This window comes from Paracoccaceae bacterium Fryx2 (genome assembly GCA_032334235.1).
Classification (GTDB): domain Bacteria; phylum Pseudomonadota; class Alphaproteobacteria; order Rhodobacterales; family Rhodobacteraceae; genus JAVSGI01.
Map to the genome: position 1 here is coordinate 1,467,853 of JAVSGI010000005.1, position 55,084 is coordinate 1,522,936.

The 55,084-nt window shown below is 68.6% G+C and carries 55 protein-coding genes and 1 tRNA gene (1 of these 56 cut by a window edge); 32 read left to right on the forward strand and 24 right to left on the reverse strand.

Features of this window, described 5'->3' with window-relative positions:
- From RNZ50_16300 to RNZ50_16310, 3 genes are all read left to right on the forward strand, one after another.
- Positions 1 to 255: the final stretch of a histidine phosphatase family protein gene (locus RNZ50_16300; protein ID MDT8856553.1), read on the forward strand. It extends 324 nt beyond the left edge of the window; 255 of the gene's 579 nt are visible here — the last part of the coding sequence; its start codon lies off the left edge, out of view; it ends in the stop codon at positions 253 to 255.
- Positions 256 to 331: 76 nt separating this feature from the next.
- A complete protein-coding gene (locus RNZ50_16305; GenBank protein MDT8856554.1) occupies positions 332 to 1,213 on the forward strand; it encodes a glutathione S-transferase N-terminal domain-containing protein in 882 nt (293 codons plus the stop codon).
- Between the two features lie 57 nt (positions 1,214 to 1,270).
- On the forward strand, positions 1,271 to 2,785 hold the full coding sequence (locus tag RNZ50_16310) for a YifB family Mg chelatase-like AAA ATPase (GenBank protein ID MDT8856555.1): 1,515 nt from the start codon (positions 1,271 to 1,273) through the stop codon (positions 2,783 to 2,785).
- Between the two features lie 8 nt (positions 2,786 to 2,793).
- On the opposite strand, the gene gshB is transcribed toward RNZ50_16310, so the two are convergent.
- The 3 genes from gshB to rsmI are packed head-to-tail and all read right to left on the reverse strand — an operon-like array spanning position 2,794 to position 5,024.
- Positions 2,794 to 3,738 carry a glutathione synthase gene (gene gshB / locus RNZ50_16315; GenBank protein ID MDT8856556.1) on the reverse strand — a complete coding sequence of 315 codons (945 nt, stop codon included), beginning with the start codon at positions 3,736 to 3,738 and terminating at the stop codon, positions 2,794 to 2,796.
- Positions 3,739 to 3,798: 60 nt separating this feature from the next.
- Positions 3,799 to 4,152, reverse strand: a complete 354-nt coding sequence (locus tag RNZ50_16320) for a YraN family protein (protein MDT8856557.1) — start codon at positions 4,150 to 4,152, stop codon at positions 3,799 to 3,801.
- On the reverse strand, positions 4,149 to 5,024 hold the full coding sequence (rsmI, locus tag RNZ50_16325) for a 16S rRNA (cytidine(1402)-2'-O)-methyltransferase (GenBank protein MDT8856558.1): 876 nt from the start codon (positions 5,022 to 5,024) through the stop codon (positions 4,149 to 4,151). The genes RNZ50_16320 and rsmI overlap by 4 nt, the downstream gene beginning before the upstream one ends.
- 86 nt (positions 5,025 to 5,110) lie before the next feature.
- Between rsmI and RNZ50_16330 the strand changes: the two genes are divergently transcribed.
- From RNZ50_16330 to murJ, 3 genes are read left to right on the forward strand one after another with little or no spacing between them, the layout of a single operon-like run.
- A complete protein-coding gene (locus RNZ50_16330) occupies positions 5,111 to 6,292 on the forward strand; it encodes a penicillin-binding protein activator (protein MDT8856559.1) in 1,182 nt (393 codons plus the stop codon).
- A 37-nt stretch (positions 6,293 to 6,329) separates the two neighbouring features.
- Positions 6,330 to 9,068, forward strand: a complete 2,739-nt coding sequence (locus tag RNZ50_16335) for a [protein-PII] uridylyltransferase (GenBank protein ID MDT8856560.1) — start codon at positions 6,330 to 6,332, stop codon at positions 9,066 to 9,068.
- Positions 9,065 to 10,609: a murein biosynthesis integral membrane protein MurJ gene (gene murJ, locus RNZ50_16340; protein ID MDT8856561.1), complete on the forward strand. Its 1,545-nt coding sequence runs from the start codon at positions 9,065 to 9,067 to the stop codon at positions 10,607 to 10,609. Before RNZ50_16335 ends, murJ begins: the two co-directional genes overlap by 4 nt.
- Before the next feature lie 2 nt (positions 10,610 to 10,611).
- Here murJ and RNZ50_16345 read toward each other — a convergent pair whose 3' ends face one another.
- The gene (locus tag RNZ50_16345) at positions 10,612 to 11,298 is read right to left on the reverse strand and encodes a rhomboid family intramembrane serine protease (protein MDT8856562.1); all 687 of its coding nucleotides are present in this window, start codon (positions 11,296 to 11,298) and stop codon (positions 10,612 to 10,614) included.
- Positions 11,299 to 11,385: 87 nt separating this feature from the next.
- Between RNZ50_16345 and trpS the strand changes: the two genes are divergently transcribed.
- On the forward strand, positions 11,386 to 12,432 hold the full coding sequence (gene trpS / locus RNZ50_16350) for a tryptophan--tRNA ligase (GenBank protein MDT8856563.1): 1,047 nt from the start codon (positions 11,386 to 11,388) through the stop codon (positions 12,430 to 12,432).
- On the forward strand, positions 12,432 to 13,496 hold the full coding sequence (locus tag RNZ50_16355; GenBank protein ID MDT8856564.1) for a hypothetical protein: 1,065 nt from the start codon (positions 12,432 to 12,434) through the stop codon (positions 13,494 to 13,496). The genes trpS and RNZ50_16355 overlap by 1 nt, the downstream gene beginning before the upstream one ends.
- On the opposite strand, the gene RNZ50_16360 is transcribed toward RNZ50_16355, so the two are convergent.
- The gene (locus tag RNZ50_16360; GenBank protein MDT8856565.1) at positions 13,497 to 14,054 is read right to left on the reverse strand and encodes a L,D-transpeptidase family protein; all 558 of its coding nucleotides are present in this window, start codon (positions 14,052 to 14,054) and stop codon (positions 13,497 to 13,499) included.
- Positions 14,055 to 14,453: 399 nt separating this feature from the next.
- On the opposite strand from RNZ50_16360, the gene RNZ50_16365 reads away from it, so the two are divergent.
- From RNZ50_16365 to RNZ50_16435, 15 genes are all read left to right on the forward strand, one after another.
- Positions 14,454 to 15,386 carry an IS5 family transposase gene (locus RNZ50_16365; protein MDT8856566.1) on the forward strand — a complete coding sequence of 311 codons (933 nt, stop codon included), beginning with the start codon at positions 14,454 to 14,456 and terminating at the stop codon, positions 15,384 to 15,386.
- A gap of 279 nt (positions 15,387 to 15,665) precedes the next feature.
- Positions 15,666 to 16,148 (forward strand): VOC family protein, encoded by a 483-nt coding sequence (locus RNZ50_16370; protein MDT8856567.1) that lies wholly within the window; start codon positions 15,666 to 15,668, stop codon positions 16,146 to 16,148.
- A gap of 184 nt (positions 16,149 to 16,332) precedes the next feature.
- Positions 16,333 to 17,193 carry a branched-chain amino acid aminotransferase gene (locus tag RNZ50_16375; protein ID MDT8856568.1) on the forward strand — a complete coding sequence of 287 codons (861 nt, stop codon included), beginning with the start codon at positions 16,333 to 16,335 and terminating at the stop codon, positions 17,191 to 17,193.
- A gap of 72 nt (positions 17,194 to 17,265) precedes the next feature.
- Positions 17,266 to 17,721 carry a universal stress protein gene (locus RNZ50_16380; GenBank protein MDT8856569.1) on the forward strand — a complete coding sequence of 152 codons (456 nt, stop codon included), beginning with the start codon at positions 17,266 to 17,268 and terminating at the stop codon, positions 17,719 to 17,721.
- A gap of 238 nt (positions 17,722 to 17,959) precedes the next feature.
- Positions 17,960 to 18,094, forward strand: a complete 135-nt coding sequence (locus RNZ50_16385) for a hypothetical protein (protein MDT8856570.1) — start codon at positions 17,960 to 17,962, stop codon at positions 18,092 to 18,094.
- Between the two features lie 277 nt (positions 18,095 to 18,371).
- Positions 18,372 to 18,932 carry a NifU family protein gene (locus RNZ50_16390; protein MDT8856571.1) on the forward strand — a complete coding sequence of 187 codons (561 nt, stop codon included), beginning with the start codon at positions 18,372 to 18,374 and terminating at the stop codon, positions 18,930 to 18,932.
- Positions 18,922 to 19,536 (forward strand): tRNA (adenosine(37)-N6)-threonylcarbamoyltransferase complex dimerization subunit type 1 TsaB, encoded by a 615-nt coding sequence (gene tsaB / locus RNZ50_16395; protein MDT8856572.1) that lies wholly within the window; start codon positions 18,922 to 18,924, stop codon positions 19,534 to 19,536. The genes RNZ50_16390 and tsaB overlap by 11 nt, the downstream gene beginning before the upstream one ends.
- Positions 19,533 to 19,967 (forward strand): GNAT family N-acetyltransferase, encoded by a 435-nt coding sequence (locus RNZ50_16400; GenBank protein ID MDT8856573.1) that lies wholly within the window; start codon positions 19,533 to 19,535, stop codon positions 19,965 to 19,967. Before tsaB ends, RNZ50_16400 begins: the two co-directional genes overlap by 4 nt.
- A gap of 145 nt (positions 19,968 to 20,112) precedes the next feature.
- Entirely contained in the window at positions 20,113 to 21,108 is a 996-nt protein-coding gene (locus RNZ50_16405) for a BMP family ABC transporter substrate-binding protein (protein ID MDT8856574.1), read from the forward strand.
- On the forward strand, positions 21,108 to 22,697 hold the full coding sequence (locus RNZ50_16410) for an ABC transporter ATP-binding protein (GenBank protein MDT8856575.1): 1,590 nt from the start codon (positions 21,108 to 21,110) through the stop codon (positions 22,695 to 22,697). The genes RNZ50_16405 and RNZ50_16410 overlap by 1 nt, the downstream gene beginning before the upstream one ends.
- A complete protein-coding gene (locus RNZ50_16415) occupies positions 22,697 to 23,791 on the forward strand; it encodes an ABC transporter permease (protein ID MDT8856576.1) in 1,095 nt (364 codons plus the stop codon). The genes RNZ50_16410 and RNZ50_16415 overlap by 1 nt, the downstream gene beginning before the upstream one ends.
- On the forward strand, positions 23,791 to 24,756 hold the full coding sequence (locus tag RNZ50_16420; protein MDT8856577.1) for an ABC transporter permease: 966 nt from the start codon (positions 23,791 to 23,793) through the stop codon (positions 24,754 to 24,756). The genes RNZ50_16415 and RNZ50_16420 overlap by 1 nt, the downstream gene beginning before the upstream one ends.
- Positions 24,740 to 25,540, forward strand: a complete 801-nt coding sequence (locus RNZ50_16425) for a purine-nucleoside phosphorylase (GenBank protein MDT8856578.1) — start codon at positions 24,740 to 24,742, stop codon at positions 25,538 to 25,540. Before RNZ50_16420 ends, RNZ50_16425 begins: the two co-directional genes overlap by 17 nt.
- A gap of 94 nt (positions 25,541 to 25,634) precedes the next feature.
- On the forward strand, positions 25,635 to 26,555 hold the full coding sequence (locus tag RNZ50_16430; protein MDT8856579.1) for a sulfite exporter TauE/SafE family protein: 921 nt from the start codon (positions 25,635 to 25,637) through the stop codon (positions 26,553 to 26,555).
- Positions 26,552 to 27,322, forward strand: coding sequence for a TIGR02186 family protein (locus RNZ50_16435; GenBank protein ID MDT8856580.1), 771 nt, complete (start codon positions 26,552 to 26,554; stop codon positions 27,320 to 27,322). Before RNZ50_16430 ends, RNZ50_16435 begins: the two co-directional genes overlap by 4 nt.
- A gap of 4 nt (positions 27,323 to 27,326) precedes the next feature.
- On the opposite strand, the gene RNZ50_16440 is transcribed toward RNZ50_16435, so the two are convergent.
- The 3 genes from RNZ50_16440 to RNZ50_16450 are packed head-to-tail and all read right to left on the reverse strand — an operon-like array spanning position 27,327 to position 29,578.
- Positions 27,327 to 28,631 carry an MATE family efflux transporter gene (locus tag RNZ50_16440; GenBank protein MDT8856581.1) on the reverse strand — a complete coding sequence of 435 codons (1,305 nt, stop codon included), beginning with the start codon at positions 28,629 to 28,631 and terminating at the stop codon, positions 27,327 to 27,329.
- Between the two features lie 3 nt (positions 28,632 to 28,634).
- The gene (locus tag RNZ50_16445) at positions 28,635 to 29,147 is read right to left on the reverse strand and encodes a PaaI family thioesterase (GenBank protein ID MDT8856582.1); all 513 of its coding nucleotides are present in this window, start codon (positions 29,145 to 29,147) and stop codon (positions 28,635 to 28,637) included.
- On the reverse strand, positions 29,144 to 29,578 hold the full coding sequence (locus RNZ50_16450) for a PaaI family thioesterase (protein MDT8856583.1): 435 nt from the start codon (positions 29,576 to 29,578) through the stop codon (positions 29,144 to 29,146). The genes RNZ50_16445 and RNZ50_16450 overlap by 4 nt, the downstream gene beginning before the upstream one ends.
- Positions 29,579 to 29,714: 136 nt before the next feature.
- On the opposite strand from RNZ50_16450, the gene RNZ50_16455 reads away from it, so the two are divergent.
- A complete protein-coding gene (locus RNZ50_16455) occupies positions 29,715 to 30,116 on the forward strand; it encodes a MerR family DNA-binding transcriptional regulator (GenBank protein ID MDT8856584.1) in 402 nt (133 codons plus the stop codon).
- Here the strand turns inward: RNZ50_16455 and RNZ50_16460 are convergent.
- Positions 30,095 to 30,178 (reverse strand) — tRNA-Leu (locus RNZ50_16460). The two genes, RNZ50_16455 and RNZ50_16460, sit on opposite strands and share 22 nt — an antisense overlap.
- Positions 30,179 to 30,442: 264 nt before the next feature.
- On the opposite strand from RNZ50_16460, the gene RNZ50_16465 reads away from it, so the two are divergent.
- The 6 genes from RNZ50_16465 (at position 30,443) to RNZ50_16490 (ending at position 37,616) form a co-directional block, all read left to right on the forward strand.
- Positions 30,443 to 30,844, forward strand: coding sequence for a MerR family DNA-binding transcriptional regulator (locus RNZ50_16465; protein MDT8856585.1), 402 nt, complete (start codon positions 30,443 to 30,445; stop codon positions 30,842 to 30,844).
- Between the two features lie 28 nt (positions 30,845 to 30,872).
- Positions 30,873 to 32,651, forward strand: a complete 1,779-nt coding sequence (locus RNZ50_16470) for an acyl-CoA dehydrogenase C-terminal domain-containing protein (protein MDT8856586.1) — start codon at positions 30,873 to 30,875, stop codon at positions 32,649 to 32,651.
- Between the two features lie 71 nt (positions 32,652 to 32,722).
- The gene (locus tag RNZ50_16475; GenBank protein MDT8856587.1) at positions 32,723 to 32,935 is read left to right on the forward strand and encodes a hypothetical protein; all 213 of its coding nucleotides are present in this window, start codon (positions 32,723 to 32,725) and stop codon (positions 32,933 to 32,935) included.
- 278 nt (positions 32,936 to 33,213) lie between these two features.
- Positions 33,214 to 33,849, forward strand: a complete 636-nt coding sequence (locus tag RNZ50_16480) for a glutathione S-transferase family protein (protein MDT8856588.1) — start codon at positions 33,214 to 33,216, stop codon at positions 33,847 to 33,849.
- A gap of 10 nt (positions 33,850 to 33,859) precedes the next feature.
- Positions 33,860 to 35,071: an acetyl-CoA C-acetyltransferase gene (locus RNZ50_16485; protein ID MDT8856589.1), complete on the forward strand. Its 1,212-nt coding sequence runs from the start codon at positions 33,860 to 33,862 to the stop codon at positions 35,069 to 35,071.
- Between the two features lie 343 nt (positions 35,072 to 35,414).
- Entirely contained in the window at positions 35,415 to 37,616 is a 2,202-nt protein-coding gene (locus tag RNZ50_16490) for a 3-hydroxyacyl-CoA dehydrogenase NAD-binding domain-containing protein (protein ID MDT8856590.1), read from the forward strand.
- A gap of 4 nt (positions 37,617 to 37,620) precedes the next feature.
- Here the strand turns inward: RNZ50_16490 and RNZ50_16495 are convergent, their stop codons facing one another.
- From RNZ50_16495 to RNZ50_16510, 4 genes are all read right to left on the reverse strand, one after another.
- Complete coding sequence (locus RNZ50_16495; protein MDT8856591.1) at positions 37,621 to 38,232, reverse strand: Hint domain-containing protein; 612 nt, start codon at positions 38,230 to 38,232, stop codon at positions 37,621 to 37,623.
- Positions 38,233 to 38,328: 96 nt separating this feature from the next.
- Complete coding sequence (locus RNZ50_16500; GenBank protein ID MDT8856592.1) at positions 38,329 to 39,000, reverse strand: sulfotransferase family 2 domain-containing protein; 672 nt, start codon at positions 38,998 to 39,000, stop codon at positions 38,329 to 38,331.
- 186 nt (positions 39,001 to 39,186) lie between these two features.
- Positions 39,187 to 40,101 (reverse strand): ribokinase, encoded by a 915-nt coding sequence (locus tag RNZ50_16505; protein ID MDT8856593.1) that lies wholly within the window; start codon positions 40,099 to 40,101, stop codon positions 39,187 to 39,189.
- Positions 40,102 to 40,554, reverse strand: a complete 453-nt coding sequence (locus RNZ50_16510) for an RbsD/FucU family protein (GenBank protein MDT8856594.1) — start codon at positions 40,552 to 40,554, stop codon at positions 40,102 to 40,104.
- Between the two features lie 215 nt (positions 40,555 to 40,769).
- Here RNZ50_16510 and RNZ50_16515 point away from each other — a divergent pair, with 215 nt between their 5' ends.
- Positions 40,770 to 41,096, forward strand: a complete 327-nt coding sequence (locus tag RNZ50_16515; GenBank protein ID MDT8856595.1) for a hypothetical protein — start codon at positions 40,770 to 40,772, stop codon at positions 41,094 to 41,096.
- On the opposite strand, the gene RNZ50_16520 is transcribed toward RNZ50_16515, so the two are convergent.
- Together RNZ50_16520 and RNZ50_16525 are read right to left on the reverse strand one after the other, a co-directional pair.
- Positions 41,087 to 41,290, reverse strand: coding sequence for a hypothetical protein (locus RNZ50_16520; GenBank protein ID MDT8856596.1), 204 nt, complete (start codon positions 41,288 to 41,290; stop codon positions 41,087 to 41,089). The genes RNZ50_16515 and RNZ50_16520 overlap by 10 nt on opposite strands.
- Positions 41,291 to 41,435: 145 nt before the next feature.
- A complete protein-coding gene (locus RNZ50_16525; protein ID MDT8856597.1) occupies positions 41,436 to 41,993 on the reverse strand; it encodes a DNA-3-methyladenine glycosylase in 558 nt (185 codons plus the stop codon).
- Between the two features lie 290 nt (positions 41,994 to 42,283).
- Here RNZ50_16525 and RNZ50_16530 point away from each other — a divergent pair, with 290 nt between their 5' ends.
- Positions 42,284 to 42,934 (forward strand): class II aldolase/adducin family protein, encoded by a 651-nt coding sequence (locus RNZ50_16530; GenBank protein ID MDT8856598.1) that lies wholly within the window; start codon positions 42,284 to 42,286, stop codon positions 42,932 to 42,934.
- 25 nt (positions 42,935 to 42,959) lie between these two features.
- Here the strand turns inward: RNZ50_16530 and galU are convergent, their stop codons facing one another.
- From galU to RNZ50_16575, 9 genes are all read right to left on the reverse strand, one after another.
- The gene (galU, locus tag RNZ50_16535) at positions 42,960 to 43,862 is read right to left on the reverse strand and encodes a UTP--glucose-1-phosphate uridylyltransferase GalU (GenBank protein MDT8856599.1); all 903 of its coding nucleotides are present in this window, start codon (positions 43,860 to 43,862) and stop codon (positions 42,960 to 42,962) included.
- Between the two features lie 31 nt (positions 43,863 to 43,893).
- A complete protein-coding gene (locus RNZ50_16540; protein MDT8856600.1) occupies positions 43,894 to 45,375 on the reverse strand; it encodes a hypothetical protein in 1,482 nt (493 codons plus the stop codon).
- Positions 45,360 to 46,487 carry a glycosyl hydrolase family 8 gene (locus RNZ50_16545; protein MDT8856601.1) on the reverse strand — a complete coding sequence of 376 codons (1,128 nt, stop codon included), beginning with the start codon at positions 46,485 to 46,487 and terminating at the stop codon, positions 45,360 to 45,362. Before RNZ50_16545 ends, RNZ50_16540 begins: the two co-directional genes overlap by 16 nt.
- Positions 46,484 to 48,460, reverse strand: a complete 1,977-nt coding sequence (locus RNZ50_16550) for a cellulose biosynthesis cyclic di-GMP-binding regulatory protein BcsB (protein ID MDT8856602.1) — start codon at positions 48,458 to 48,460, stop codon at positions 46,484 to 46,486. The genes RNZ50_16545 and RNZ50_16550 overlap by 4 nt, the downstream gene beginning before the upstream one ends.
- A gap of 174 nt (positions 48,461 to 48,634) precedes the next feature.
- Positions 48,635 to 50,989, reverse strand: a complete 2,355-nt coding sequence (gene bcsA, locus RNZ50_16555) for a UDP-forming cellulose synthase catalytic subunit (GenBank protein ID MDT8856603.1) — start codon at positions 50,987 to 50,989, stop codon at positions 48,635 to 48,637.
- 37 nt (positions 50,990 to 51,026) lie between these two features.
- Positions 51,027 to 51,644 (reverse strand): hypothetical protein, encoded by a 618-nt coding sequence (locus RNZ50_16560; protein ID MDT8856604.1) that lies wholly within the window; start codon positions 51,642 to 51,644, stop codon positions 51,027 to 51,029.
- Positions 51,645 to 52,058: 414 nt separating this feature from the next.
- Entirely contained in the window at positions 52,059 to 52,853 is a 795-nt protein-coding gene (locus tag RNZ50_16565; GenBank protein MDT8856605.1) for a hypothetical protein, read from the reverse strand.
- Positions 52,854 to 53,021: 168 nt separating this feature from the next.
- A complete protein-coding gene (locus RNZ50_16570; protein ID MDT8856606.1) occupies positions 53,022 to 53,519 on the reverse strand; it encodes a hypothetical protein in 498 nt (165 codons plus the stop codon).
- Between the two features lie 212 nt (positions 53,520 to 53,731).
- Positions 53,732 to 54,775 (reverse strand): IS5 family transposase, encoded by a 1,044-nt coding sequence (locus tag RNZ50_16575; protein MDT8856607.1) that lies wholly within the window; start codon positions 54,773 to 54,775, stop codon positions 53,732 to 53,734.
- Positions 54,776 to 55,084 lie beyond the last annotated feature (309 nt).

The window sequence follows — 55,084 nt, forward strand, 5'->3', positions numbered from 1 at the left end:
GCCCCGCCGAACGGCGAAAGCTGGAACGCCGCCGCCGCGCGGGTCGGCGGGCATGTGGCGCAGGTGTTGCAGGCCCATGCCGGGCGCGACATCGTGCTGGTGGCGCATGTCGGCGTGATCCTGACGCAGGTGCAGGCGGCGCTGGGCATCAGCCCCTATCAGGCGCTGGCCTACAAGATCGACAACCTGTCGGTGACATGCATCGACCATGACGGCACCGGCTGGCAGGTTCGGGCGATCAATCACACGCCGTGATGCCCGCCGTCACAAATCCGCGCTTCCGGCGCGCGCCGCCCTCGCCTAGCCTCGGGCGACATGAACGGAGCATCCCATGACCTACGATCTTGCCATCGGTGACCGTGCCTATTCCAGCTGGTCGCTGCGGGGCTGGCTGATGTTCGACGCCTTCGGCATTCCGGTCCGCACCCAAACCGCCCGGCTTTACACCGACGAACTGCCGCAGCTTCTGGCCGACTTTCCGCCCGCCCGCACCGTGCCCGTGATGCGCGCGCCCGATGGCGCGGTGGTGCCCGAAACCATCGCGATCGCCGAGGAACTGGCCTCGCGCCACCCCGAAGCCGGGATCTGGCCCGCCGACGCCCGCGCCCGCGCCGCAGCAAGGGTGCTGGCGGCCGAGATGCACGCAGGCTTCACCGCGCTGCGCAGCCATTGCCCGATGAACCTGCGCGTCAGCTATCAGGGGTGCGAGCCGACCGACGCGGTGCTGGCCGATCTGGCGCGGCTGGAAACGCTGTGGGCCTGGGCGCGGGCGCAGACCGGGTCGCAAGGCCCGTGGCTCTGCGGGGAATACAGCGCCGCCGACGCCTTTTTCGCACCGGCGGCCGGCCGCATCGCCACCTACAACCTGCCCGTCGGCCCCGGGGCGGCCACCTATGTCGCGGCCCACCTTGCCCACCCGTCTTTCCGCCGCTGGCGCGCGATGGGCATGGTCGATGGCGCCGATCAGGATTTCTACCGCCGAGATATTGCCCGCCGCCCGTGGCCCGGCCCCGCCCCGCTGCCCGCCCGCGCCGTGGCACATGGCCCCTCGGTCAACCCGGCCTGCCCCTATTCCGGCGATCCGGTCACCAACTTCATGGAGATGGGCGGCAGGGTCTGGGGCTTCTGCAACCCGTTCTGCCGCGACAAGACCTTGGCCGACCCCGGGGCCTGGCCGAAGTTCACGGCCCTTCAGGCCATTTACACTTCCTAAACCATTCCGCCCTACCCGTTAATCAAGGTAAACGGAAAGACGGAACATGGCGCAGCAATGGTAGCCCGGGCCTTCACTGTGGCCTTCGAAGGCGTCGAGGCCCGCATCGTCGAGGTGCAATGCGCCATTGCGGCGGGCCTGCCCGCCTTTGCCATCGTCGGCCTGCCCGACAAGGCGGTGTCGGAGGCGCGCGAGCGGGTGCGCGCGGCGCTGGCATCAATGTCGATCGCGCTGCCCTCCAAGCGCATCACGGTGAACCTGTCGCCCGCCGATCTGCCCAAGGAAGGCTCGCATTTCGACCTGCCGATCGCGCTGGCGCTGCTGGCGGCGCTGGAGATCATCCCGAAGGACGAGGTCGAACATACCGTGGCGCTGGGTGAGCTGTCGCTCGACGGCCGCCTGATCCCGGTGATCGGCGCCCTGCCCGCCGCGATGGCGGCTGCCGAGGATGAACGCGCGCTCTTGTGCCCCAAGGCCTGCGGTGCCGAAGCGGCCTGGGTCGGCGCGACGCAGGTGCTGGCAGCCAATTCGCTGGACGAGGTGGTGCGCCACTACACCGGCCAGTCGCCCCTGACCCCGGCCGAGGCGGGCGAGGTCCACGCCCTGCCGCAGGGCCGCGACCTGCGCGACGTGAAAGGGCAGGAACGCGCCAAGCGCGCGCTGGAAATCGCGGCCGCCGGTCGGCACCACATGCTGATGGTAGGCTCTCCCGGGTCGGGCAAGTCGATGCTGGCGGCGCGCCTGCCCGGCATCCTGCCGCCCCTGTCGGCGGTCGAGGCGCTGGAAACCTCGATGATCCACTCGCTGGCGGGGCTTCTGACCGAAGGCGGCATCAGCCGCGCCCGCCCCTTCCGCGAACCGCACCACACGGCCTCGCGGGCGGCCATCGTCGGCGGCGGCCGGGGGGCCAGGCCGGGCGAGATCAGCCTCGCGCACAACGGCGTGCTGTTCATGGACGAGTTTCCCGAATTCCCGCGCGACGTGCTGGAAACCCTGCGCCAGCCGATCGAGACCGGCGAAATCGTGGTGGCCCGCGCCAATGCCCATGTGCGCTACCCCTGCCGCTTCCTGCTGGTCGCGGCGGCCAACCCGTGCAAATGCGGCTACCTGACCGACCCGGCGCGGGCCTGCGCCCGGGTGCCCGCCTGCGGCGAGGACTACCTCGGCCGGATCTCGGGGCCGCTGCTGGACCGGTTTGACTTGCGCATCGAGGTGCCGCCCGTGGCCTATACCGACCTTGACCTGCCGTCGACGGGCGACACCTCGGCCACCATCGCCACCCGGGTGGGGGCGGCGCGGGCGCGCCAGACCCTGCGCTTCGCCGCACACCCCGAAGTGCGGGTGAACGCCGAAGCCGAAGGCGCGCTGCTTGAGGAGATCGCCACCCCGGATGCCGAAGGCCGGGCACTCCTGGCGCGGGTGGCCGAACGCTTCGGCCTGTCGGCGCGCGGCTATCACCGCGTGCTGCGGGTGGCACGCACCATCGCCGACCTGGACGGGGCGGCCAACGTGCGCCAGCCCCATGTTGCCGAGGCCGTCAGCTACCGCCTTGCGGTCGGCCCAAAGGGCTGACGGCCGCGTCAGATGCCGCGCTTCGCCTCGATCACCTCCCAGATGCGGGCGGCGGCGTTGATGCCGCCGAACCGCTCCAGTTCCTGCAGGCCGGTGGGCGAGGTCACGTTGATCTCGGTCAGCCAGTTGCCGATCACGTCGATGCCCACGAAGATCTGGCCCTTGTCGCGCAGCACCGGGCCGATGGCGGCGCAGATTTCCAGATCACGCGGCGTCAGTTGCGCGGCCTCTGCCCGCCCGCCGACATGCATGTTGGATCGGGTCTCGCCCGCCTGCGGCACGCGGTTGATCGCCCCCACCGCCTCGCCATCGACCAGGATCACCCGCTTGTCACCCTTTGCGACATCGGGCAGGAACTTCTGCACGATCAGCGGCTCGCGGCTCATGCCGGTGAACAGCTCGTGCAGCGAGGCAAGGTTGCGGTCATTGGGGTCCAGCCGGAACACCCCCGCCCCGCCATTGCCGTAGAGCGGCTTCAGGATGATGTCGCCATGCCGCGCCTTGAAGGACCGGATCGTCGCCAGATCGCGCGCGATCATCGTCGGGGGAATCAGCTCGGGAAACCGCAGCACCAGCAGCTTTTCGGGCGAGTTGCGCACCCAGAACGGGTCGTTCACCACCAGCGTGCGCGGATGGATCATTTCGAGGATATGCGTGGTGGTGATGTAGCCCATGTCGAACGGCGGGTCCTGCCGCAGCCAGACCACGTCGAAGTCGCCCAGATCGACCTCGGCCTCGGGGCCGTAGCTGACATGGTTGCCAATCTCGCGCCGCAACTCGACCGGGAACCCCCGCGCCGTCACCCGGCCCTCGTCGAAGGCCAGCTTGTCGGGCGTATAGAAGAACAGCGCATGACCGCGCGCCTGCGCCTCCAGCGCAATGCGGAACGTGCTGTCGGCGTCGATATTGACGGACCCGATCGGATCCATCTGCAAGGCAACTTTCAGGGCCATCGGCATCTCCCGGCGTGATGCCCCTAAATGACGCAACCCCCGCCCGGTTGCAATGCAGCCTCAGGCGGCAAACGCATTCTCGAGAATCTCGATCCGGCCGACCGCATCGACCAGCGCCACGTCGAACCGCGAGTCGGTGCCCTGCCCGCGCGGTTCCCCGGCCAGAAACTCCGACGCCGAGGCATAGATCCGCGCCATCTGGCGCGGGGTCAGATGTTCGGCGGCCATGGCATGGGTGGCGCTTTGCTTGACCTCGATGAAGATCACCCCGTCGCCATCGCGGGCGATCAGGTCGATCTCGCCGCCGGTGCCACGCCATCGCGTCGCGGCAATGCCCCGCCCGGACCGTTCATAAAGGCGCGCCACCGCCGCTTCCGCAGCCAACCCCGCGCGATGCGATACCAACCCGCTCATTCCGCCTCCGCCAATCTCAAAGCCACCTGATAGACCTCGCGCCGGGGCAGACCCAAAGCCTCTGCCACCTGCGCCGCCGCATCCTTCACCGATTGCCCCTTCAAAGCCTGCAACAAGGCCCCCTCCAGCGTTTCCGAATCCGCCCGCACGCCATGCGCCCGGTCCACCACCACGACAATCTCGCCCTTCACCGCCCGGTCGGCGAAATCCCGGGCCAGATCGCTCAGCGTGCCGCGCGACACTTCCTCGAATCGCTTGGTCAGTTCCCGGCACACCGCCGCCTCCCGTTCCTTGCCGAACGCTACCGCCATTTCCCCTAATATTCTCCCAACGCGTTTCGGAGATTCGTAAAACACCAGCGTCGCGGGCACGCCCGCCAGTTCGGCCAGAAACTTCGCGCGGGCCCCGGCGGTGGGGGGCGGGAAGCCTGCGAACAGGAAGCGGTCGCTCGGCAGGCCCGCCACGGTCAGCGCGGCCAGCACGGCCGAGGGGCCGGGGGCGGCCAACACCGGGTGCCCCCCCGCTATCGCGGCCCGTGCCAGCTGATAGCCCGGATCGGCGACCAGTGGCGTGCCCGCCTCGGAGGCGTAGGCCACCGACTTGCCATCTTCCAGCGCGCGCATCAGGCGCGGGCGCACCGCCTCGCCGTTGTGGTCGTGATAGGCCAGCAGCGGGCGCGACCCGAGGGCCACGCCATGAATCTCCATCAGGTGGCGCAGGGTGCGGGTGTCTTCGGCGGCCAGCACATCGGCGGATGCCAGAATGTCCAGCGCCCGCAAGGTGATGTCGCGTGCCGCCCCGATCGGGGTCGCAACGAAATGCAGCCCCGGCGCAAGCGGCCGGGCCTGTGGCCGTGGATCGCCGATGGTCACTGCGGGCACCCTTCCAAAGTTTACTTCCCCCGGCGGAACGCATAATCTGGCAAGGTTGCCGCGCCCATGGGATGAGGATTCCGTTCATGTTGTCTGTTTTGAGTCTCGCCCGCAAGTCGCTGGGCCGAATGGCGGTCGCGCTGGCCGCTGCCGCGGTGACCGCCTGCACCCCGATGGGCACCGCCACCACCGCGGGCGGCCCCGCCATCGACACCTCGGCCCCGGTTCCGGTGGCGCTGCTGGTGCCCGCAGGCTCGGGCCAGGCCAGCGACGAGCTGCTGGCGCGCAGCCTGCAGAATGCCGCCCGGATGGCGATTGCCGACCTTGGCACGGTGAGAATCGACCTGCGGGTCTATCCGACCAGCGGCCAGCCCGGCCAGGCGCAGGCCATGGCGTCCAAGGCGATGGACGAAGGTGCCAAGATCATCCTCGGCCCCGTCTTCGCGCAGGAAGCGAACGCCGTCGGCGTGGTGGCCGCCGCGCGCGGGGTCAACGTGCTCAGCTTCTCCAACAACACCGACATCGCGGGCGGCAACGTCTTCGTGCTGGGGCCGACCTTCCGCAACACCGCCGACCGGCTGGGGCGCTATGCCGTCCGGCAGGGCCAGAGCCGCGTGATGATCGTGCATGACCGGAACACGGCGGGCGAGCTTGGCCGGGCCGCGATCCAGCAGGGCGTGGCGCAGGCGGGCGGCACTGTGGTCGCGGTCGCCAGCTACGAATTCTCTCAGAACGGCATCGTGCAGGCGGTGCCCGGCATCGCCGCCACTGCGCGCAGCACCGGCGCGCAGGCGGTGTTCCTGACGGCCGACACCGCAGGCGCGCTGCCGCTGGTCACGCAACTGCTGCGCGACAATGGCGTCAACCCCGAGGCCACGCGCTTTGTCGGCCTTACCCGCTGGGACATCCCGTCCGCCACCCTCGGCCTTCCCGGCGTGCAGGGCGGCTGGTTCGCGCTACCCGACCCCTCGCTTTACCAGCAGTATACCGCGCGCTACCAGACGGCCTTCGGCGAGGCGCCGCACCCGATTTCCGGCCTTGCCTATGACGGCATCGCGGCGATCGGCGGGCTGGTCAAGCAGGGCCGCACCAACGCCCTGACCGGGGCCGGGCTGACCCAGGGCTCCGGTTTCGTCGGCGTGAACGGCATCTTCCGGCTGCGCAGCGACGGAACCAACGAACGCGGTCTGGCCGTGGCGCAGATCCGCAACAACCAGGTGGTGGTCATTGATCCAGCCCCCCGCAGTTTCGGCGGTGCCGGCTTCTGAGCCGGCATCTCCGGCGCCCGTTCCCGAAGCCACGCCCATGCTGCCGGAGGTCGAGATCATCGACCCCCGCGCGCTATTGCTTGGCATCGCCGCCGAGCTCGGGGCGGGGGCCGTCACCGATGCCCGCGCCGCGCGCGCGCTGGTGGTGCGCCACCTGAACCAGGCAAGGATCCAGGGCAACGAGGCGCTGGCCGCCGCCTTTGCCGCCCGCCCGCGCGACGCCCGCGCCCTGATCGCGGCACAGTCCTGCCTGACCGACGGTCTGGTGACGGTGGCGCTGGACGTGGCCACCCGCCACCTGCACCCGCTGGCCAACCCCACCCAGTCCGAACGCATCGCCGTGCTGGCCGTGGGCGGCTATGGCCGCGCCGAGATGGCGCCGCATTCGGATGTTGACCTGCTGTTCCTGACCCCGTGGAAGATCACCCCCTGGGCGGAATCGGTGATCGAAAGCATGCTTTACATGCTGTGGGATCTGCGCCTGAAGGTCGGCCACGCCAGCCGGACGGTGAAGGACTGCATCCGGCTGGGGCGGGAGGACATCACCATCCGCACCGCCCTGCTGGAATACCGCTTCGTCGCGGGCCACCAGCCGCTTGCGGCCGAACTTGGCGACCGGCTGCGCGCCGAGCTGTTCCGCAACACCGGCCCCGAGTTCATCGAGGCCAAGCTGGCCGAACGCGCCGAACGCCACAAGCGGCAGGGCGGGCAACGCTATGTGCTTGAACCCAACGTCAAGGAAGGCAAGGGCGGGCTGCGCGACCTTCAGACCCTGTACTGGATCGGCAAATACCTTCATGCCGTGCCATCCTCTGCGGGGCTGGTGGCGGCGGGCCTGTTCTCGCGCGACGAATACGACACCTTCGCCCGGGCCGAGGAATTTCTCTGGGCGGTGCGCTGTCACCTGCATTACAGCAGCGGCCGCGCGATGGATCAGCTGACCTTCGACGCGCAGGTCGATGTTGCCGAACGCATGGGTTACCGCGATGCCGGCGGGCGGCGGGCGGTCGAAATCTTCATGCAGGACTATTTCCGCCACGCCACGCGGGTGGGCGAGCTGACCCGGGTGTTCCTGACCCAGCTCGAAGCCCGCCATGTGAAAAGCGAACCGGCGCTGATCGGCCTGTTCCGCCGCCGCAAGCCGGTGCGCCCCGGCTTCACCCTGGTGCAGGGCCGGATCGACGTCAGCGACGGTGCGGCCTTCCTGGCCGACAAGCTGAACCTGCTGCGCATCTTCGAGGAGGCGCTGCGCACCGGCTACCTGATCCACCCCGCCGCCATGCGGCTGATCGCGGCCAATCTTGCCCTGATCGACGACGAGATGCGGACCGACCGCGAGGCGGTGCGGATCTTCCTCGACCTGCTGCTGAAACACGGAAACCCCGACCGCGCCCTGCGCCGGATGAACGAGCTTGGCGTGCTGGGCGCCTTCATTCCCGAATTCGAGCCGATCGTCGCGATGATGCAGTTCAACGTCTATCACCACTACACGGTCGACGAGCACATCATCCAGTGCATCTCGACCCTGGCGCAGATCGAGCGCGGCGAGCTGGTCGAGGAACTGCCGATCGCCAGCCGCATCCTGACCGAAGGCATCAACCGCAAGGTGATCTATGTCGCCCTGCTGCTGCATGACATCGGCAAGGGCCGCCCCGAAGACCATTCGATCCTCGGCGCGCAGATCGCCCGGCGGGTCGTGGCCCGGCTGGGCCTGACCACCGACGAGGCCGAAACCGTCGAATGGCTGGTGCGCTATCACCTGCTGATGTCCGACATGGCGCAGAAACGCGACATCAGCGACCCGCGCACGGTGCGCGATTTCGCCAAGGCGGTTAAGACGAAAAAGCGGCTGGACCTGCTGACCGTGCTGACGGTCTGCGACATCCGGGGCGTGGGGCCGGGCACCTGGAACAACTGGAAGGCCATGCTGCTGCGCAGGCTTTACCGCGACACGGCCACCGCGCTGGAAGGCGGGCTGGAAACCCTGAACCGCGAAAAGCGCGAGGACGAATCGAAGCGCCTGCTGCGCGAACGCCTGGCCGACTGGGATGCGAAGGATCTTCGGGTCGAAACCGCCCGGCACTACGCGCCCTACTGGCAGGGCCTGTCGACCGACACCCATGCCGTGTTCGCGCGCCTGCTGCTGGGCCTGTCGGAAAGCGAGATCCGCGTCGACCTGCATCCCGACCCCGACCGCGACGCGACGCGCGCCTGTTTCGCGCTGGCCGACCACCCCGGCATCTTCTCGCGGCTGGCGGGGGCGCTGGCGCTGGTGGGGGCCAACGTGGTCGATGCCCGCACCTACACCTCGAAGGACGGCTATGCGACTGCCGTGTTCTGGGTGCAGGACGCCGACGGGCGCCCCTACGAGGTGGCGCGCCTCCCCCGGTTGCGGGCGATGATCGACAAGACCCTGAAGGGCGAGGTCGTGGCGCGCGAGGCGCTTAAGGACCGCGACAGGATCAAGAAGCGCGACCGCGAATTCCGTTTCCCGACCCACATCACCTTCGACAACGAGGGCTCGGAAATCTACACCATCATCGAGGTCGACACCCGCGACCGCCCCGGCCTGCTGTATGACCTGACGCGCACGCTGGCGGCCAACAACATCTACATCGCCTCGGCGCTGATCGCGACCTATGGCGCGCAGGTGGTCGATGCCTTCTATGTCAAGGACATGTTCGGCCTGAAGCTGCACATCAAGGCCAAGCAGGAGGCGCTGGAGCGCAAGCTGCGCCAGGCCATCACCGACGGGGCGGAGCGCGCGCGCACATGAAGCCGATCCGTCTGGCAAGGGGCTTCCTGACGGTCGGAAGCTGGACGCTGCTGTCGCGCATCGTGGGCTTTGCCCGCGACGTGATGATGGCGGCCTACCTTGGCGCCGGGCCGGTGGCCGAGGCGTTCCTGATCGCTTTTTCGCTGCCCAACATGTTCCGCCGGTTCTTTGCCGAGGGCGCGTTCAACATGGCCTTCGTGCCGATGTTCGCCAAGAAGGTCGAGGGCGGCGAGGATGCGGCCGGCTTTGCCTCGGATGCCTTCAACGGGCTGGCGGGGGTGCTGATCGTGTTCACCCTGCTGGGCACGCTGGCGATGCCCGGGCTGGTCTGGGCGATGGCCAGCGGCTTTGCCGGGGATGCGCGCTTCGACCTTGCGGTGACCTTCGGGCGGATCGCCTTTTCCTACATCCTTTTCATCAGCCTGGTGGCGCTGCTGTCGGGCGTGCTGAACGCCTTCGGCCGCTTCACCGAGGCGTCGTTTGTGCCTGTGCTGATGAACCTGATGTTCATCGTGGCGATGCTGATCGCCGACCGCGCGGGCTGGGACATGGGGCTGACATTGGCCTGGACGGTGCCGGTGACCGGCATCGCACAACTGGCCTTCACCTGGTTCTTCGCGCGCCGGGCGGGCATCCGCATCCAGCTGCGCCTGCCCCGGATGACACCGGAACTGCGCCGCCTGGCGTGGATCGCCGGGCCTGCGGTGCTGGCGGGCGGGGTGGTGCAGATCAACCTGCTGGTGGGCCGGCAGGTGGCAAGCTTCACCGAGGGGGCGGTGGCCTGGCTGTCCTATGCCGACCGGCTGTATCAGTTGCCGCTGGGGGTGGTGGGCATCGCCATCGGCACGGTGCTGCTACCGGACCTGTCGCGCCGCCTGCGCGCGGGCGACGAGGAGGGCGGGCGCCACAGCTTCAACCGGGGCACCGAGTTTGCGCTGGCGCTGACCCTGCCCGCCGCCGTGGCGCTGGTGGTGATTGCCGAACCGCTGGTCTCGGTGCTGTTCCAGCGCGGCGCCTTCGGGCCGGACGATACCGCCAACACCGCGCTGGCGCTGGCGGCCTACGGGCTGGGCCTGCCCGCCTTCGTGCTGCAAAAGGTGCTGCAACCGCTTTACTATGCGCGTGAGGACACCCGGCGGCCGTTCCGCTTCGCCGTGCTGTCGATGGTGGTGAATGCGGGGCTGGCGGTGGGGCTGGTGCCGCTGATCGGCTTCATGGCGGCGGCGCTGGCCACCACGCTGTCGTCCTGGGTGATGGTCTGGCAACTCTGGCGCGGTTCGCGCGCCATGGGGTCGGCCTCGACGCTGGACGCCCGTTCGCGCCAGCGCCTGCCGCGCGTCGTGGTGGCTGCGGCCCTGATGGGCGGCTGCCTGTGGCTGGCGCTGCTGCCGCTGGGCCCTGCTCTCGCCACGCCCGGCCTGCGCTATCCGGCTCTGGCGGGACTGGTCGGGGCCGGGATCGTCAGCTACTTCGGGCTCGGCACGCTGATCGGGGCGTTCAGGCTGTCGGATTTCCGCACCATGCTGCGGCGCAAGGGCTGACCCTAGCGCCGCCGCAGCTTCTCCACCACCCGGCCCCACCCGCCGGGGCTGACCACGAACGACAGCACGAACCCGGCGGCAAAGCCCGCCAGATCGGCCACCCAGTCCATCCCGGCGCCGAACAGCAGCCCGAACAAAAGCTGTATCCCCAGCAGGATGCCGATCAGCGAAAAGGCGCGATACTGGTTCGCCCCCTTGGCGGCCAGATTGACCCACAAGAGGAAGGTGAAGGCCCCGATCATGCCATAGACCGGCGGATAGCCCCCGATCAGCGCCGCCCCGGCCCCCGGCACCGCGGCGTAGGCCAGCGCCCCCGTGATGGCCGCGCCGAAGAACACCACCAGCACCGCCCACCAGCGGAACACCTCGCCCACCATCTTGCCGAGCGCGAGCAGGATCACCACGGCAAACAGCGCATGGGTGAAATTGCCATGCACCAGCGGATAGCTGACCAGCCGCAGCATCCCCTGCCACGGGTATTGCCCCGCCTCCAGCATGGCGCGCATCAGGTCGGGCGAAAAGGCAAAGCGCTGCACCGCGTCCAGCCGCCAGCCCACCGCCTCGGGCCCGCCCACCAGCCCGCGCGACCCCAGCCCCAGTATCACCTCCATCGCGATGATCGGCAGCGCCAGCGCCCAGACAACGGGCGGCAAGGGGTTCAGCGGCGGGGCGTTAAAGTCGCGGTTCATGGCATGCCTTTCACGGTCGGGGTTGATTGACGGCCCCGGCGCCCAGCGATAAGCCGAAACCGCAACAGTTTCCAGACGGAGTATCCCATGGCCGAGCCGGTCCAGACGCCTCAGGCATTCCAGACGCGCATCTTCTCGGGCATCCAGCCCTCGGGCGGGCTGACGCTGGGCAACTACCTCGGCGCGCTGAAACGCTTCGTCGAAAAGCAGGACGAGGGCATCGAGACGGTATATTGCCTGGTGGACATGCACGCCATCACCGTCTGGCAAGACCCCGAAAAGCTGCGCCGGCAGACGCGCGAGGCGGCGGCGGGCTTCATCGCGGCAGGCATCGACCCCGCACGCTCGATCCTGTTCAACCAGTCCCAGGTCACCGCGCACGCCGAACTCGCGTGGATCTTCAACTGCGTGGCGCGCGTCGGCTGGATGAGCCGGATGACCCAGTGGAAGGACAAGACCGCCGGCAAGAACGCCGAGGCGGAATCGCTGGGCCTGTTTGCCTACCCGTCGCTGATGGCCGCCGACATCCTGGCCTACAAGGCCACCCATGTGCCGGTGGGCGAGGATCAGAAGCAGCATCTGGAACTGACCCGCGACATCGCGACGAAGTTCAACCATGACTACAAGGTCAACTTCTTCCCGATCACCGAACCCGTTATCGAAGGCGCCGCCACCCGCGTCATGTCCCTGCGCGACGGCACGAAGAAGATGTCGAAATCCGACCCGTCGGACCAATCGCGCATCAACCTGACCGACGATGCCGACACCATTTCGAAGAAGATCCGCAAGGCCAAGACCGACCCCGAACCCCTGCCCGACAGTCTGGAAGGGCTGAAAGACCGGCCAGAGGCGCGCAATCTGGTGAACATCTATGCGGCCCTCGCCGGCCACAGCGCGGCACAGGTGATGCGCGATTTCGCAGGCGCCGCCTTCGGCACCTTCAAGCCGGCGCTGGCCGATCTGGCGGTTGCCAAGCTGGAGCCGATCACCTCCGAGATGACCCGCCTCATGAAAGACCCCGCCGAGATCGACCGCATCCTTGGCGCCGGCGCCGCGCAGGCCGATGCCATCGCCCGGCCGATCGTCGATCAGGTCTATGACATCGTCGGCATGATCCGATCGCGGCAGGTCTGATGCTGCGGCGGCTGGTGCGGGCGGGGCTGGGGCTGACCCTCGCCGCCTCGCTGGCGCTGACAGGCTGGGCCGGATACGGCATCGCGCAAGACCCGGCGCTGGCCGCCTTCACCGAGCGCGGCGCCGACGAGATCCGCGCCGCCACCGACCGGCTGATGGCGCGGGAAGCCACGCCCGAACGCATCGCCGCGCTGCTTGCCATCCGGCTGGAGGAATCCCCGCGCAACTGGGTGGCGATCACTTCGCTGGAAGGCGTCTCCGCCGACCGCGCCCTGCCCCTGCCCGCCGGTCTTCTGGCCGCCCGCGAGGCCGCCTGGGCCGCCGATACCGGCTGGGCCACCTTGGCCGCCGACTGCGCCCTCTGCGCCTACGATCCCGGCACCTGCACACTGTCGAACGTGCTGGTCTGTCAGGTGCCCATCGCCCTGACGCCGGTCGGCGATATCGCGGGCATCACCCGGGGCGCGGCCGCATGGGCGGCGGGCACCGACGTTGACGAAATCGACGTTGGCCTATCGATCGTCGGGCTGGCAGCCACCGCGCTGGTTCTGGCCTCGGGCGGCTCGGCGGCGCTGGTCAAGGCCGGGGCCGGCACCGCAAGGCTGGCTAGGCGGATGGGCCTCTTGTCGCCGCGCCTGACGGCCCTTGGCAGCGACGCCCTGCGCCACGGCATCGACTGGGCCGCCCTGCCCGCCGCCCGCTCGGCCGACGATCTGGCCCGCACGCTGCGCCCCGCCGCCCTTGCCCCGGTGATCGCCGTCACCACCGACATGGGCCGCCTGCGCACCGCCACCGGCAGCACCGAGGCCCTGCATCTTCTGCGCTATATCGACGACGCCCCCGACGCCCGCCGCCTTGCCAATGCGGCCGAGGCGCTGGGCCCCCGCACCGTCGGGCGGATCGAGGTGCTGGGCAAGGCCCGCCTGATGCGCGCCACCCTGCGCTGGTCAGAGGCGACCTGGGCGTTGCTGGCGGGGATCTGGGGGATGTTCGCGGGCCTCGCGGGCCTGCTGGGCGGCGCGGCGCAAAGCCTTGCCCTGCGCCTGTCGCGACGCCTCGCCTGATCAGATCAGCCGCACCTGAGTGCCGACCTTCGCCAGCGCGAACAACTGGCTGATATGCTCGTTGTAAAGCCCGATGCAGCCGTCCGACGACTGCCGCCCGATCTTGCGCGTGTCATGCGTGCCGTGGATGCGGTAATACTGCCACGACAGATACAGCGCATGGGTGCCCAGCGGGTTGGTCGGCCCGGCGGGGATCACCACCGGCAGGGTCGGGTCGCGCTCGCGCATCGAGGGCGTCGGCGTCCAGGTCGGGCCATCGACCTTGCGGATCACCTCCGTCACACCCAGCCGGGTCAACTCGGGGCTGATCGGCACCGAGGAGGGGTACAGCCGGTAGATCGACTCATCCTCCGACCAGTAATGCACGGCCCGCGACCGCGTGTCGGACAGGATGACCCCGTTCTTCAGATTGGGGAAATGGTCGCGCCAGTCGATGCTGCGAAAGCTCGACACGTTGTTGCGCGCTTGCGCCATGGCTTGCGCGGGCAGCAACGCCCCCGCCACCGCCGCCACCGAAAGCCCCAGCATCCTGCGCCGGTCGAGATGCATCCTGTTCATCCTGCTCGCCTCTTTCCTATTCACGTTCTTCTATCTGTTGCCACCTTTTCCGATGCGGGCCACAGGTGCAACTCACGATCCCGTTGGCCCCCGCACACACCGCCCCACGCCCGTGCCCCTACCAGGCCAGGTGTCACGCGCCGGATTCATTCACCTGCGAAACATCGAATGCAGCCTCCGGGCTGTCGATTCGGGCCACCTTGTCCCCTCAACGGCCACCCGGGCGTCCCCTCCTGCGGTGTCCGGCCCGAACCCCCGGGCCTGCACGTCAGGTCCGGGGATTTTTGGATGGGAGCCTGAAGGGTTCCAGAGCGCTTTTTCTTATTGACGTAGACCGGCTCTGTTGCACAAATCCCGTGAGGGATTCATCTTGTGAATCCAGCGTGGTAGCTGGACGGCATGAGCAGACCCATACCCCCCGCCTACAAGACCAGGAACTGGCCCGCCTATAACGAAGCGCTGAAGCGCCGCGGCTCGCTGACGATCTGGTTTGATACCGCCATGATCTGGGAGGCTGCGCCGACAGGTAAGCGCGGCCGACAGCCTGACTATAGCGATGCCGCGATCCAGACCTGCCTGACCATCAAGGTGTTGTTTGGCATGGCGCTCAGACAGACGACTGGCTTCGTCGAAAGCCTGCTGGGGCTCATCGATTTGGATTGGGCTGTGCCCAATTTCAGCACGCTGAGCCGTCGCCAGAAGACCCTGAAGGTCAACATCCCCCACCGCGGCTCGCAAGGCCCGCTGCATCTTCTGATCGATAGCACCGGGATCAAGGTTGAAGGCGAAGGTGAATGGAATGCGCGCAAGCACGGCGGCACCAAACGTCGGGTCTGGCGCAAGATTCACATCGGGATAGACGAGAAAACACTGGAAATCCGCGCAGCCGAGTTCACCACCAGCGATGTCGGTGACGCGCCGATGCTGCCCGAACTGCTCGACCAGATCCCGCCCGATCAGGAGATCGCCAGCGTCACCGCTGATGGCGCCTTCGACACACGCAAGTGTCACGACGCCATCGCCGCCCGCGGTGCGGCCGCCATCATTCCGCCCCGCAAGAACGCCAAGCCATGGAAGCCCGACACCCCCGGGGCAATCGCCCGCAACGAAGCCCTACGCGCGTCGAAACGCTTCGGCCGAACCATCTGGCGACGATGGAGCGGTTATCACCGCCGAAGCCGCGTCGAGACGAAGATGCACTGCGTCAAATTGCTGGGTCAGCGCCTCATGGCGCGGGACTTTGACCGTCAGGTCGCCGAGTTTCAGGTCCGTGTAGCCGTGCTGAACGGCTTCACGGCGCTCGGTATACCCGTCACTGAAGCCGTGGGATGAGTCTGTCCAGGGAAAGGGGAGATCTGTCTGTCACCCGATTTGTGCAACAGAGCCATCCAACAGAAGAACGTAGGTGCAGACACTTGAAAATCGGCACGTTGGAGTTGATGCCACGCCACTTGATTGGTCCACCAGTCGCCCGTTGATCCATTACAACACAGCCCGTCGCCACCACCCCCTCCCCAAGAACGCTACCCGCGCGCAGGCCCTGTGCGCCTGCGGGTCTGAAAAGGCGCGCTCCAGTCTGCTATGTCCATGCCAACAGACAGGAGCCCCCCCATGACCACCCTTCCCGCCGCCACCCGCATCGGCCACGTTCATCTCAAGGTCGCAGACCTCGACCGTGCCATCGCCTTCTACTTGGGCATCCTCGGCTTCGAGGTGCAGCAGCGCATCGGCGCCCAGGCCGCCTTTCTGGGGGCCGGGGGCTACCACCACCACATCGGGCCGAACACCTGGGAAAGCCGGGGCGCCACGCCGCCGCCGCCCGGCCACACCGGCCTTTACCACACCGCAATCCTGTTCCCCGACCGAGCCAGCCTCGGCGCCGCCCTCAAACGGCTGATCGCCGCCGGAGTGCCGCTGGACGGCGCGTCCGACCACGGCGTGTCCGAGGCGCTTTACCTGACCGACCCCGACGGCAATGGCGTCGAGCTTTACCGCGGCCGCCCCGAAGCCGACTGGCCGCGCGATGCCGCAGGCAACCTCGCGATGATCAGCGCCCGGCTCGACCTGAACGCCCTGCTGGCCGAGGCCGCCTGAGCGCAGGCCCCTGCCCTTCTTCTGTTTCCAAATATCCCCGCCGGAGGCTCCGGCGGCAGCGGCGGGAGCCTCCGGCGGGGATATTTGAGCAAAGATGAAAACGCGGGGGCGGAATTGCGCCGCTGCCGTCTGGACCCTGCCGCGCCCCGGTGATCTAGTGTCGCCGCAAGACACGGAGAGTCCCATGGCATTCGGCACCCATATCCGCACCTATTTCGAGAACCGCTGGCATGATGGCGACATCGCCGTGATGCGCGCCGCCGATCACGGCATCTGGCAGGGGTCGTCGGTGTTCGACGGGGCGCGGCAGTTCGATGGCGTCGCCCCTGATCTGGCCGCCCATTGCGCCCGGGTCAACCGCTCGGCCGAGGCGCTGATGATCACGCCCACCGTTGGGACGGCCGAGATGGTCGAGATCGCGCGCGAGGGGTTGCGGGCCTACGGGCCGGGCAAGGCGGTCTATATCCGGCCGATGTACTGGGCGCTGGACGGCTCGGATCTGGGCGTGGCGCCGATGGCGGGCGCCACCGGTTTCGCGCTGTGCCTGGAGGCGGTGCCGATGCCCGACGCGGCCACCACCACCACGCTGACCCGCACCCGTTTCCGCCGCCCCGTGCTGGAGGACAACGTCTGCAACGCCAAGGCCGGCTGCCTGTACCCCAACAACGCGCGGATGCTGGTCGAGGCCAAGGCCAAGGGCTTCGGCAACGCGCTGGTGGCCGATGCGATGGGCAACGTGGCCGAGACGGCCACGGCGAACGTCTTCATGGTGCGGGACGGGGTGGCCTTCACCCCGATCGCCAACGGCACCTTCCTGTCGGGCATCACCCGGGCGCGGCACATCGCCAACCTGCGGGCCGACGGGGTCGAGGTGGTCGAGACGGTGCTGAGCTTTGACGATTTCCACGCGGCGGACGAGGTGTTCCTGTCGGGCAATTTCGCCAAGGTCACGCCGGTGCGTGAATTTGACGGCACTTCGTACCAGCACGGGCCTGTGACGCGGCGGGCGCGGCAGCTTTACATGGACTGGGCGCATTCTGCCTGAACGCTTGCCAGCGGGGGGGCGGATCGGCGATGATCCGCCCCGCGCCGGCAGGCCCGGCCCTGGGGAAAGATGATGCGCAAGTTTCTGGTCGTGCTGGATGACAGCCGCGAATGCCTGAACGCGATGAGGTTCGCCGCGCTGCGGGCGGCGCATACCGGGGCGGGGGTGCAGATCCTGTCGATCGTGCCGCCCGAGGAATACCAGCACTGGATCGGCGTCGCCGACCTGATGCGGCAGGAGGCGCGCGAGCGGATCGAGGCGCATTTCGAGGTCTTCGCAAAATGGATGCGCGACAAGCAGGGGATCAACCCGGAACTGGTGATCCGCGAGGGTGATCCGGTGCAGGAAATCCTGGCACAGGTGCGCGACGATCCGGCGATCGGGGTGCTGGTTCTGGGCGCGGGAACCGAGAAGGCGGGGCCGGGCCCGCTGGTCACCCAGATGAGCCGCAATTCGGGCAACCTGCCGATTCCGATCACGATTGTTCCGGGAGACATGTCGAAGGAACGGCTGGAGGCGATCACCTGAGGGTGTGACATCTTGGGGGATTTCACGCGTGAAAACACGGTCAAGCCCGTGAAAGAAAACCGCTTCCTTTTCTTCATTAACTTATTTTAAAGACAGTCCGCGCCGCGGGGCGCCGCAATGAGCCCTGCGCTCAGGTCATGCCGCAGTTGCAGCATCAGCCCTTTCAACCCGGCGTGGCCGGGCACATGTTGCAGTGCAGCAAGAGTAAAAAAGGAAGATGATTGTGGCGAGTAAATCCATGGCTGCGAAGAAACCCGAAACCATCCGGGACGAAACCGACGAATACTTCATTCCGGCGGCTGCCGTTCTGAGAAAGACGATCCGCGAAGTGACGCCGCTCGACCAGATGTATGGTTACTACACGGCAGACTGACGCCTGACACGGCAACGATGATGCGGCCCCGGTCCGACAGCGGAGGGGGGCCGCAAGGCTGGTGGTGCGCACGCGGCACCCCTGTGCCGCAGCGGGGCAGCACCGGCCGGAAGGGCGGGCGGGGCTCCATCCGCCCGGGTTCCGGGCACGCCCAACGCCCGTCGTGACGCAGGCACGCCCATTGCCCGTCATGACGCAGGCCAAACTTGGCTTGCCCGCCAACTTGACTTGGCGACGTGCCGGGCGCATATCCAACAGGAATAGTTGGAGAAGCCGCATGTTCATCCAGACCGAATCCACCCCGAACCCCGCGACGCTGAAATTCCTGCCCGGCCAGACCGTGCTGGAACTGGGCACCGCCGATTTTCCCTCGGCCGAGGCGGCGGTCAAATCGCCGTTGGCGGCGCGCATCTTTGGGGCGGGCGGCGTGGCGGGCGTGTTCTTCGGCACCGATTTCGTGACGGTGACCAAGACCGAAGACGCCGCCTGGGACCATATCAAGCCCGCGATCCTTGGCGCGATCATGGAGCATTACCAGTCGGGTGCCGCCGTGATCGAGGGCGAGCAGGCGGCTTCGGGCCATGCCAAGCATGACGGGCCCGACAGCGACATCGTGCGCCAGATCAAGGAACTGCTGGACACCCGCGTGCGCCCGGCCGTGGCGCAGGATGGCGGCGACATCACCTTTCACGGCTTTGACCGCGGCATCGTCTATCTGCACATGCAGGGCGCCTGCGCCGGTTGCCCGTCCTCGACCCTGACGCTGAAGATGGGGATCGAGAACCTGCTGCGCCATTACATTCCCGAAGTGCTGGAAGTGCGGCCCGTTGCAGCCTGAGCCGCTGATTCTGGCGTTCGACACATCGGCCGCGCATTGCGCGGCCGCTTTGCTGTGTGGCGGGCGGGTGCTGGCTGCGCGGCAGGAGCCGATGGACAAGGGGCAGGCCGAACGGCTGCTGCCGCTGCTTTCGGAAGTGCTGGCCGAGGGCGGCGCGGGCTGGAGCGACCTTGCGGCGCTGGCGGTCGGGGTGGGGCCGGGCAACTTTACCGGCGTGCGGATTGCGGTTGCGGCGGCGCGCGGGCTGGCGCTTGGGCTGGGGATTCCGGCGATCGGCGTCACGCGGCTGGAGGCGCTGGCCCATGGCCTGCCCCGCCCGCTGACCGTGGTCGAGGATGCACGGCGCGGCGAGGTTTACGTGCAGCATTTCGACGAGGTGCCGGGGGTGGCCCATCTGGCGCGGCTGGACGAACTGGCGGTTGCGGCGGCCGAGGTCGGCTCGGCGGCGCGGGGTTCGCTGCTGCCGGGCCTGCCGATTGCCGAGGCGACCGGGCTTGTGGCGTTGCAGCGGCTGGGGCGGCCGCAGCCGCGCCCGGCGCCGTTCTACCTGCGCGGGGCCGATGCCGCCCCGCCGTCGGACCCGCCGCCAGTGATATTGCCGTGACGCCCGAGGCGCTGGCCGGTCTGCACGCCGCCTGCTTCACCACGCCGCGCCCGTGGTCTGCGGCGGAGTTTTCGGGCCTGCTGGCCGATCCGCAGGTGTTCCTGATCGTCGAAACGGACGGGTTTCTGCTGGGCCGCGCCGTGATGGACGAAGCCGAGGTGCTGACGTTGGCGGTCGCTTCCGTGGCGCGCAGGCAGGGGTTTGGCGCGCGGTTGGTGGCGGGGTTTCTGGCGCAGGCTGCGGCGCGCGGGGCGGGCCGCGCCTTTCTGGAAGTTGCCGCCGACAATGCCGCCGCGATTGCGCTTTACGCCCGGCTGGGCTTTGTGCAGGCCGGGCGGCGGCGGCGGTATTTTCGCACCCCGGCAGGGGATAGCGTTGATGCGCTGGTGCTGGCGCGGCCGCTGGCCGGGGCCGTGCCGCCCGGAATCTGACCGCAGGATCAAAGCGGCGCGGGGTGGCGCAAATACCTGTTGACCGCCCCGGCCAAACCCGACCTAAATCGGGCACGGTCCGCCAGCCCCCGGCCTGTGAAGGGGCGGCGCAGGACAATGACATAACGACAACCGGGAGACTGCGATGACCCACATGAAAACCCTGCTCGGCGCGGCGGCGACGCTGGCGATGGCCTCTGGCCTGGCGATGGCCGAACCGGCGATCATCTTCGACCTTGGCGGCAAGTTCGACAAGTCGTTCAACGAGGCGGCGTTCAACGGCGCGCAACGCTGGGCGACCGAGACCGGCGGCACCTTCAAGGAACTGGAAATGCAGTCGGAAGCGATGCGCGAGCAGGCGCTGCGGCGGCTGGCCGAGGCCGGGGCCAACCCGGTGGTGATGACCGGCTTTGCCTTCGGCGACGTGCTGGCGCAGGTGGCCCCCGATTTCCCCGAGACCAAGTTTGCCATCATCGACATGGTGGTGGACCAGCCGAACGTGAAGTCGGTGGTGTTCTCGGAACATGAGGGCTCGTATCTGGTCGGCATGATGGCGGCGATGGCGTCGAAGACCGGCACCGTGGGCTTCATCGGCGGCATGGACATTCCGCTGATCCGCAAGTTCGGCTGCGGCTATGCGCAGGGGGTCAAGGCGGTGAAGGCCGATGCCAAGGTGATCGTGAACATGACCGGCACGACGCCTGCCGCGTGGAACGACCCGGTGAAGGGCGCGGAACTGGCGAAATCGCAGAAGTCACAGGGCGCGGACGTGATCTATGCGGCGGCGGGCAGCACCGGGATCGGCGTGCTTCAGGCGGCGGCGGACGAGGGGATCCTGTCGATCGGGGTCGACAGCAACCAGAACTACATGCATCCGGGCAAGGTGCTGACCTCGATGATGAAGCGGGTCGATGTCGCGGTTTACAATGCGTTCGTGGAAGGCGCCGATCTGGTGCCGGGGATCAACGTGATGGACCTGAAATCCGAGGGCGTGGGCTATGCGCTGGACGAGAACAATGCAGCCCTGGTCACCGAGGAGATGAAGGCGGCGGTGGACGCGGCGATGGCGAAGATCGTGTCGGGCGAGCTGGTGGTGCATGACTACATGAGCGACAACACCTGCCCGGCTGCGCAGTTCTGATGCCAGCCACGGGCGAAGCGGGGCGGCAGGCAACTGCCGCCCCTACCGGCGGCCCGCTGGCGATCGAGCTTCGCGGGATTTCCAAGGCGTTCGGGCCGGTGCAGGCCAACAAGGACATTTCGTTCAAGGCTGCGCGCGGCACGATCCACGGAATCATCGGCGAGAATGGCGCGGGGAAATCGACGCTGATGTCGATCCTCTACGGGTTCTACAAGGCCGACGCGGGCGAGATATTCATCGGCGGCAAGGCGACCGTGATTCCCGACAGCCAGAGTGCGATCCGCGCGGGCATCGGCATGGTGTTCCAGCATTTCAAGCTGGTGCAGAATTTCACGGTGCTGGAAAACGTGATCCTCGGTGCCGAGGAGGGGCAGATGCTGCGCCCCTCGTTGGCAAAGGCGCGCAAGGTTCTGGCCGATCTGGCGCGGGAGTACGAGCTGGAGGTCGATCCCGATGCGCTGGTCGAGGATCTTTCGGTCGGGCACCAACAGCGGGTGGAGATCCTCAAGGCATTGTATCGGCAGGCGGACATTCTCATTCTGGACGAGCCGACGGGGGTGCTGACCCCCGACGAGGCCGACCACCTGTTCCGCATCTTGCGCGGGCTGAAGGATCAGGGCAAGACCGTGATCCTGATCACCCACAAGCTGCACGAGATCATGGAAACCACCGACAACGTCAGCGTGATGCGGCGCGGCGAGATGGTGGCGACGGTGAAGACCGCCGAGACCAGCCCCGAGGCGCTGGCCGAACTGATGGTGGGGCGCAAGGTGCTGCTGCATGTCGAAAAGGGCCCGGCCAGCCCCGGCAAGCTGGTGCTGGAGGTGGAGAACCTGGCGGTGCGCGATGACGCAAAGGTGGAACGGCTGAAGGGCATCAGCTTTTCGATCCGCGCGGGCGAGATTCTGGGCATTGCCGGGGTGGCGGGCAACGGGCAGTCGGAACTGCTGGAGGTGCTGGGCGGCATTGCGCATGGCACCGGCACGATCAGGCTGAACGGGGTGCCGCTGGACCTGACCGGGCGCGACAGCGACGGGCAGTCGCGCCGGGCGCAGGGCATCGCCCATGTGCCCGAGGACCGCCAGCATCTGGGCCTGATCATGGATTTCACGGCCTGGGAAAACATCGGCTTCGGCTATCACAACGCGCCCGAATACCAGAAGAATGCCCTGCTGATGGACAATGCCGCCCTGCGCGCCGACACCGAGGCCAAGATGGCGCGGTTCGACATCCGCCCGCCGATCCCGACGCTGGCCGCCAAGAAATTTTCCGGCGGCAACCAGCAGAAGATCGTGGTGGCGCGGGAAATCGAGCGCAACCCGGACCTGCTGCTGATCGGCCAGCCGACCCGCGGGGTGGACATCGGCGCGATCGAATTCATACACAAGCAGATCGTGGCGCTGCGCGATGCGGGCAAGGCGATCCTGCTGGTCAGCGTGGAGCTTGACGAGATCATGAGCCTGTCGGACCGCATCGCGGTGATGTTCGACGGCCGGATCATGGGGTTCCGCGACCCGGCGACCACCGACGCGCGCGCGCTGGGTCTGCTGATGGCAGGCATGGGCGACACCATGGCGGAGGCCGGGTGATGGAAAGGATGCCGCGCTGGGCCGACGCGCTGCTGGTGCCGCTGATCAGCCTGATCATCGCCTCGGCGATTTCGGGGCTGGTGATCCTTGCCATCGGGGAAGACCCGGTGGCGGCGATGAAGCTGATGGTGACTGGCGCGCTGGGGTCGAGCTATGGCTGGGGCTACACGCTTTATTACGCCACCAACTTCATGTTCACCGGGCTGGCGGTGGCGGTGGCGTTTCATGCCGGGCTGTTCAACATCGGCGGCGAGGGGCAGGCGACACTGGGCGGGCTGGGGGTGGCGCTGGTCTGCCTTTACCTGCCGTGGCCGCACTGGTCGCTGGCGCTGGGGGCGGCGGTGATCGCGGCGGCGGGATTCGGTGCGCTGTGGGCGGCGGTGCCCGCCTGGTTGCAGGCCAGGCGCGGCAGCCACATCGTGATCACCACGATCATGTTCAACTTCATCGCGGCCAGCCTGCTGAACTATCTGCTGGTCAACGTGCTGCGGCCGCAAGGCTCGATGGACCCGGCGAGCGCGCGCTTTCCCGACGCGACCACGCTGCCGGGGCTGCACGAGGTGCTGGGGCTGGTGGGAATACCGTTTTCGAAAAGCACGCCCGCGAACATCAGCCTGCTGATTGCGCTGGCCTGTTGCGTGCTGGTCTGGGCGCTGATCTGGCGGACCCGGCTGGGCTTTGCGCTGCGCGCCTTTGGCAAATCGGAAAAGGCGGCGCGCTATGCGGGCATCAGCCCGGTCCGGATCACCCTGTATGCCATGGTGATTTCGGGCGGGCTGGCCGGGATGATGGCGGTCAACACCGTGATGGGCGAGGCGAACCGGCTGCTGATGAATTCGGTCGAGGGGGCGGGCTTCATCGGCATCGCGGTGGCGCTGATGGGGCGCAGCCATCCGGCGGGGGTCTGCCTTGCGGCGATATTGTTCGGATTCCTGTATCAGGGCGGGGCAGAACTTGCGCTGTGGACCAAGATTCCGCGCGAGTTGATCACGGTGATCCAGGCGCTGGTGATCCTGTTCACCGGCGCGCTGGACAACATGGTGCGCCGCCCGGTCGAGATGATGTTCATGGCCGCGCGCAGGGGGGCGAAGTGATGGATCTGGCGACGCTGCTCCAGATACTCGATTCGACGGTGCGGCTTGGCACGCCGCTGCTGCTGGCCTGCCTTGCGGGCCTGTTTTCGGAGCGGGCCGGGATTTTCGACATCGGGCTGGAAGGCAAGATGCTGTCGGCGGCCTTCCTGTCGGGGGCGGTGGCGTGGATCACTGGCGACGTGTGGCTGGGGCTGCTGGCCGGGGTGTTCGCGTCGCTGCTGATGTCGGCGATCCACGGGGTGGCCTCGATCACCTTTCGCGGCAACCAGCTGATTTCGGGGGTGGCGATCAACTTCCTCGCCTCGGGGCTGACGGTGCTTCTGGGGCAGAAGTGGTTCGGGCTGGGCGGGCGCACCCCGGCGATCGAAGGGGCGGCGCGGTTCGAGCCGATCACCCTGCCCTTTGCCGAAACCCTGCGCGACGTGCCGCTGCTGGGGCCGGTGTATTACGAGCTGATCTCGGGCCATACCGTGCTGGTCTATGTGGCGTTTGCGCTGGTGCCGCTCAGCTGGTGGATGCTGTATCGCACCCGCTTCGGGCTGCGGCTGCGGGCGGTGGGCGAAAACCCGGCGGCGGTCGATACCGCCGGGGTGTCGGTGATCGGCATCCGCTTTGCCGCCGTGGCGATCTGCGGCGTGCTCTGCGGGCTGGCGGGGGTGTATCTGGCCACCAGCCTTGCGGCCGGTTTCGGCAAGGAAATGACGGCGGGGCGGGGCTATATCGCGCTGGCCGCACTGATCTTCGCCAAGTGGCGGCCGTGGTATGCGCTGGGTGCCACGATGCTGTTCGGGCTGCTGGAGGCGGTGGCGAACCGGTTCCAGAACATCGACATCGGGTTGTTCGTCATTCCGGTGCAATTCATGCAGGCGCTGCCGTATATCCTGACCGTGGTCATTCTGGCGGGGTTTGTCGGCAAGGCGATACCGCCGCGCGCCGGGGGGGAGCCTTATGTCAAGGAGCGTTGAGCTTGCGGGGCTGATCCGGGGGCGGGCCGGGTCGGCGCCGGTGCGGCTGGGGCTGATACTGGGGTCCGGGCTGGGGCATCTGGCGGCGGCGGTGCGCGGGGTGTCGGTGCCTTATGCCGATTTGCCGGGCTTTCCCCATGCCGGGGTGTCGGGGCACAACCCGCAACTGGTGGTGGGCGATCTGGAAGGCGTGCGGGTCGCGGTGTTCGGCGGGCGGGCGCATTACTACGAGACCGGCAACCCGGCCGCGATGCGCCTGCCGCTGGAGGTGCTGAGCGAGCTTGGTGCGGAATCGATTATCGCCACCAATGCCGCCGGGTCGCTGCGCCCCGACATAAGGCCGGGCGACCTGATGCTGCTGTCGGACCACATCAACTTTTCCGGCCTGAACCCGCTGATCGGCGAGCCGAGCGATGCGCGCTTCGTGCCGATGACGGCGGCGCATGATCCCGGTTTGCGCGCAGGTTTGCGGGCGGCGGCAGAGGCGGTGGGGGTGGCGCTGCCCGAGGGGGTTTATGCTTGGTATTCCGGGCCGTCGTTCGAAACCCCTGCGGAGATTCGGGCGATCCGGGTGCTGGGGGCCGATGCGGTGGGCATGTCGACCGTGCCCGAGGTGATCCTCGCGCGGTTTCTGGGGCTGCGGGTGGCGGCGGTTTCGGTGGTGACCAACATGGCGGCGGGGCTGTCGGATGAACAGATCAGCCATGAACACACCAAGGCGATGGCGCCTTTGGGGGCGGGAAAGCTGGAGAAGGTGTTGCGCGAATTCCTGCGCGGGCTGTGATGATGGCATAACGGCCACAAGGGTTTGACAAGCCCGATACCCCGGCGCAAGTCTTGGGTGACCCCGCCCTTGTGAGCCAAAGCGCGCAACCGACATGCAGCTTTACCTGCCCATCGCCGAGATTTCCGTCAACGCCTGGCTTCTGCTGGGGCTGGGCGGCATCGTGGGGTTCCTGTCGGGGATGTTCGGGGTGGGCGGCGGGTTCCTGATCACGCCGCTGCTGTTCTTCATCGGCATTCCGCCGGCGGTTGCGGTGGCGACCGGGGCCAATCTGGTGGTGGCGTCGTCGGTTTCGGGGGTGCTGGCGCAGGTGCGGCGCAAGGCGGTGGATTTCCGCATGGGGCTGGTGCTGCTGGCGGGCGGGATGCTGGGGTCGGGGGCGGGCATCTGGGTGTTCGCCCGGCTGAGCGCGCTGGGGCAGGTCGATCTGCTGGTGCAGCTGAGTTACGTGCTGTTTCTGGGCCTCGTGGGCGCGCTGATGTTGCAGGAGGGCCTGCGCACCCTGCTGCGGTCGCGCAGGCCGGGGGCGCCGGTGCGGCGCAGCCATGTCCATACCTGGGTCCACAAGCTGCCGCTGAAGATGAAGTTCCGCGCCTCGGGCCTTTACATCTCGGTGCTGCCGCCGATGCTGGTGGGGGCCTTTGTCGGCTTTCTGGCGGCGGTGATGGGGGTGGGCGGCGGCTTCATCATGGTGCCCGCAATGATTTACCTGCTGGGGATGCCGACCCGGGTGGTGATCGGCACGTCGCTGTTCCAGATCATCTTCGTGACCGCCTTCACCACGGTGATGCACGCCGTCACCAGCCAGACGGTCGACATGGTGCTGGCGTTCTTTCTGATCTTCGGCGGGGTGATCGGGGCGCAGGTCGGGGCGCAGATCGGCCTGCGGCTGCGGGCCGAGCAGTTGCGCATCCTGCTGGCGCTGCTGGTGCTGGGGGTCTGCGGGCGGATCGCGCTGGACCTGCTGCTGCGCCCGGCAGAACTGTTCTCGGTCACGCCGGGGCTCTTGCCATGATCCGCGCCCTGATCATCCTGATCCTGACTGCCCTGCCCTGCGCCGCGCAGCAGACCGGGCTTGAAACCATCGTGGCCGGGCTGAGCCGGAACGCGGTGTCGATCACCGCGAACTTCAACGGGTCGGAAATCCTGATCTACGGCGCGGTGAAGCGCGAGACCCCGGCCCCGGACGGCCCGCCGCTGGAGGTGATCGTCACCGTCGAGGGCCCCGCCGCGCAGCAGATCGTGCGACGGAAGGACCGCCGCTTCGGCATCTGGATCAACAATGCCGCCGTGACGGTCGATTCAGCGCCTACATTCTATGCCATTTCCGCCAGCGGCCCGCTGAATGCGATCCTGTCGCAGACCGAGGATCTGCGGCACCGCATCTCGGTGCCGCGGGTGGTGCGCGCCATCGGCACCACCGCCGAGGCCGAGGGCGCGCCCGAGTTTCTCGACGCCATGCTGCGCATCCGCGCCGAGGAAGGGCGCTACCGGCTGGCGGAAGGGGCGGTCGAGCTGGTCGAGGACACGCTGTTTCGCGCCGATGTCGATCTGCCCGCCAACCTGACCGAGGGGCAATACATGGTGCGGATCTACCTGACCCGCGACGGACAGGTGATCGACTGGCTGGCAAGCCCGATCGACGTGCGCAAGGCCGGGCTGGAACGCTGGCTGTTCGCGCTGGCCCATTCGCAGCCGCTGATCTACGGGCTGTTGTCGCTGGTGCTGGCGGTGGGGGCGGGCTGGGGCGCCTCGGCCGGGTTCCAGCTGCTGCGGCGCTGATCCGTCAGGCCGCCCGCGCCAGCACCTTGGGCCAGGACAGCGCCATCGTCACGCCCCGCGCCGCGTTCAGCACCATCAGCGCGGCCCAGAGCCCGTGATTGCCGAAGGCGGGCAGCAGCAGCGCCAGTGCGGCGGCATAGATCGCCACCGACAGGATCATGGCGCGGCGCATCTCGCGCGTCAGGGTCGCACCGATGAAGATGCCGTCCAACATCCAGCTTGCCACCCCGACCAGCGGGGCGGCGACCAGCCAGGGCAGGTAGTGCCGCGCCTCGGCCCGCACTTCTGGCGACGTGGTCATCAGGTCGATGATCGCTGGGCCCGCCAGCGCGAAGCCCGCCGCCAGTGCAAGGCTGCCGCCCGCCGCCCAAAGCGAGGTGATGCCCGACGCCCGGCGCAGCGATGCCACCGCCCGCGCACCGACCGCCTGCCCCACCAGCGCCTCGGCCGCGAAGGCAAAACCGTCCAGCGCATAGGCGGTGATTTCGAGAAACTGCATCAGCACCTGATTGGCGGCCAGCGTCACGTCGCCCATGCCCGCGCCCAGAAACAGGAAGGTGGTGAAGCTGCCCTGCAGCAGCACCGAGCGGATCATGATGTCGCTGTTCACCGTCGCCATCCGGCGCAGGGCCGGGGCATCGGCCACCCGCGCCCAGCCCGCCGCCAGCGCCGCGCCAAAGGCATCGCGGCACAGCCAGAGGCCCAGCGCCAGCCCGGTCCATTCCGCGATCAGCGTGGCCGCCGCCACCCCCGGCACGCCCCAGCCGAGGCCCAGCACGAACCACAGGTCAAGCCCGATGTTCAGCCCGTTCATCCACAGTTGCAGCACCAGCATGCCGCGCGTGCGTTCCAGCGCCACCAGCCAGCCGGTGACCGCGTAAAGCGCGATGGTGGCGGGGGCGCCCCAGATGCGGATGGCAAGGTAGTGGCGGGCCAGCCCCTCGACCTCGTCACTGGCCGGGGCAAGGCGGAAGGCGGCCCAGACCAACGGGCCCTGCAGCAGGATGAAGAACAGCCCCGCCGCCGCGCCGATCATCAGGGCGCGCAGCAGCACGGCGGTCTTTTCGGGGCCATCGCCCGCGCCATGCGCCTGCGCCGCGAGGCCGGAGGTGCCCATGCGCAGGAAGCCGAAGATCCAGTAGACCGAGGCCAGCACGATCGCCCCCAGCCCCACCGCCCCGATCGGCGCCGCCAGCCCCATCTGCCCGACAACCGCGGTATCCACAGCCCCCAGCAGCGGCACCGTGGCGTTCGACAGCACGATGGGCAGCGCGATCTTCATCACGCGGGCATGGCTGACGGGCAGCATGTGTCAGGGGTCGCCGGGGGTCGGCATCAGGAAATGTCCGGTGGCCTGCGCGAACAGGCGCGAGCGGTTGTCCTGCCACGCCTCGACATGCACCGAGGCATAGCGGCGCCCCGAGCGGTTGACCCGCGCGCGGGCATAGGCGTCGCGCGGCAGGCCGGAGCGCAGGTAGTCCACCGTGAAGTCAATCGTCTTGGGCAGGCGCGGCAGGTGGGCGGGATCGACGGCGCGGGGGTCGAGCACGCCCTTCTCCATCTCCTCCCACAACAGCGACCACGACAGCTCGATGATCGCGGTCACCTCGAGGAAGGCCGCCGTCACGCCGCCGTGCAGGGCCGGGATCATCGGGTTGCCGATCAGCGCCTCGTCGAACGGCAGGATCGCGGTCAACTCGTCGCCGCGCCGGTCGAACTGGATGCCGAGAAAGCCGATGTAGGGCACGCCGTCCACCAGCGTGCGCAGCGCGGTGTCGCGGCGCTGCTTGATGACCTGCACGGGTTCGGGTTTCGGGCGGATCATGGCTGCGCCCCCCTCGGGCGTTCGACGGTGAAGGCGCCGCTGGCGGTGGCGACCGGGCGGGTGGTGTCGTCATCGCAGGCGGTGACGCGCACGAAGGCGACGCTGCGGGTGACGTGGTAACACTCGGCACGGGCGACGATGCGCTGGCCGGGGGTGGCGGGGCGCATGTAGTCGATGCGCAGATCGAGCGTGGCGGTGCCCGCCGGGGCGGCAGGGTGGCTCATCACCGCAGCTCCGGATGCGGTATCCATCAGCGCCGAGACCGCGCCGCCATGGATGACGCCGGTCGCCGGGTCGCCGATGAAGCGGATGTCGTAGGGCATCGAGATTTCCGCGACCCCGCCTTCCAGCATGTCGAGCGACATTGCCAGCGCGCGCGAATGCGGAATCGCCTCGATGAACTGGCGGGCACGTTTGAGCGTTTCTGTCATGAGGCGCCTTTGGTCCGGCTGCGGTTGCGGCCCATCTTGACCGAAGCGGCGGCCCCCGCAAGGGCCGTCGCGCAGGGGGCGCACAAAGATTGCGCCGCGCGGAACATGAGCCTAGCCTGCCCCCCGGAGGAACCCGATGTTCGAAACCCGCCTGAGCTTCAAGGAAATGTGCGCCCGGTTCGACGTGACGCCGCGCACGCTGCGATACTACGAATACATCGAGTTGCTGCACCCCGAAAAGGATGGCCGCGCCCGGTTCTACGGCCCGCGCGAGGTGGCGCGGATGACGCTGATCCTGCGGGGGCGGCGCTTCGGCTTTTCGCTGGAGGAGATACGGCAGTGGCTGCTGATCTATCGGAAGCAGGGCACGCAGCCGCAACTGGCGGCCTGGATCGGGATGGCCGACCGGCAGCTGGGGGCGCTGGAGCGCCAGCGCGCCGAACTGGATGTCACCATTGCCGACCTGCGTGCGCTGCGCGACTCGGCGGCGCTGGGGGCTGCCGCCGCGCGGCCTGGTGGTGCGGACGACGGGACTTGAACCCGTACTCCAGAGGAAAGGGTGTTTAAGACCCCAGCGTCTACCGATTTCGCCACGTCCGCGCTGCGTGCCTTCTACCCCGGCCGGGGACGGCAGGACAATGGCCGTTCGCGCCCCCGCCCCCGCCACCCGCCACGGCAACCGCGCCGGCCCCCGCCACGGCAACCGCTCTCGCCCCCGCGCGACCCCCGCGGCCGCCGCGGGGCCCTGACATCACGTCACGCGTCGAACTGACGCAACGTTACGTTTACGTCAACGTCAAGCTGTCTGGTAACATCGCAACGGGCACGCCATCTAACGATGAGCCCCCTGCATGAGTGATGATGATGCCCGCCGAGACGACCGACCTGATGACCATCCGCCAGATGTGCGACGCCTTCGAGGTGACCCCGCGCACGCTGCGCTTCTACGAACAGAAAGAGCTGATATTTCCGAAGCGCGACGACAGTCGGCGCCTGTATTCCAAACGCGACCGCGCCCGGCTGACGCTGATCCTGCGCGGCAAGCGGTTCGGCTTCTCGCTGGAAGACATTCGCCAGCTGCTGGACCTTTACGATCACGACGACACGCAGGAACTGCAACTGCGCCGCACCTTCGAGATTGCCCGCACCCGGCTGGCCCAGATGGAACGGCAGCGCGCCGAACTGGACGAGGCGATTGCCGAACTGAAAGAGCAACTGGCCTGGGGCGACCAGGCACTGGCCGGTTTTCGCAGGGCCGCCGAATAGGCGCCACACGACCAAGGGAGAGAAGAACATGCCGATCTACACCGCCCCAGTGAAAGACATGCAGTTCGTGCTGCACGACATGCTGAAGGTCAGCGAAACCGGGATACCTGGCTACGACGATCTGGACGCAAGCTTCACCGGCGCCGTGCTGGAGGAGGCGGGCAAGGTCGCCTCGGACGTGCTGGCGCCCCTGAACGCGGTGGGCGACACGGTGGGCTGCGTGCTGGAAAACGGTGTGGTCCGCACCCCGCCGGGCTTCAAGGAGGCCTTCGCGGCGATGAAGGAGGGCGGCTGGACCGCGCTCGACTGCGACCCCGCCTATGGCGGGCAGGGCCTGCCCTATCTGATGGGCACGGCGGTGGGCGAGATCTTCGTTTCGGCCAACATGGCGTTCAACATGTATCAGGGGCTGACGCATGGCGCGGTCTCGGCAATCCATGCCCACGGCACGGATGCGCAGAAGGCGGCCTACCTGCCGAAGCTGGTCAGCTGCGACTGGACCGGCACGATGAACCTGACCGAGCCGCATTGCGGCACCGACCTCGGCCTGATGCGGACCCGCGCCGAACCGCAGAACGACGGGTCTTACAGGATCACCGGCACCAAGATCTTCATCTCGGCCGGCGATCACGATCTGGCGGAAAACATCATCCATCTGGTGCTGGCAAAGGCCCCCGGCGGCGGCGAGGGCACCAGGGGCGTGTCGCTGTTCATCGTGCCGAAGGTGCTGGTGAACGATGACGGCAGCCTTGGCGCGCCGAACGCGGTGTCGGTCGGCAAGCTGGAAGAGAAGATGGGCATCCACGGCAATGCCACCTGCGTGATGAATTATGACGGCGCGACCGGCTGGCTGCTGGGCGACCTGCACAAGGGCATGCGCGCCATGTTCACCATGATGAACGAGGCGCGGCTTGGCGTCGGCCTGCAAGGCTATGCCGTGGCCGAAGCCGCCTACCAGAACGCGGTGGCCTACGCGAAGGACCGCCTGCAGGGCCGCGCCGTGACCGGGGCAGAAAACCCCGACGGCCCCGCCGACCCGCTGATCGTGCACCCCGACATCCGTCGCAACCTGATGGACCAGAAAAGCTTCGTCGAGGGCGCGCGGGCCTTCACCTTCTGGGGCGCGCATCTGATCGACCGCTCGGTGCGGATGGGCGACGCCGGGGCCGAAGGCATGGTGTCGCTGCTGACCCCGGTGATCAAGGGTTTCCAGACCGACAAGGGGTTCGAGATGGCGGTGGCGGCGCAGCAGGTCTGGGGCGGCCACGGCTACATCGAGGCCTCGGGCATGAGCCAGTTCGCCCGCGACGCCCGCATCGCGATGATCTACGAAGGCGCGAACGGGGTGCAGGCGCTGGATCTGGTCGGCCGGAAGCTGGCGCAGGACGGCGGCAGGCATGTGATGGCGTTCTTCGAGATGGTGAAGGCGTTCCTGAAGGAAAATGAAGGCGACGACCGGCTGAAGCCCGGGTTCCTCGACCCCCTGAAACAGGCCTCGAAGGACATGCAGGCGGCGGCGATGTATTTCCTGCAGGCCGGGATGAAGACGCCCAATGCGGCGCTGGCCGGGTCTTACGACTTCATGCACCTGACCGGGCATGTCTGCCTCGGGCTGATGTGGGCGCGGATGGCAAAGGCGGCGCAGGCAGCACTGGACGCCGGAACCGGCGACTCGGGTTTCTACGAGGCCAAGATCGCCACCGGGCGCTATTACATGGCCCGCCACCTGCCCGCCACCGCGATGCACCGCGCGCGGATCGAGACCGGGGCCGAGACCGTGATGGCATTGGACGCCGCCGCGTTCTAACCTGTGCGCGCAGGCGGACCGATTTTTCTACGAAAAATCCCGCCTGCGGACATCGGCCTGAGGAGACCCGGATGCCACGACGCTTTCGCCTGACCCGCCGCTTCCCGGTCGCCATGACCGAGGACGGCTATCGCCGCCTGAAACGCTTCGCGCAGGAGGCGGGGCTGGACGAGGGCGAGGCGCTGTCTTTCCTGTTCGAGAATTTCACCAGCGTGATCGACCAGGACACCCTGACTCACCGGCTGCGGCTGTTCAATTCGGAACTGGAGGATCGCAAGCGATGATGCGGCGAGCGGGTGGCATGGGCAGCTGGGTATTTTCACCAACAAGAAACCGCAAGAGGTGCGCCCCGGCCCCGGGAGGTCTACCCTCCACAGTGAGAGCTTCACACGCGACCGGGGCGGCTTCTCCTTGGGCGGTCATCGGCTCCCCAGCCTGTACCGCAGTTCCGATCATGACGAGGCAAGGTTAACAAAACGTTGTTTCTTTTTGGCAAAAATACCCCACGGGGGTGCGGGGGTGTGAAACCCCCGCTTCTGCCCCCAACAGCGGAGTGACGGACATGACGGCGAAACTGCACTGCTTCGGCGAATCCGGCAATGCCTACAAGGTGGCGCTGGCACTGACGCTGGCCGACATGGACTGGGAACCGGTCTTTGTCGATTTCTTCAACGGCGCGACCCGCATGCCGGAGTTTCGCGCGCTCAACGAGATGGGCGAGGTGCCGGTGCTGGTCGATGGCGACACGGTGCTGACGCAGTCGGGGGTGATGCTGGACTACATCAGTTCCAAGACCGGCAAGCTTGGCGGGCGGTCGGCGGCCGAGCGGCGGGAACTTCTGCGCTGGATGTTCTGGGACAATCACAAGCTGTCGGGCCAGGTCGGCGCCACCCGGTACATGATGAACTTCCTGCCCGCCGAGAAGCGGTCCGATGCGGTGATCGCCTGGCAGCAGGGGCGGCTGAAGGCGGCCTACGCCGTGCTGAACGACCATCTTTCGTCGCGGCAGTGGATGGTGGGGGCGCAGGTCAGCATCGCGGACCTCTCGTGCTGCGGCTACCTGTTCTACCCCGAGCCCTTCGGCTTCACCCGCACCGACTGGCCCAATATCGACGCCTGGCTCGACCGCATCGCGGCACTGCCCGGCTGGAAACACCCCTATGACATGATGCCCGGCAACCCGTCGGACCGGGCATGAGGAGGACGCGATGACAGACGCCTATATCTACGACGCCGTGCGCAGCCCGCGCGGCAAGGGCCGCCCGGACGGGGCCCTGCACGAACTGACCTCGGTGGCGCTGTCGGCCAAGCTGCTGAACGCAGTGAAGGAGCGCAACGGGCTGGAAGGCCACGCGGTCGAGGACGTGATCTGGGGGAACGTGACGCAGGTTGGCGAGCAGGGCGGGTGCCTGGCACGCTCGGCCGTGCTGCTGTCGGATCTGGACCAGTCGATCCCCGGCCTTGCGATCAACCGCTTCTGCGCCAGCGGCATGGAGGCGGTGAACCTTGCCGCCAACCAGGTGCGCGGCGGTGCCGGAGAGGGGTATATCGCCGGCGGGGTCGAGATGATGGGCCGGGTCGCGATGGGCAGCGACGGGGCGGCGATTGCCGTCGATCCGTCGCTGGCGATGAAGACCTATTTCGTTCCGCAGGGCATTTCGGCCGACATCATCGCCACCGAATTCGGCTTCAGCCGCGACGATGTCGATGCGCTGGCGGTGGAAAGCCAGCGCCGCGCGGCGATGGCCTGGGGCGAGGGGCGGTTTGGCCGCTCGGTCGTGACGATCCGCGACCAGAACGGTCTGGCGATGCTGGAGCGGGACGAATACCTGCGGCCCGGCACTGACATGCAGACGCTGGGCGCGCTGAAACCGGCGTTCAAGGACATGGGCGAGGTGATGCCCGGCTTCGACAAGATTGCGATGATGAAGTATCCGCACCTTGAACGGATCGAACATGTGCACCATGCCGGCAACTCCAGCGGGATTGTCGACGGGGCGGCGGCGATCCTGATCGGCAGCCGGGAGTTCGGCGTGAAGCACGGGCTGCAACCCCGCGCCCGCATTCGGCAAACCGCCAAGATCGGCACCGACCCGACCATCATGCTGACCGGCCCGGTGCCGGTGACGGAAAAGGTCCTGCGTGATGCGGGCATGTCAATTTCCGACATTGACCTGTTCGAGGTCAACGAAGCCTTCGCCGCCGTGGTGCTGCGCTTCCAGCAGGCGTTCGATGTCGATCCGGCACTCGTCAACGTCAACGGCGGGGCGATTGCCATGGGGCACCCGCTTGGCGCGACCGGGGCAATCATCATCGGCACATTGCTGGACGAGCTGGAAAGGTCGGGCAAGTCGGTGGGCCTGGCCACGCTTTGCATCGCCTCGGGCATGGGGGCGGCCACCATCATCGAGAGGGTGTGATGCCGAAGCCCGATCTGCCGATCCTGCAAGCGTGGGCAGCGTCGAGCCACCGGCACGCGGCCGGGGACGCCCGGGTTTCCGGCACGGTGGCGCGGGTCGGGGACGGCGGTTCCCGCCCCCTGCCACCCGGTGCCGCCGTCGGCCGGTCGGCCGGGGTGGCCAGCGGCCCTTGCCTGCGCCATGACGGCGCGGACCCCGCGACTTGGCTCGTCTTCCGCACACGGTTTTCTGACGTTGCCGTGCATGTCCCTGCCATTGAACACTTTTCACGCCGGAACCGCCTGCGGATGCAGTCCCGCAAGGACGGCACGCCCTGCCCCGGTTGGCCCAAGGAGACCAACAGATGACCGATTTCACCACTGTTACCGATGCCGACGGCGTGGCCACCATCACCTGGGACGTGCCCGGGCGGTCGATGAACGTCATGTCGCTGGCGGGCTTTGCCGAACTGAACGCGGCGATCGACGCGGCGCTGGCCGATGCGGCGGTCAGGGGGATCATCCTGACCAGCGGCAAGGCCGATTTCGCGGGCGGGATGGACCTGAACGTGATCGCGCGGATGAAGGAGGACGGCGGTGCCGACCCCGCGCGCGCGGTGTTCGACGGCGTGATGATGATGCACGGCGTGCTGCGCAAGATCGAGCGTGCCGGGATGGACCCCAAGACCCTGAAGGGCGGGAAGCCCATCGTCGCCGCCCTGCCCGGCACCGCGCTTGGCATCGGGCTGGAACTGCCGCTGGCCTGCCACCGCATCATCGCGGCCGACAACCCGAAGGCCAGGATCGGCCTGCCGGAAATCATGGTCGGCATCTTTCCGGGGGCCGGCGGCACGACGCGTCTGGCCCGCAAGATGGGCGCGATGATGGCGGCCCCCTATCTGCTGGAAGGCAAGCTTTCCGACCCCAAGGGGGCGAAAGCGGGCGGGCTGATCGACGAGGTGGTGGCGCCCGAGGCGCTGCTGGCGCGGGCCAAGGAATGGGTTCTGGCGGCCAAGGACGCCGATCTGGTCAAGCCCTGGGACGAGAAGGGCTACAAGATGCCGGGCGGCGCGCCCTATCATCCGGCGGGGTTCATGACCTTTGTCGGGGCTTCCGCCATGGTGCATGGCAAGACGATGGGGGTCTACCCCGCCGCCAAGGCCCTGCTGTCGGCGGTCTATGAAGGGGCGCTGGTGCCGTTCGACGTGGCGCTGCGGATCGAGGCGCGCTGGTTCACCTCTGTGCTGATGAACCCCTCGTCGGGTGCGATGATCCGCAGCCTGTTCATCAACAAGGAGGCGCTGGAGAAGGGCGCGGTGCGGCCCACGCAGCCCGACCAGTCGGTGAAGAAGGTAGGCATCATCGGTGCGGGCATGATGGGCGCGGGCATCGCCCATGTCGCGGCGCAGGCGGGCATCGACGTGGTGCTGATCGACGCGACGCAAGACGCCGCCGACCGCGGCCGCGCCCATTCCGAGGCGCTGCTCGACAAGGGCATCAGCCGCCGCAAGGTCACCCCGGAGAAGAAGGCGCAGGTTCTGGCCCGCATTCTGGCGACCGACGATTACGCGGCGCTTGCGGGCTGCGATCTGGTGGTGGAAGCGGTGTTCGAGGACATGGGCGTGAAGGCGGCGGTGACGGCCAGGGTCGAGGCCGTGGTGGGGGCGGAGTGCATCTTCGCCACCAACACCTCCACCCTGCCGATTTCCGATCTGGCGAAGGCCAGCGCGCGGCCTGAACAGTTCATCGGCATCCACTTCTTCAGCCCGGTGGACAAGATGATGCTGGTCGAGATCATCAAGGGCCGCCAGACCGGCGACCGCGCGGTCGCCAAGGCGCTGGATTTCGTGCGCCAGATCCGCAAGACCCCGATCGTGGTCAACGACGCGCGGTTCTTCTTCGCCAACCGCTGCATCATCCCCTACATCAACGAAGGCATCCGCATGGTCGCCGAAGGGGTGGAGCCGGTGCTGGTGGAAAATGCCGCGAAGCTGGTGGGGATGCCGCTGGGGCCGCTGCAACTGGTGGATGAAACCTCGATCGACTTGGGGGTGAAGATCGCCAAGGCCACCCGAGCCGCGATGGGCGATGCCTATCCCGATGGCGCGGTGGATGACGTGCTGTTCGCGATGGCTGATCAGGGGCGGCTGGGCAAGAAGGCCAATGCCGGCTTCTACGCCTATGATGCGGCGGGCAAGCGCGGGTTGCTGTGGGACGGGCTTGCCGCCGCCTGGCCGGTGGCCGAGGCGCAGCCCGACCTGGCGCAGGTGCAGCACCGCCTGCTGTTCGCTCAGGTGCTGGAGGCGGTGCGGGCGCTGGAGGACGGCGTGCTGATGGACATCCGCGAAGGCGATGTCGGGGCCATTCTCGGCTGGGGCTTCGCGCCGTGGTCGGGCGGGCCGTTCTCGTGGCTCGACATCATCGGGGCGGCGCGCGCGGTGGAGATCTGCGACGGGCTGGCGGCGGCACACGGGGAACGCTTCGCCCCGCCCGACCTGCTGCGCGAGATGGCGGCGAAGGGCGAAAGCTTCTACGCCCGCTTTGCCCCGGCGCAAAAGGCGGCGTGACGGCTCAGGCCCACCGGCGGCGCAGGGCGGCGCCGACATCCTCGGCGATCAGGCAGGCGACCAGCGCGCGGGCCTGATCAAGCGGCAGCAGCGGGGTTTCGGCGCGGGCGGCGCGCTGGCGCAAGGCGTCAAGCCCGGTGCCCGCACAGGCGCCGGGGCAGGCCAGCAGCACCGCCCGGCTGGCATAGACGATCTGCGGCAGATCGAAACCCAGGATCACGGCCCGCGCCATCCGGCGCGGTGCCGGGGCGATGCCGCGAAACCCGTCAAGCGCCAGCGCCGGGATCAGCGCGAACGGGTCGCCATAAAGCGCCTCGGCACTGTCGGATTCGATCAGCACCCCCTGCCCCGCCGTCAGCACCAGCGCCGCGCGGTTGTCGAGCGCGCCCTGCGGCACCCGGAGCAGCCGCGCCGCCGCGGCCCGCGCCACCCGGCCCAGCGGCTGCGGCCCGGCCTCGAAGGTCAGCACGCTGTCGCCGGGGGCCAGCCGTTCCACCGCGCACCAGCCCTGCGGCGTGGCCACCGGCGTGCCCGCCACGATGCCGCCCGCCGCCGCGGCACCGCCAACCGTGACCGGACGCAGGCTGTATCGGTGGCCGATCCGGTTCTGTCGCATCTGTGGCCCCCTTGCCCGCCCCCGCGCAGATTCGGGCCGGGAAAGGGCCGCGCCGGGGGTGAAACTGGGGCGAAGTCGCGGCAAATGGCGCGCTTTCTAGCGATTTGCGGGAACGGCATCCTCGAAGGCGTAGCCGAAGCGGGCAATGTCTTCGGCGCAGAGGTCGGCGATCAGCGCGGCGTCGGCATCGCTGAAATAGCCGCGCCAGTCGGCCAGTCGGCTGCTTTCGTTGATCCGCGGCAAAGGCGGCAGCCGAAAGCCCAGATGCGCCTCGAACGGGGCGATGTCTTCGGTCAGATGCTCCAGCCGGACGAACAGGCTGCACCGCTCGGCCCCGGTGCGGTCGCGCATGTAGGCAGAGGATGGCCAGAGCCGCAGGCTGGTCCGGGTCTGCGGATGGTGCAGGAAGGCACCGAAGCCTTGCGCCCTGGCCAGCCCCACCGCCGGATGCGCAAAGCTTTGCGCCCGCAGCCAGTGATAGTAGCTCACCGCCCGGTCCCAGGGGTTGCGCACCAGAGTCAGGGTGAAGAATCCCGCCACCTCGTCATCGTTGACCAGCCCCGCGATGTCGGCCAGGGTCGAGTGCTTCCACAGCCGCCCGGCCGCCTTGGCCCCCTGCAACCGCCCGCGGCGCGCCCGCGCCTTGGGGGTGTCGCCTATCAGGATGTCATCCTTGCGCGCCCGCGCTTCCAGCGCAAGGCTGAGCGCGGTGCCCCCGGTCTTGGGGATATGCACGAAGATGAAGCGCCGCCCACGCGAGATGATCATGGCCTGTCCTTCCCGGCTTTCATCTTGGCCCAAATATCCCCGCCGGAGGCACCCGGCTTCGGCAGCGGGAGCCTCCGGCGGGGATATTTGGGCCAAGATGAATCGCAAGGGATGTTTGCCTCTGCGAATCCCTGTGCGGGAAACTGTAACACAGGCTTTCCGACAGGGGGTGCGGCAGGGATGCGCTCAGCCGCGCGCCAGCAGCGCCTCGATCTCGGCTAGGGCGGGCATCGAGGGCGCGGTGCCGGGGCGGGTGACCGAGATGCCGGCCGTGGCGCAGCCGAAGCGGACGGCATCGACCGGTGCGGCACCCCGCGCCAGGGCTGCCGCGAAGCCCCCGTTGAAGGCATCGCCCGCGCCGGTGGTTTCGACCACTGGCCCCGCGCTGATGGCCGGGACATGCACGGTCTGCGTGGCGTCGTGGTAGAGCGCGCCCTTGTCGCCCAGCGTGATGATGGCGGCCCCGGCGCCCAGCGCGCAGAGGGCGCGGGCGGCGGCTTCGGCCTCGGGCAGCGTGGTCACGGGCAGGCCGGTCAGGGCCTCTGCCTCGGATTCGTTGGGGGTGACGTAGTCGCAGAGTGCCAGCATCCCGCCCGGCAGCGGGGCGGCGGGGGCGGGGTTGAGGATGGTGCGTGCGCCGCCGGCACGGGCGATCTGCAGGGCGCGCAGGGCGGCGGGCAGCGGCTGTTCCAGTTGCGTGATGAAAACGGCGGCGCCGCCGATCAGGTCGGCGCGGGCCTCGATGTCGGCGGCGGAGATGTCTGCCGCCACGCCGGGGCAGATGATGATGGCGTTGTTGCCGGTCGCGGCCTCGATGTAGATGAAGGCGGCGCCGGTCTGGCCGTCGCTGCGGGTGATCGCCGGGATCACGCCCGCCGCGCACCAGGTGGCCAGCGCCATGTCGGCGAAGGGGTCGCGGCCGAGGCGGGTGATGAAATGGGTTTCGGCCCCGGCGCGGGCGGCGGCGACCGCCTGGTTCGAGCCCTTGCCGCCCGGGCCCAGCGCGAAGCCCTGCCCGAGGATGGTTTCGCCCAGCCGCGGCAGGCGGTCGGCGCGGTAGGCGGTATCGGCGACAAAGACGCCCAGGATGACGACACGCATTCAGACCTCCGGCGCGATCACGCCCTTGCGAAAGATGAAACAGCCGTAGAACCGGCGCTCTCCGGTCTGGATCACGGCATAGGCGGCGCGGGCGCGGTCGTAGAAGTCGAAGCGTTCGATGCCGGTCATCGGGCGCGGGCGGCCCTCGGCGGCGTCGATCCGAGCCTGCACTTCGGCCTGCACGGCGGGAATGTCGGACGGGGCGCCGACCACCTGCATCCGGCCCGCGAAATCGTCGGTGAAGGTGTCGAGCGGCAGCAGCGACAGCACCGCCTGCACCGCCTCGGCGGCGGTCAGGTTGTCCATCCGCAGGAGCTTGCCCAGAACGGTCCGGCGCGCGATGGCGTCGGCGGGGAAGTTGGCGTCGGCGATCACCAGCGTGTCGCCGTGCCCCATGGCGCGCAGGGCGTGGAGAACGTCGGCGTTCAGGCGGTTGTCGAGGGTCTTGAGCATCCGTCGTCCCTTCTGCCTGGCGGTGGCGGCTGCCGAACCATGCACCGGGCGGGCGCGGGGTGGCAAGGGTGGCCGGTGGGGCAGGCACCCGGATTGCCGCTTGCCGAGGGCCGCGCCGATCCCGGCGCCCCGCCGCGTCGGCCCGGAGGCCCGGAGGCCCCAAGGCCTAGAGGCCCGGAGGCGCGGATGACCCCGTTGCACCCCGGAAATCAACGGTGCGGGCCATCTGCCCGGCGGACGGTGACACCCGGGGTCGGCGCCGGGCTGCTGAACCGGCTGCGCTGGGGTGGGACTGCACGGCCCGCAATGGCCGCGCGATGGGCAACGACGCCCCGACCGGCGACAGGAAGGGCGGGCAGGCCACAATTCCGGAGATGTCGCCGGGGGGCGGTGGCCAAGGGCGGCACGCGCGGGCGCTGGCGGGCGTGTCGCTGCGCCAGACCGTGATCAATGTGCCAAGGGTGCTGATCACCGCCGCCAGGGTAAGACTGGCTTGCGGCCCTTCGCCTGCGGTGCCGCCTTGCGTCTGCGGTCAGCTGTAGATCGGCGGCGTCACGTCGCCGGGGTCGGGCATGTCGGGATCGGGCATGTCGGGGTCGGCATCGGGAATCTGCTCGGGGTCGGGCATCGGATCAGGGTAGGGGCCGGGGGTCTGGTCGGGGCCGGGATCGGGCGTCGGATCCTTTGGCCCGAAGGTCAGCAGCTGCTGTGCGGGGTCGGGGGCGTGCAAGGTCATCGGGAGTCCTTTCTGGAAGGGAGGGCTTTCTGGAAGGGTGGGGCCTTTCGGGAAGGGGCGGCCTTTCGGAGAGGGGTCGCCGCCGTCCGCACATCCGGATCAACCGCCAGAGCGGAAAAAGGTTCCGTCCGGGGTGCGTCACCGGTCAGAACCGGCGGCTGAGAAAGGCCGAGCCTGCAAGGCCGAAGCGCCACGGCGTCGCCTGTCCGCGCGAGATGCCGATGCGCGGGCCGCTGACGATGGCCGTGCCGGAGGGCAGCGGCCGGGCCATCAGCGCCAGCGCGCCGCCGTCGAACGGGGTGCCGTCGTCCTGCGGGCCGATGCCCAGTGCCTGCCCCAGTTTGCCCGGCCCGGAACAGAGCGCCGCAAGGTCGGCCCGCCCGCGCCGCGCCGCCATGTCGGCCAGCCCCGACACCGGCTCGATGGCGCGGATCAGCACCGCCTGCCCCGGCAGGCAGACCACGTTCAGGCACCAGTGGATGCCGTAGCTGCGGTAGACATAGGCATGACCCGCCGGGCCGAACATCGCGGCGTTGGTCCGGGTCGGGCCGCGGTGGCTGTGCGAGGCGGGATCGTCGGCGGTGTAGGCCTCGGTTTCGACGATGGGGCCGCCCGCACCCCGCACGCGCAGGCCCATCCCCAGCAGGTCGCGGGCGACCTCTGGCGCGGGGCGGGTGAAGAAGGCGGGGGCGGGCCGGGTCATGTTCGGGCCGGGCACGGGCCATGGGGCGGGTGCGGCATGGCGGCTTTGGCCGGGCGGGGAAGGGATGGCCTCGCCCGGGGCGGCGGCCTGCGGGGGAACCGCTGCGGCGGCCTGTGGTCGCAGGGACCGCCACGCGGGTCGTCGGTCTGGCAGAAAACCCTTGCGGCGGCGGGGGCTGCGGGGCGATGGCGCCGTGCCGGCGCCGCCATGGCGGGCCGGGGATAGGCGCGGGGCGATTGCACCGCGGGCCAAGCCGGGTCATGACTGCGGGAAACCGCAGGAGACCCGCCATGACCCCATCCGAAAGCGCCCAGCGCCAGGCCCTTGTCGAGGCCGCCCGAACCGCCGAACGGCGCGGGCTGAATGCCGGAACGGCGGGCAACATCAGCCTGCGCTGTGGCGACGGGTTGCTGATCACCCCGACCGGCATCGCGCCCGCCGCCCTGACCCCCGAACAGATCGTGCGGATGGATTTCGACGGGCGCTGGGAGGGGAGCTGGAAACCGTCTTCCGAATGGCTGATCCACGCGCGCATCCTGCGGGCGTTTCCGGCCGGCGCGGTGGTCCATGCCCATCCCGACCACTGCGTGGCCCTTTCGTGCCTGCGCGAGCCGCTGCCCGCGTTTCACTACATGATCGCCAGTTTCGGCGGCGACGACGTGCCCTGCGCGCGCTATGAAACCTTCGGCACGCCCGCGCTGGCCGATGCGGTGCTGGAGGCGCTGCAGGGCCGCACGGCCTGCCTGATGGCCAATCATGGCATGGTCTGCCTGGGCGCGACGCTGGAACAGGCGCTGCTGGAGGCGGAAAAGCTGGAAATGCTGGCGCGGCACTACATGCTGGCGCGCGGCATCGGCAGCCCGGTGATCCTGACCCCCGCCGAGATGGCCGAGGTCAGGGGCGCCTATGCGACCTATGGCCAGCAGGATGTTCCGGCCTGACAGACCTTTCCCGTTCCGGCCCCGGTCATTCGGGAACGTGGATGCGCTCGCCATGGGGCGACAGGCTGGCCAGCAGGTCCCGGGCCTGGGGCCCGAACTCGGGGTGGCGCAGGGCGTGGACCAGCGTTGCCTCGATATAGCCCATCTTCGAGCCGCAGTCGTAGCGGTGCCCGAGATAGCGGTAGGCCTCGACCCCGGTGGTGTCGATCAGCGTCCGGATCGCGTCGGTCAGCTGGATCTCGCCGCCGCGGCCGGGTTTCTGCTGCTTGAGCACCTGCATGATCGACCCGTCGAGGATGTAGCGCCCGACCACGGCCTGCGTCGAAGGCGCCTCGCCCGGCGCGGGCTTCTCGACGATGCCGCGGATCAGCGCCGAGCCGCCGACCCGGATCGGCGGCGCATCGACGATGCCGTAGCTGCCGACCTGCGACGGCTGCACCGGGTTGACCGCGAGGATGCTGTGGCCGGTGCGGGCGTGCGCCGCCATCATCTGCGTCAGCACCGGGGTCGGGCCTTCCATCAGGTCGTCGGCCAGCAGAACGGCAAAGGGTTCGTCGGCGTCGATCAGCGGGGCGGCGCAGGCGACGGCATGGCCCAGCCCCAGCGCCTCGGCCTGGCGCAGGTAGATGGCGCAGGCGTGCTTGGGCACGATGTTGGCCAGATAGTCGGCCATCTCGTGCTGGCCCTTGGCCCGCAGAATGGTGTCAAGCTCGGGGTTGGCGTCGAAATGGTCAGCGATGGCGCGCTTGGTGCGGCCGATCACCAGGATCAGGTGGGTGATGCCCGCCTCCAGCGCCTCTTCCACCGCGAACTGGATCAGCGGCTTGTCGATGATCGGCAGCATTTCCTTCGGCTGCGCCTTGGTGGCGGGAAGGAATCGCGTGCCCAGACCCGCCACGGGGAAAACGGCTTTGCGAACTGGCTTCATGGTCGGTTTCTCCTGGAGTTGCGGGGCCGGGTCAGCGCGAGGCTGCCATCCCCGCGCGGGTTTCGGCGGTGGCAAGTTCCTTGTGCATCGCCTCGAACAGCTTGAAGGCGGTGCCGCGTTCGTCCAGCGACAGGTAGCTGTAGGCCCGCAGGATGCCGAGGTCGCGCCTGAGGCTGCCCTTCAGGGTTTCCAGCGCGTCGAAGAAGGCGATGGCGCGGCGGTATTCCTTCAGCTGATAGGCGCGCACGCCGCGCTGGTCGAGGATGATGCCCTCGACATCCTTGCGCTGCTCCAGCGTGAAGGGGGTCGAGGCGGCCAGCCGTGCGGCCTCTTCGGTCATGTTGCGGTTGAGGTAGGAAAGCGCCATGCCGAAGCGGGCATCGCGGGTGACCTCGGCGCCAAGCCCGCCCTCGGCGGCGGCGGCAAACAGCGCCAGCGCCTCCAGCGGGCGGTCGAGGTTGAAGACGCACCACGCCCGCTCGTAAGCCAAGTCAAGCGAGCGCGGGCGGGTGGAGCGGGCGACACAATCGGCAAAGGCGCCGGATTTGGCAGACGCGCGCACCTGACCAAGGCGACCGTCGCCGGACCGGGGCAGGCCCGACAGGCGCGACAGCCCGCGGGGTGCCGCACCCGAGCCGGTGGGCGCGGCCAGAACGCCCGGCGACGCGGCCACGCGAGGAGCCGCCACGGTGGGCGCTGCTGCGGTCGGGGCCACGGTCGGGGCGGCGGTCGGGGCCGCGACCGTCGGTCTGGCGGTCGTGGTGGCCCCCGCCACCGGGGCGCGGCCGGTCAGGCGCCGTTCCAGCGCGTCGATCGCCGTGGCATTGCCGGGAAAGCGGCTGCGCGCCGTGGCAAGCAGCGCGGTCATTTCGGCATCGCTGGCCACCGCACGCGCCTTTTCGAGCGAGGCCGAAACCTCGCTGAACCCGGTGCAGGCGGCGATCACCGCGCGATAGGTCGCCAGCGCCGCCGCAGCGCCCCCCTGCCCCGCCTGGATCTCGGCCAGTTGCCAGGCGTTGTTGACCCGTTCGCAGCGCAGCAGGTCGGGGTTGGCCCGCGTCACCGCCAGCGCGGCCGACACGTTGCGCTGCGCGATGGCGGCGTTGAAGCCGGCCTGCGCCTCGGTGATCGCCATCAGGCGCAGCATGTCCTGCGGCGGCGACCAGCCGGGAAAGGCGCCTTGCGCCGCCGTGATCGCCGCGCGGGCGCCCGCAAGGTCATTGGCGGCGATGCGGCGGTAGATGGCATCGGTATCGGGCCCCTGCCCGGCGCGGGTCAGATCCGACAGGTTGGCGGGCGGCACCCAGCCGGGGAACTGTGCGCGCAGGCGGCGCAGCTCGGCATCGGTCGAGGCGCTGTCGCTGGCCCCGAGGTAGTAGATCAGCGCCCGCAGATCGTCGGGGCCGGGCACGGCCTGCGTCCAGCCGGGGCCGGGCAGCACGAGGCAGGCGGCCAGCAGGGCCACCCGCAGCAGGCGGGTGCGGCGGGGCACCGGGGTCAGAGCGGCACGCATGTCGGATAGCCTTCGATCTGGGCCAGCAACGCCATCAGGTGCAGCGTGGCCGGGTAATAGGGCTGGTCGGTGGTGAAGGGCGGTAGGGCCGACCCCGGCAGGGTGACGCCCCCCGCGCCAGAGGCGGCGGACGCGGCATCGACGCAAAGCAGCAGCGCCTCCACCGCGCCGTAGCCTGCATCGGGGCTGCGTTCGATCACCGCGCCGGTCAGGCGGTCGAGCACGGTCGGAGTGGAACGCGCCCCGGGTTCGGCGCTGCGCGCGGACCGCAGGGCGGCGGCGTGGCGGGCCAGCGCCGGATGCCCCGGCGCGCCCGACCACAGCAGGAACAGCGGCACCCGCATCGCCTCGTAGCCCGAACGGTCCGACATGCCGGTGGCAGGCTGCGGCCCGCCGGGGGTCAGCGCGATCCAGTCGGGCATCAGGCCGGTGGCGGCCAGATCGGCGGCCAGCGCCTCGCCGCTGTCGGCGCAGAGCGCCAGATCCTGCTGCCCGGTCGCGGCAGCCAGTTCGCGCAGGGCCCGCGGCATGCAATAGGACGGGTTCACGATCACGCCGTCATCGCGGGTGAACCCCAGGGCGGCGGGCAGCAGCACCGGGCGGCCGCTGCCATCGGGCCAGGGCACGACGCAAAGCCGCGCCAGGTCGGCGGCAATGGCGGTCGCGCGCCGGGTATAGGCGTCATTGGAAAAGCGCACCCCCGCCCCCGCCAGCGCCCAGGCCCGGAACAGGTCGCCGTCGCTGGCATTGTTGCGGTCGGGCACCCGGATCGCGGCTTCGGGCAGCCAGCGCCAGGCCAGCAGGCTGTCGTCGCGCAGCGCGAGGTTGGCCTCGGTCCAGGCGTCGATGCGGGCGAAGGCGTCGGCATCGCCCAGCGCCAGCGCCAGCGTCATGCCGTAGCCCTGGCTTTCGGAATGGCTGGCGCCCTGCTGCGTCCGGTCGATCACGCGGCCGTCGGGCGCAAGGAAGGCGGTCTTCCACAGCGCCCAGGCGGCGGCGAGGGGATGGGCGGCACCCGCCGGCGCGTCCTGCGCCGCGGCCCGTGCGCCTGCCCCCTGCGCCCCCATCGCGGCAAGGCCGAGCAGCGCGGCATTGAACATGCGGCGGTTCATCGCTTGCGCCCCCCCCTTGTGGTCATGACGAAGACCATCGCGATGATCACCGACAGCAGCGTCAGCCCCAGCAGGATGATGGTGAAAAGCAGCGGCGACCACGAGGCATAGGTTCCCACGATGAAGCGGATGCTGGACAGGCGCAACGGTTCCAGCAGCATGGGCGGCACGGATGCCGGGCGCCAGCTTTGCCAGGTGCCGTCCTCGGCCAGAATCGACAGCCGGCCGGCCGGACCTCCCGGCACCTGCCCTGCGGCGGCAAGAAGGCCGGCAGCCTCGCCCGGCGAAACGGTCGGCCCCAGCACCAGCATCAGGTCGCCCGGAGCCTCGGCGTCGGGCTGCATCAGGATCATGCGGCCCGAGCGGCCCTGCAACCAGTCCGGCAGCGGCGGGTCGCCGGGATGGGCAAGCGCCAGCACCCCGCCCCACATCGCCTGAAGCCGCCGGGTCAGCCAGCCCATGTCGATCAGCGGGGCATCGGGGCTGGCCTCGGGGGCGTCGGCCGTGGCCACGGGCGGCTGCAGCACCGCCTCCAGCAGGCCGCGACCGAGGTCGAGATCGGACGACCGCAGCAGCCCGGCCTCGGGCGCCGTCAGCACGCGCAGGGTAGCGGGCGGGCCGGGCAGCGGATCGGACGGCAGTGCCACGACCATCGGCAGCAGCGCCGCGCCGGAGAGGCCCGCGCGGGGATCGTCGGCGCCACCCGACACCGAGGTGCCGCGCAGCCGGTCCAGCACGGTTTCAAGCCCGGGGAACTGCATCCGGGGCGAAACCGGCACCTCGAGCGTCGAGGCGGCGAGGATGCGCAGCATCGGGTCTTCGCGCAGCGGGCAAGGCAGATCGGGCGGATCGCCGGGGATGATGGCCTCGAAGGTCAGCAGGTTGACGCCGGGCTGCATCAGCGACGCCTTGAAGCCCACCGGAAGCGCGGGCTGCACCGCGCCGCCCTGGCGGTCGAGCGGCAACAGCCGCACCGTGGTGCCGTTGACCTTGACCAGCAGCAGCGCGCCTGTCCCCAGGTCCTCGCCAAAGCCGTAAAGCAGCGTCAGTTCCGCAGCCTGCGGCCCCAGCACAAGCCAGTCCTGCGGCAGGCGGAACGCGATGTCGTGCCGGATGTAGTGGCCGAAATCGGCGGTGTCGCCGCGCCCGAGCGCGGAGAGCGGCACCACGTCGCCCGGCGCCAGCGTCGGCACCCCGGCGGCGGGTGGCGGCGGTGGCAGCAGGGCGGCAAGATCGGGGACGGCCCCGCCCGCGCCCAGCACGACGCGCAGCACCAGCGACCCGTCGCCGCCGCGCACCAGGTCGGCCGATGGGGCAGCCCCGGCCAGCACGGTGATCCGCGCCAGATCGGCGCCCGAACCGGCCGGTTCCCACAGGCCCGCGACGCGCAGCGGAACTTCGGGCCGGGCCACCATCCGCGCCGCCCGCAGCGCGATCTGCTGCACCAGCGCCGGGTCGGCATCGGGCGCGGCGCGGATCGTCAGCCCGCCGGGACGCGACGCCTGTTCGATCAGCAGGCCCGGAAAATCGGTCTCGCGGAAATCGGTCAGGCCGGGCGGCAGGGTCAGGCCGCTGGCGGCCAGATCGACCTCCACCCACAGCGCAAAGCTGGCCTCGGGGCCGCAGTAGATGCGGTGGTGCAGCGCGCTTTCGATGCGCAGCCGGTTTGCCCCCGGCACCAGCGCCGCCGCGGGCAGCAGCACGGTCTGGAACCCGTCGAACGCCTGCGGCACCACCGGGTCCAGCGGCACGTCATTCACGATCACCCGCAGGGCAGACCGTTCGGGCAGCACGTTGATGGCGGCGCGCAGGCTCAGCGCCAGTTCGGTCGGCACCAGCCCCTCGGGCAGGAACAGCGTCAGGTCGGCGGCATCCTGTTCGCCGTTCAGGCGCAGGATGCTGGCGGCGCCCTTGCCGATCAGCGGCAGGCGCTGCGGCGCGGGGGGGGGCGGGGGCGGCGGCGGGCGCCGCAGCCGCCCGGGCGCCGAATTCCATCAGGCCCACGGTGTCGGCGGCGGCGGGGGCGTCGGGCAGGGCCCGTTCGTCCGCCGGAATCTCGATCCGGGGCGACGGGATGTCCTGCGCCCGCACGGCGCCCGCCACGAGGGCGAGCATCGCGGCGAGCGCGACCAGGCGCGCGCGCCGGGTCATGCCGTGACCTTCCACGGCCGGACCTTGCCATCGGAACCGTCGAAGCCCGGATCGGGCGCGTCCAGGTCGAGGTGTTCGGGTTCGACGCCGAAGGCCAGCAGGTGCGCGGCCTTGGGACGCCGGGTTTCCGACATGGACGCGCGGGCGCGGCGCCCCGGTTCGCGGATGAAATCGGCGATCACCGAGGGCAGCACCTTGAACGCCAGCGACAGCGCATAGCCGAAGCCGGCGAACATGCCCTTGCGGCGCCGGGTGCTTTCGCGGATCGTGCGCCAGATGTCGCTGTCGCCGAAGATCAGGAAGGCCACCGCCTCGCGCGTGATCATGGGCTGATCCGGGCGCAGCATCAGCCCGACGATCATGCCTTCCGGCCCCTGCCGCACGCTGCGCACGGTGCCCAGCACCGGCGTCTGAAGGTGCGGCGCATCAGGGAAGCGGGGGGTGAAGGAAAAGCTCTGCCCCGGCACGATCGGCGGGGCGGCGGCATCCCTGGAGCCGGGGGCGACCAGAATCCGCACGCCGCTGGTCGAGGCGTCAAGGATGGTGGCGGCCATTTCGGTGGCGGCATCCTGCGGGCGGACGGTGGCGGGCACGCGCAGGTCGACCCGCGGCGAGGCGCGGCGCTGCTGCTTTTCCGACACCGCGCCCCAGGCGATCGACACCAGCAGGAAGTTGAACACCGCCCAGCCGCCCACCACGATCAGCACCGAATGGTCGCCCGGGAACATCACCCAGCGCACCACCAGCGCCACCACCCCGGCCAGCATCAGACCGAACAGCAGGGTCAGCGGCCCGTGGATCGGCGAGATGTAATCCTCCTCCAGCGTCTCGTCCTTGGCGGTCACGTTGAACTTGGCGGCCCGTGGCGACAGGAAGGTCTTGATCACCGCCTTGGCCAGATAGGGGGCCTGCGCCACCTCGTAGATTTCCGAGATCAGCGGCCATCGGAACCGGGCGTAAAGCGCGTTCTGCACCAGATAGCCCACCGCAAGGTAGCTGAGCATGTAGGCCAGCACGTCCTCGTAGGTCGAGACGAAGATCTGGATGCCGAAGAACAGATAGACCAGCGGAGCCAGCAGGAAGGCCAGCCGGATCAGCGGAAACAGCCAGAAGCTCATCGAGTTGATGTAGCACAGCCGTTGCGCAAAGCGCAGACCGCTGCGGAACAGCGGGTTCTTCAGCAGCAGCATCTGCATCATGCCGGTGGCCCAGCGCCCGCGCTGTTCGATGAAGGTGGCGAAGGTTTCGGGCTGCAGGCCCGCGATCATCGCGCGGTCGATGTAAAGGCTTTTCCACCCCGCCGCGTGCATCTCCAGCGCGGTTTCGGCATCCTCGGTGATGGTCTCGCCGGCAAAGCCGCCGACACTGTCGAGCGCCGAGCGGCGCAGCACGGCGGCAGAGCCGCAGAAGAAGGTGCCCCCCCAGCGGTCCAGCCCGCGGTGGATGAAGCTGTAGAACATCTCGTTTTCCGGCGGGCAGCGTTCGGACAGGCCGAGGTTGCGCTGGATCGGATCCTTGTTGATGAAGAAGTGCGGCGTCTGCACCAGGTAGAGCTTGGGGTCATCGACGAAGTATCCGACGGTCCGCGCCAGGAAATCGCGGCTGGGCACGTGGTCGGCGTCGAACACCACGACAAGCTGGCCATCGAGCTGTTCCAGCGCGGCGCTCATGTTGCCGGCCTTGGCATGTTCGTTGCGCTCCCGCGTGGAGTAGCGCACGCCCAGGTCGCGACACAGCGCCTGCAGCGTGGCGCGCCGTTCGCGCGACCGGGCGGCCAGTTCGGGGTCGGACGAATTGCAGCGCTGGTCGGTGCCGCCGTCATCGCACAGCACCACCCGGCGCTTGGCGCGCGGATAGATCATGTTCTTGGCAGCCGCCAGCGTGACGCTCAGCATCTCGGGCGGCTCGTTGTAGGACGGGATCAGGATGTCGACGGTCGGCAGATCCTCGGGCAGCACCTTGGCGGGAAAGCGGCGCGTCGTCGGATCGGCGGTGATGAAGCCGTTGAGGAAGAACAGCAGGATCGAATAGCTTTCCACCGCAAACAGCAGCACCGCGATCCCGAAGGACAGCGACAGCGACGGCGGGGGCAGCGTCTCCAGCAGCCGCCAGATCCAATAGCGCATCACGATCACGCTGGAAATGCCCAGCAGCAGGAACCGCGCGCCGAGGTTGGCCGCAAAGGGCTTCAGCGCCGCGACGCAGACCACCGCGACCAGCCCCAGCAGCGCCTGCCCGCTGGTCGAGGTGGGCGCGGAGGCCAGCAGCACCACCGGAACCAGCACCGCGAACCAGGCCAGCAGCACGGGCGTGTTGGCGGTGGCCGAGCGGCGGAACGGGGCGCCGGTCATGGCGCGAACCGGACGGGCGGCCGCGAAAGGGCGGGCGTCATGGCGTGGGCCCTGCCAGCGGCGACAGCATCACCGTGCTGCGCGCCCCTGCCCCGACCCCGCCGCCCATCCGGGCTTCGAGCATCGGCGCCAGCGCCTCTTCGATGGACCCAAGCACGCAGTTGCGCAGCATCACGTCCATCACGTTGGCCCGGGCGGGCAGCATCCGGCTGCCGACCCCCAGCCTGCGCAGCGCCAGCACGCAGTTGGTCTGCGCCCCGCTGCGGTATTCCAGCCAGACATAGGGCCCCAGACTGTCGGAGCCGCTTTGCAGGTTGCTGTCGGACACGGTGCCGAAGGGCGACGGCGACCCGCCCGCGCGTTTCACGAACTCCTCCAGCCGGAAGGCGGGCACATCCTGCCCGTCGGTCACCCGCGCCAGCATCAGCAGGAAATTGTCGCCCCGCAGCGTGGTGTCGTTGGCAAGGCCCACGATCTGTTCGGTCTGGCCCGGAAGCCCGCGCTGGATGCCGATCAGCGCCAGCGGTTCGGTGGTCCAGATCGAGCCGACACGGATCTGCGAGAACGGCATGGCGGTTTGCAGCACCCCCCGCGACGGAGTTGCGACCGGGCCGGCCGGCAGGCAGGCCGCGAGCATCAGCCCGAGCCCCGCCACGACCAGCCCCTGCCGCACCAAACTGACAGGGCCGACCTTACGCTGCCCTGTTACGCACATACCTGACGCCATTTTCGTTCCGTATCATCATGATTGAGTCATGTCCATTCGGCCCGCCGGGAAGGCCCGCAGCACATTCTTCATATCGGACCCGCCGCCCCGCAGCAAGGCGCGGGACGACGCTTTGGTGCCGCCAGAGGTCGGGCAAGACAGAGATTTCGCGGAATGCGTGTGGCACCTGCCGATCGCCCGCGATGCCAGAGGGGGCGGGAACCGGGCCCGCCCCAAGGCCGACCGGACCGGCGCCCCGTGCCGCCGCCCGCCGTCGGGCAGCCTGCCGACCCTGCGGCCGACAGCCTTGCCCGCCCCCCCCAAGAAGGATCATCGGGATAAGGCGCGGGGGGCGGAACGGCTTCAGATCAGGCTCACGACCAGCGCGATGATCCCGGTCCATGCCAGCACGCCCGAGGCTGCAACCGGCAGGATCCACCAGCCGCGCATCAGGGATCTGTCTTCGGCCTGATGCACCGTGAGGACAGGTGCGGCCTGCACCGGCGCAGCCGGACCCGAGCTTGCCGGCACGCCCAGGCCGACCTCGGCCAGCGCGCTGCGCAAGTCAAGACGGTATTCGGCGGGGGTGTCGCGCCCGGTTTCGCGCAGGGCGACCCGGATCATCGCGCCTTGCACCACTTCGGCAAACTGCGCGGCGGTGACATCGGCCGCCAGACGGCCGTCACACAGGTTCATCGCCTCGGCCGTGGTGTCGGTCGCGCCGAGCCCCCCGTCCACCAGGATGACCGGAAGCTGGCGCGACGCGTTCTTCAGGCGCAGGCACAGATCGAGGGTGCGCGCTTCATCGCCAAGAAAATCGGCGTCAACCACGCAGAAGTCGAAGCCCCCGGCGTTGCGCTCAAGCCATCCGGCGGGCAGCGTCGCCTCGGACTGGACCACGGCATGTGCGCCTATGTCCTTGATCCAGCCGCGCATCGCGGCGGCAAGCTTTTCGTCATTGCCGAGAATCAGCGCCGTGCCGCCGATCTGGCGCCCGGCGATCGGTTGCGGCCGTTCGTCGGTCAGGTCCGGAGTGGCCGGGCCAGGGCGGGGGAGGATGAAGTCGGGTGCTGTCGGCGGGACGCGCAGCACAGGCCGCCCGCGAGAGAACTCGGCAACGGTGCCCGTCGCGGGGCGTTGATCGAAGCTGTCCCGCATCGTCTGCAACCTTTTCCCGATTCGGCCACCCGCCGTAACCGACATGAGCCAGCAATAACATCTATCAGCAATTCATACTATTATTTTGATACTTTTTAAATTGCAAGCCTCAATCAGCGGTTGAACGCCGATGCCCTGCCGAAAGCACCGGACGCCGCAAGGCCGGGGTCAGGCTTCGGGCGTGGGATGCACGGCGCAAAGGTAGTGGCGGTGATTGTCGCGGGCGACCACCAGACCCAGCTTGAACGCGGCGAACGAGACCGGATTGCGCAGGGTCACGTCGCAGACCATCATGCATTCGGTGGTCAGATCGCTGCGCGAAACGAAAGAAGACAGCAGAATCACCGGCACGTCAGGGGCGACGCGGCGGACCTCGAAGCCGAAATCGACGATCGCTTCGGCGTCGCCCAGATCGTCGCAATCCACCACGGCCAGCGCCGGGCCGCGCCCCGGCCGGGCCAGCCAGCCCAGCGCGACATCTGCCTGCGCCGTCATGACCCCGAGCCCGCCGAAGCTGTCGATCCATATGCTGACCTGCCGCATGTCCTGGACGCCCCCCCCCACCAGCAGCACGGTGACGCCCGTCAGGTCGGGCACCGGATCGGGACCGAAATCGCGCGATGGCACAACGGCCGCCCGCCCCGGCGCCTGCGGCAGATCCGGCATGTGCCTGTCGTGGGAACTTCTGGGCACCTCGATTTTTGACTGTTTTCGCGGCAACGGCATAGCAGGTTCTGCCCGAAGCGCGGCAGCGACCTTCAGCTGACCGATTGTTGCCTTGGTTTTTATGATCTGCCGCCCATTTCGCCTCGCGGACCTTCGGTTCAGGGCCGTTTTTAGCGATGCGCGGGGCGATCTGCGTCCTTGGCCGACCGTTTTCAGGCTGGGTGCGGGTTGATGCGACCCAGTTGGCCGAGGCGGCGCATGTTGTAGGCGAGATTCTTCATGCCGACTTTGGCCTTCGCCCGCACCAAGCCGATGGTGCGCACCAGGGTGCCGCCCATGTCGTTGGCCTGCGCGCCGAAGATGTGCTCAACCCGGACCCGCACGGTGGATTTGGTGCGGTTGCTGCCCTTGGCCTGGTCGGTCAGCGGCTTGCCCCGATTGCCCTTGCGGTGGATGTGGCTTTTCAGTTTTAAGGCGCGGAGTTTGGCCTCCATCTCCTCGGACCGATAAGCAGCATCCGCCCACACGCCAGACCCGGTGTTGCCCTGCATCAGCAGATGATCCACTGCCTGGCTGTCATGCACAGCGGCGTCGGTGACGTGGTAGCGCCGGACCAGCTTATGCGTGCGGTCCACATTCACATGGTTCTTGTAGCCGTAGTGGCTCTTGCCGTGCTTTTTCGTCCAACGTGCGTCCACATCCTTTTGCACCCGTTTCGCTGGCTTATCAGCCCAATCCTCGGGGACCTCGCCCTTCTTGATCGTTGCGTTTTCATCGCGCGTGTTGTGATTGCGCGGCACCGGCACGATGGAGGCGTCCAGGATCTGACCGCCGCGCGCAATGTAGCCCCGCCGCGCCAAATGACCGTCAAACAACCCGAACAACTCCTCCACCTTGCCGGCCTGCGCCAGCGCATCGCGATACAGCCACACCGTCTTGGCGTCGGGCACCCGGTCACCAAGGCCCAACCCCAGGAAGCGCATAAAGGAAAGCCGGTCGCGGACCTGATATTCGATCTGATCATCCGACAGGTTGTAAAGCGCGCTCAGAACCAGCGTCTTGAACATCAGCACCGCATCTATCGGCTTGCGCCCCGCGCGGGACTTGCGATCCGCAACAGGCTTGCGCCAGACCCGCTCAAGAGCCGGACGAAACTCCTCCCACGGCACGACGGCATCAATTTCGACCAGCGGATCCCTTTTGGCATCGAGGCTCGCGTAACGGTCCGAAAGATCGAAAAAACCCATCTGCGCCATCGTTGCATCCCCAATGCCAGTTCACTGTCTCACCATACCGAAGTGCGGGGGATGGGGCAATTTATAGAGGTGCCCTTCTGCTTTGAACCGCTTCCATGATGCCTCCGCAACGATGACGGTCAGGCCCGCCATGACGCGAACGCCATTCCTGACAACTCCAGCGTCCGCCCTTCGCGGCATGTTGTCAATTTGATCTATTTGGGTCGGCGGAAGTCCGCGAATCGGCTCCGGTCGGGGGCCTCGGGCGGCCAAATCATCAGAACGTGATCCGGAATGCGTCATATCGCCCGATGCGCCCATTGACCCTGC

Excerpts from the sequence above, each read along its gene's own strand:
- RNZ50_16305 (MDT8856554.1), top strand. The coding sequence starts at position 332 with ATGACCTACGATCTTGCCATCGGTGACCGTGCCTATTCCAGCTGGTCG.
- RNZ50_16310 (MDT8856555.1), top strand. The coding sequence starts at position 1,271 with ATGGTAGCCCGGGCCTTCACTGTGGCCTTCGAAGGCGTCGAGGCCCGC.
- gshB (MDT8856556.1), bottom strand. The coding sequence starts at position 3,738 with ATGGCCCTGAAAGTTGCCTTGCAGATGGATCCGATCGGGTCCGTCAAT.
- RNZ50_16320 (MDT8856557.1), bottom strand. The coding sequence starts at position 4,152 with ATGAGCGGGTTGGTATCGCATCGCGCGGGGTTGGCTGCGGAAGCGGCG.
- RNZ50_16330 (MDT8856559.1), top strand. The coding sequence starts at position 5,111 with ATGTTGTCTGTTTTGAGTCTCGCCCGCAAGTCGCTGGGCCGAATGGCG.
- RNZ50_16335 (MDT8856560.1), top strand. The coding sequence starts at position 6,330 with ATGCTGCCGGAGGTCGAGATCATCGACCCCCGCGCGCTATTGCTTGGC.
- murJ (MDT8856561.1), top strand. The coding sequence starts at position 9,065 with ATGAAGCCGATCCGTCTGGCAAGGGGCTTCCTGACGGTCGGAAGCTGG.
- RNZ50_16345 (MDT8856562.1), bottom strand. The coding sequence starts at position 11,298 with ATGAACCGCGACTTTAACGCCCCGCCGCTGAACCCCTTGCCGCCCGTT.
- trpS (MDT8856563.1), top strand. The coding sequence starts at position 11,386 with ATGGCCGAGCCGGTCCAGACGCCTCAGGCATTCCAGACGCGCATCTTC.
- RNZ50_16355 (MDT8856564.1), top strand. The coding sequence starts at position 12,432 with ATGCTGCGGCGGCTGGTGCGGGCGGGGCTGGGGCTGACCCTCGCCGCC.
- RNZ50_16360 (MDT8856565.1), bottom strand. The coding sequence starts at position 14,054 with ATGAACAGGATGCATCTCGACCGGCGCAGGATGCTGGGGCTTTCGGTG.
- RNZ50_16365 (MDT8856566.1), top strand. The coding sequence starts at position 14,454 with ATGAGCAGACCCATACCCCCCGCCTACAAGACCAGGAACTGGCCCGCC.
- RNZ50_16370 (MDT8856567.1), top strand. The coding sequence starts at position 15,666 with ATGACCACCCTTCCCGCCGCCACCCGCATCGGCCACGTTCATCTCAAG.
- RNZ50_16375 (MDT8856568.1), top strand. The coding sequence starts at position 16,333 with ATGGCATTCGGCACCCATATCCGCACCTATTTCGAGAACCGCTGGCAT.
- RNZ50_16380 (MDT8856569.1), top strand. The coding sequence starts at position 17,266 with ATGCGCAAGTTTCTGGTCGTGCTGGATGACAGCCGCGAATGCCTGAAC.
- RNZ50_16385 (MDT8856570.1), top strand. The coding sequence starts at position 17,960 with ATGGCTGCGAAGAAACCCGAAACCATCCGGGACGAAACCGACGAATAC.
- RNZ50_16390 (MDT8856571.1), top strand. The coding sequence starts at position 18,372 with ATGTTCATCCAGACCGAATCCACCCCGAACCCCGCGACGCTGAAATTC.
- RNZ50_16405 (MDT8856574.1), top strand. The coding sequence starts at position 20,113 with ATGACCCACATGAAAACCCTGCTCGGCGCGGCGGCGACGCTGGCGATG.
- RNZ50_16410 (MDT8856575.1), top strand. The coding sequence starts at position 21,108 with ATGCCAGCCACGGGCGAAGCGGGGCGGCAGGCAACTGCCGCCCCTACC.
- RNZ50_16415 (MDT8856576.1), top strand. The coding sequence starts at position 22,697 with ATGGAAAGGATGCCGCGCTGGGCCGACGCGCTGCTGGTGCCGCTGATC.
- RNZ50_16420 (MDT8856577.1), top strand. The coding sequence starts at position 23,791 with ATGGATCTGGCGACGCTGCTCCAGATACTCGATTCGACGGTGCGGCTT.
- RNZ50_16425 (MDT8856578.1), top strand. The coding sequence starts at position 24,740 with ATGTCAAGGAGCGTTGAGCTTGCGGGGCTGATCCGGGGGCGGGCCGGG.
- RNZ50_16430 (MDT8856579.1), top strand. The coding sequence starts at position 25,635 with ATGCAGCTTTACCTGCCCATCGCCGAGATTTCCGTCAACGCCTGGCTT.
- RNZ50_16435 (MDT8856580.1), top strand. The coding sequence starts at position 26,552 with ATGATCCGCGCCCTGATCATCCTGATCCTGACTGCCCTGCCCTGCGCC.
- RNZ50_16440 (MDT8856581.1), bottom strand. The coding sequence starts at position 28,631 with ATGCTGCCCGTCAGCCATGCCCGCGTGATGAAGATCGCGCTGCCCATC.
- RNZ50_16445 (MDT8856582.1), bottom strand. The coding sequence starts at position 29,147 with ATGATCCGCCCGAAACCCGAACCCGTGCAGGTCATCAAGCAGCGCCGC.
- RNZ50_16450 (MDT8856583.1), bottom strand. The coding sequence starts at position 29,578 with ATGACAGAAACGCTCAAACGTGCCCGCCAGTTCATCGAGGCGATTCCG.
- RNZ50_16455 (MDT8856584.1), top strand. The coding sequence starts at position 29,715 with ATGTTCGAAACCCGCCTGAGCTTCAAGGAAATGTGCGCCCGGTTCGAC.
- RNZ50_16465 (MDT8856585.1), top strand. The coding sequence starts at position 30,443 with ATGCCCGCCGAGACGACCGACCTGATGACCATCCGCCAGATGTGCGAC.
- RNZ50_16470 (MDT8856586.1), top strand. The coding sequence starts at position 30,873 with ATGCCGATCTACACCGCCCCAGTGAAAGACATGCAGTTCGTGCTGCAC.
- RNZ50_16475 (MDT8856587.1), top strand. The coding sequence starts at position 32,723 with ATGCCACGACGCTTTCGCCTGACCCGCCGCTTCCCGGTCGCCATGACC.
- RNZ50_16480 (MDT8856588.1), top strand. The coding sequence starts at position 33,214 with ATGACGGCGAAACTGCACTGCTTCGGCGAATCCGGCAATGCCTACAAG.
- RNZ50_16485 (MDT8856589.1), top strand. The coding sequence starts at position 33,860 with ATGACAGACGCCTATATCTACGACGCCGTGCGCAGCCCGCGCGGCAAG.
- RNZ50_16490 (MDT8856590.1), top strand. The coding sequence starts at position 35,415 with ATGACCGATTTCACCACTGTTACCGATGCCGACGGCGTGGCCACCATC.
- RNZ50_16495 (MDT8856591.1), bottom strand. The coding sequence starts at position 38,232 with ATGCGACAGAACCGGATCGGCCACCGATACAGCCTGCGTCCGGTCACG.
- RNZ50_16500 (MDT8856592.1), bottom strand. The coding sequence starts at position 39,000 with ATGATCATCTCGCGTGGGCGGCGCTTCATCTTCGTGCATATCCCCAAG.
- RNZ50_16505 (MDT8856593.1), bottom strand. The coding sequence starts at position 40,101 with ATGCGTGTCGTCATCCTGGGCGTCTTTGTCGCCGATACCGCCTACCGC.
- RNZ50_16510 (MDT8856594.1), bottom strand. The coding sequence starts at position 40,554 with ATGCTCAAGACCCTCGACAACCGCCTGAACGCCGACGTTCTCCACGCC.
- RNZ50_16520 (MDT8856596.1), bottom strand. The coding sequence starts at position 41,290 with ATGACCTTGCACGCCCCCGACCCCGCACAGCAGCTGCTGACCTTCGGG.
- RNZ50_16525 (MDT8856597.1), bottom strand. The coding sequence starts at position 41,993 with ATGACCCGGCCCGCCCCCGCCTTCTTCACCCGCCCCGCGCCAGAGGTC.
- RNZ50_16530 (MDT8856598.1), top strand. The coding sequence starts at position 42,284 with ATGACCCCATCCGAAAGCGCCCAGCGCCAGGCCCTTGTCGAGGCCGCC.
- galU (MDT8856599.1), bottom strand. The coding sequence starts at position 43,862 with ATGAAGCCAGTTCGCAAAGCCGTTTTCCCCGTGGCGGGTCTGGGCACG.
- RNZ50_16540 (MDT8856600.1), bottom strand. The coding sequence starts at position 45,375 with ATGCGTGCCGCTCTGACCCCGGTGCCCCGCCGCACCCGCCTGCTGCGG.
- RNZ50_16545 (MDT8856601.1), bottom strand. The coding sequence starts at position 46,487 with ATGAACCGCCGCATGTTCAATGCCGCGCTGCTCGGCCTTGCCGCGATG.
- bcsA (MDT8856603.1), bottom strand. The coding sequence starts at position 50,989 with ATGACCGGCGCCCCGTTCCGCCGCTCGGCCACCGCCAACACGCCCGTG.
- RNZ50_16565 (MDT8856605.1), bottom strand. The coding sequence starts at position 52,853 with ATGCGGGACAGCTTCGATCAACGCCCCGCGACGGGCACCGTTGCCGAG.
- RNZ50_16570 (MDT8856606.1), bottom strand. The coding sequence starts at position 53,519 with ATGCCGGATCTGCCGCAGGCGCCGGGGCGGGCGGCCGTTGTGCCATCG.
- RNZ50_16575 (MDT8856607.1), bottom strand. The coding sequence starts at position 54,775 with ATGGCGCAGATGGGTTTTTTCGATCTTTCGGACCGTTACGCGAGCCTC.